This is a genomic window from Brenneria salicis ATCC 15712 = DSM 30166 (genome assembly GCF_003315515.1).
Classification (GTDB): Bacteria; Pseudomonadota; Gammaproteobacteria; order Enterobacterales; family Enterobacteriaceae; genus Brenneria; species Brenneria salicis.
Window position 1 is genome coordinate 1 of sequence record NZ_QNRY01000032.1, and the last position, 46,836, is coordinate 46,836.

The window sequence follows — 46,836 nt, forward strand, 5'->3', positions numbered from 1 at the left end:
TTTTATGGATGGTTTTCTGCATCCGACGTCGTTCGGTACGGGGTATTGGTGCTATGATCGGCATCGCTCAGTCCGGTTGGTGATTTGTGATTTTTAGCGATTGATCAGATCGCTCAACTCGGACTGAGTTCCCTCAAAGTGATCTACTATTTGGAACAGCTATTTAGTGAGCAAGACGTGAGTAAAAATTATAATTATCCGGCGAGTGAAAATATCAGCTAATTACGCTGAGGCTATATAGCCTGGCTATTCGCAAAAAATAAAAATGGCAATTTACTTTCCACTGATCTTCATTCTGATAACCCTACCTACGTTATCCGTTAGTCGGAATGAATGAGCGAACCGCGATCGAAGCAGGAGTTCATCATGAATACAGCAAGCTCAGCGGCTGGCGCTATACAAAAGAGAACCAACGCCCGCTACTGGATTGTCGTGATGTTGTTTATCGTCACGTCATTTAACTATGGCGATCGTGCCACACTTTCCATTGCCGGTTCGGCGATGTCCCAGGAAATCGGACTGGACGCCGTGGGCATGGGATTCATTTTCTCCGCCTTCTCATGGGCATATGTTATTGGGCAGATCCCTGGCGGCTGGCTGCTTGACCGCTTCGGTTCCAAACGTGTTTACTTCTGGAGTATTTTTACCTGGTCGTTATTCACCCTCTTGCAAGGGTTCGTCGATCTGTTCCCCACCACCGCATCCATCGTTATTGCGTTGTTCTTCCTGCGCTTTATGGTCGGGTTGTGTGAGTCTCCTTCGTTCCCCGGCAACAGTCGTATTGTCGCCGCCTGGTTCCCCGCGCAGGAACGTGGTACGGCGGTCTCCATTTTTAACTCCGCACAGTATTTCGCCACAGTTATTTTTGCGCCGATTATGGGCTGGCTGACGCATGCGGTCGGCTGGGCGCATGTGTTCTGGTTTATGGGCGGGCTGGGGATCATCATCAGTATTCTGTGGTTGAAAGTGATCCACGATCCGAAAGATCACCCAAGCGTCAATCAGGCGGAGCTTGATTATATTGAAGCGGGCGGCGCGCTGATCAATATGGATGCCAAAGGGGTGAAGAAAGAAACGGTTAAAGGCGAAAAATGGTATCAAGTCAAGCAATTGCTGCAATCCCGCATGATGATTGGCGTTTACATCGGGCAATATTGCATTAATGCGCTGACGTATTTCTTTATCACCTGGTTTCCGCTTTATCTGGTTCAGGCGCGCGGTATGTCGATCCTCAAGGCCGGGTTTGTGGCGTCGGTACCCGCTATCTGCGGTTTCGTGGGCGGCGTGCTGGGCGGCGTGATTTCCGATTACCTGATGCGCCGCACCAATTCACTGACTTTTGCCCGTAAAACCCCCATCGTGCTGGGGATGTTCCTCTCGATGTCGATGGTGATTTGTAACTATGTTGAAACCGAATGGGTGGTTATCGCGGTCATGTCGGCCGCTTTCTTCGGCAAAGGCATCGGCGCCCTGGGTTGGGCGGTGATGGCGGATACCGCACCTAAAGAAATCAGTGGGTTAAGCGGCGGCTTGTTTAATACCTGCGGCAACGCTTCCGGTATCGTGACGCCAATCGCCATTGGTTACATCATCGGTATGACGGGATCGTTCAACGGCGGTCTGGTGTATGTCGGTATTCATGCTCTGGTCGCCATCATCAGCTACCTGTTTATTGTGGGTGAAATCAAGCGCATTGAACTAAAACCCTTCCGTCAATAACACGGGTATTTGCCTGATATTTTAAACGCCGCGCTATTTTCCCATAGCGCGGCACAGTGTTTATTTTAGCCCTGACGACCGGTTTTTTCGGGATAGGATATTTCGTGAAATACATCCCATCGAGTTGTGCCGATGACATATTTAATCTGATTTTTCCGGTTGAATACTGAGCTATTGCCCAATGAGTTGTGAAATAAGAAAACTTATAATTTTAATCGAGGCCGACAGAGCAAAGTAATGATGGTGTTGTTTTATTAATGATTTGATCAATGAGCCTTTTTAATAACGCCACTCTCTGGTTTTTCTTTATCAGCCGATCCTCACTTATTCAACATCAGGATGAGCGTTATTCACCGGTTTAATTCCAGGAGAGTGTAATGGGCAGCAATAACGTTTCGGATACCCCCATCATCACCGATATGAAAGTTATTCCCGTCGCCGGTTATGACAGCATGTTATTAAATATCGGCGGCGCGCATGGCGCTTATTTTACCCGTAATATCGTCATCCTGACCGATAACGCCGGCCATACCGGGGTCGGCGAAGCGCCCGGCGGCGAAGTGATTTACCACACGCTGGCAGAAGCGATTCCACGCGTGAAAGGTCAGCAAATTGCCTGTATGAACCGTCTGGTGCATGACGTGCATAAGGGCAACCAGTCCTCGGATTTCGATTCCTTTGGTAAAGGCGCCTGGACGTTCGAATTACGGGTGAATGCCGTGGCCGCGCTGGAGGCTGCCTTGCTCGACCTGCTGGGGCAGTTTATGGGCGTGCCGGTGGCTGAACTGCTGGGGCCGGGTAAACAGCGTGATGAGGTGACGGTGCTGGGCTACCTGTTCTATATCGGCGACCGCACAAAAACCGATTTGCCTTATCTGAGCGGTGAACTGGGCAAGCATGAGTGGTATCGCCTGCGTCATCAGCCAGCGATGAATAGCGAGGCGGTGGTCCGCCTGGCCGAAGCGACGGCCGATCGCTATGGGTTTAAAGATTTCAAACTGAAAGGCGGCGTGTTGCCGGGCGAGCAGGAAATCGACACCGTCAAGGCGCTTAAACAACGTTTCCCGGATGCGCGTATCACGGTCGATCCGAACGGCGCCTGGCTACTCGATGAAGCCATTCGTCTGTGTAAAGACATGCAAGGCGTTCTGACTTACGCCGAAGATCCCTGTGGCGCTGAACAGGGCTTTTCCGGTCGGGAAGTGATGGCGGAATTCCGCCGCGCCACCGGTCTGCCGGTCGCCACCAATATGATCGCCACCAACTGGCGTGAAATGAACCATGCCGTCATGTTGCAGGCCGTGGATATCCCGCTGGCCGATCCGCATTTCTGGACGATGCACGGCGCCGTGCGCGTAGCGCAGATGTGCGATGAATGGGGCCTCACCTGGGGATGTCACTCCAATAACCACTTTGATGTTTCGCTGGCCATGTTTACGCATGTGGGGGCCGCCGCGCCAGGCAATCCCACGGCGATCGACACCCACTGGATTTGGCAGGAAGGCCAGCATCTGACCAAAGAACCGCTGCAAATCGTCAATGGCACAATCCGGGTGCCGGATCGTCCGGGGCTCGGTATTGAGTTGGATATGGATCAGGTGATGAAGGCGCATGAACGCCATAAAAAATTGCCAAGCGGCGCGCGTAACGACGCGGCGGCGATGCAATACCTGATCCCCGGTTGGACGTTTGATCGCAAACGTCCGGTATTTGGTCGCTAACCCTACGCGACCCCGCTAAATGATAAAAAGGATAAAAATATGACGTTGCAAAGTGCCACACCGGTGATTACCGGCATGCAGGTTATCCCCGTTGCCGGGTATGACAGCATGTTGCTGAACCTCAGCGGCGCGCACGCGCCTTACTTCACCCGTAATATCGTGATCATCAAGGATAACGCCGGAAATACGGGCGTGGGTGAAATTCCGGGCGGCGAGAAAATACGCCAGACGCTGGAAGAAGCCAGCGAACTGGTGGTGGGTAAGACGCTGGGGGAATATAAGAATGTGATGTCCAGGGTTCGCGCTCAGTTCGCCGACCGCGACGCGGCCGGGCGCGGCTTACAGACATTCGATCTGCGCACCACGAACCATGTCGTCACCGGTATTGAGGCGGCGATGCTCGATCTGCTGGGGCAGTTCCTTAATGTGAGCGTCGCGTCGCTGCTGGGCGATGGTCAACAACGCGATGCGGTGGAAATGCTGGGTTACCTGTTCTACGTCGGCGATCGCAACAAAACCGATCTCCCGTACCAGAGTCAGCCGGATGAAAAATGCGACTGGTATCGGCTGCGCCATGAAGAGGCCTTGACGCCGCAAAGCATTGTGCGTCTGGCGGAGGCGGCTTATGAAAAATACGGTTTCAATGATTTCAAACTGAAGGGCGGCGTACTGGCGGGCAGTGAAGAGGCCGAAGCGGTGACCGCACTGGCAAAACGTTTCCCACAGGCGCGCATCACGCTAGACCCGAATGGCGCCTGGTCGCTGGAAGAAGCGATCCGGCTTGGCAAACAGTTGCGCGGCGTATTGGCGTATGCGGAAGATCCCTGCGGCGCGGAGCAGGGGTTCTCCGGGCGTGAAGTGATGGCGGAATTCCGGCGCGCCACCGGCCTGCCGACCGCCACCAACATGATCGCCACCGACTGGCGGCAGATGGGGCACACCATTTCGCTGCAATCGGTCGATATTCCGTTGGCGGACCCGCATTTCTGGACGATGCAAGGTTCGGTCCGTGTGGCGCAGATGTGTCACGAATGGGGCCTGACCTGGGGCTCGCACTCCAATAACCACTTTGATGTCTCTCTGGCGATGTTCACCCATGTCGCGGCGGCGGCGCCGGGCAAAATCACGGCGATTGATACGCATTGGATATGGCAGGAAGGCAATCAGCGCCTGACCAAAACGCCGTTGCAGATCGTGGGCGGCATGGTGGAAGTACCGAAGAAACCCGGCCTGGGCATCGAGTTGGATATGGCGCAGGTGATGAAGGCGCATGAACTGTATAAAAACATGGGGCTGGGGGCGCGTAACGAAGCCATGGGCATGCAGTATCTGATCCCAGGTTGGACGTTTGATCACAAACGCCCGTGTCTGGTTCGTTAACCATTGGTTTTATTGGCTGTTTTATGTCGTCGCCTCAACCGGGGCGGCGCCGGAATGAATGAGGATAAAAAATGAAGACTCCGTTGTTACCTAACCGTTTTCGTCAGGATATACGGCAGGGAAAAACCTTGATCGGCTGCTGGTGCGCGTTGGGGAATCCGATAACCACCGAAGTGCTGGGGCTGGCGGGTTTTGACTGGCTGGTGCTGGATGGCGAACACGCGCCTAACGATGTCATGACGTTTATTCCGCAATTGATGGCGTTGCAAGGCAGCCGCAGCGCGCCGGTGGTTCGGCCGCCGTGTAACGAACCGGTCATCATCAAGCGTTTGCTGGATATCGGTTTCAATAACTTTTTGATCCCGTTTGTGGAATCCGAGGAGGAAGCCGTTCGCGCGGTGGCGTCAACCCGCTATCCGCCTGTCGGCATCCGCGGGGTATCGGTGGCGCATCGTAGCAATGGCTACGGCACCGAGCCTGATTACTTCGCGACCATTAACCAACACATTACCGTCATGGTGCAGATTGAAAGTCAGCAAGGCGTGGACAATCTGGATGCGATCGCCGCCGTGGACGGCGTTGACGGCATTTTTGTCGGGCCGGGCGATCTGTCCGCCGCGCTGGGGTATCTGGGGCAGCCGAACCATCCTGAAGTTCAGCGGGTTATCCGTCATATCTTTGAACGCGCCGCGGCGCACCACAAGCCTTGCGGTATTTTGGCCCCGGCGGAAGCCGATGCTCGCCGGTATCTGGAATGGGGCGCGACCTTCGTGGCGGTCGGCAGCGATCTGGGAGTGTTCCGTGGCGCGACACAGGCGTTGCGCGACAAATTTAAAGCGTAATTCCGCTGTGCGTTAAGCGCACACCGGCAGTAATCAATACATCAGACAATGAGGTTATAGCGATGAAAATTGGTTTTATTGGACTGGGTATCATGGGAAAACCGATGAGTAAAAATTTGCTGCAAGCAGGTTACTCATTAGTCGTGATGGACAGAAATCAGCAGGCTGTCGCTGAGGTTGTCGCCGCGGGCGCACTGGCCGCGCAAACACCGAGGCAGGTGGCGGAACAATGTGAAGTGATCATCACCATGTTGCCTAACTCTCCTCATGTCAAAGAGGTAGTGCTGGGGGAAAATGGCGTTATCGAAGGCGCGCGCGCCGGCAGCATTGTGGTGGACATGAGTTCGATCGCGCCGCTTGCCAGCCGGGAGATAGCCAGCGTGCTGGCGGAAAAAGAGATCGCGATGTTGGATGCGCCGGTCAGCGGCGGCGAACCCAAAGCGATTGATGGCACCTTGTCGGTCATGGTCGGCGGCGATAAAGCACAGTTCGACCGTTGTTTCGACATCCTGAAATCGATGGCCGGTTCCGTGGTGCACACCGGCGATATCGGCGCGGGCAACGTGACCAAACTGGTGAATCAGGTGATTGTGGCGTTGAACATCGCGGCGATGTCGGAGGCGCTGGTGCTGGCGACCAAAGCCGGCGTCAACCCGGAACTGGTTTATCTGGCGATCCGCGGTGGTCTGGCGGGCAGCACCGTGCTGGACGCCAAAGCGCCGATGGTGTTGGATCGCAACTTCAAGCCGGGTTTCCGTATCGATTTGCACATCAAGGATCTGGCTAATGCGCTGGATACGTCACACGGCGTGGGGGCGCAACTACCGCTGACTGCCACGGTGATGGAGATGATGCAGGCATTGAAGGCGGATGATTTGGGTAGCGCCGATCACAGTGCGTTGGCCTGCTACTATGAAAAATTGGCTAAAGTGGAAGTATCACGCTAAATCGTGACGAGCTCCCAGCCAGACAAGCGCGCCGTCGGCACTTGTCTGGCTGAGGATAATCATTCTGATAAGCGCCGATTCAGGAGCGCGCAGATTATTGATGCAATCGGAACGTTTATGAAATCGGATGGTTTTTGATATCGGATGGTTTATGAAAATAGTTATCGCACCGGATTCTTATAAAGAGAGCTTGTCCGCACACGAAGTGGCCACTCAGATCGAAAAGGGATTTCGTGACATCTTTCCCGATGCCAGCTACATCAAACTGCCGGTCGCCGATGGGGGCGAGGGGACGGTGGAGGCGATGGTCGCGGCCACACACGGCAAGATTGTACAGGTAAAGGTGACGGGGCCGCTAGGGGACAGGATCGACGCGTTTTTCGGCCTGTCGGGTGATGAGAAAACGGCGTTTATCGAGATGGCGGCGGCCAGCGGGTTGGAGCGCGTACCCGCGCAGCAGCGCAACCCATTGCTGACTACCAGCTACGGAACGGGAGAACTGATTCGTTGTGCATTGGAGCATGGCGTGAAACATTGCATCATCGGCATCATCGGCATCATCGGCATCATCGGCATCATCGGCATCATCGGCATCATCGGCATCATCGGCATCATCGGCATCATCGGCATTGGCGGCAGTGCCACCAATGACGGCGGTTCGGGAATGGCGCAGGCGCTGGGCGCCAGGCTGCTCGATGATAGCGGTAACCAGATTGGCTATGGCGGCGGCGCGCTTAATGAACTGGCGAGTATAGATATTCATGAACTGGACCCGCGTATTAACGATTGTCGCTTTGAAGTGGCCTGCGATGTCACCAATCCGCTGACCGGCAAACAGGGGGCCTCGGCGATATTTGGTCCGCAGAAAGGCGCGACGGCTGAGATAATCGAACAACTTGACGGCGCCCTTAAACATTATGCCGCGGTGATACGCCGTGATCTGGATATGGACGTTGAACAGGTGCCTGGCGCTGGCGCGGCCGGCGGCATGGGCGCGGCGTTGCAGGCCTTCTGCGGCGCCGAATTACGGCAGGGCATTGAGATCGTGACCGAGGCCCTGGGGCTGGATGAACTGGTCAGAGACGCTTCGCTGGTCATTACCGGCGAAGGCCGGATCGATAGCCAGACGATCCACGGCAAGGTGCCGATTGGTGTGGCACGGGTGGCTAAACGTTACGATAAACCAGTGATCGGCATTGCCGGCAGCCTGACGGCGGATGTGGGAGTCGTGCATGAGCACGGTCTGGATGCCGTTTTCAGCGTGCTGTACAACATCTGTTCGCTGGAGGAAGCATTGGATAATGCCGCGGACAATGTACGGATGACCGCGCGTAATATTGCCGCCGTCATCAAGTTGTCGAAAGGTTTAACATAGTCCATCAGGATAAAGTTCATCAGGATAAAGTGCGTCAGGATAAGCGGCAAGCGCTTTGCCTAAAGCGCTTGCTCACGTGCAGAGACATGCTGAAAATGTAAATTCGCCGCTTCAATGACGTTTTCTATTTCATCCAGCAGTTCCAGCCACTCCGGTTCCAACTCACTGGCGTCAACGCCTTGCCGTAATTGCTGTTCCAGATAGCAGCAAATGCTTTTCAGGCGCGGAACGCCGCTATAACTGCAACTGCCGTGTAGTTTATGAATTAAATCAACGATGTTGTCGTCAGGCTGATTATTTAACACGTCTTCAACTCTGCAACGCACTTCCGGCAGAAAATCCAGCAGCATCTGCAAAAGATCATGCGCCAACTGGGGTTTATTGGCGGCCTGACGCTGCGCCAGCGTCCAGTCCAGCGATAATTGGCTCTCATCATGTTCATCAAGCGGCGGCATCGTCTCTTCAAGATGCGAATACCGGATCAGTACATTTCTCAGCATCCGTTCGTCGATCGGCTTGGCCAGATAATCATCCATCCCCGCTTGCAGCAGATGTTCGCGGTCGTCATCCAGGGTGTGCGCGGTAACGGCGACGATCGGAGTTTCTATATGGTTGGGCAACTGGCGGATCAGTTCGCTGGTGCGGATACCGTCCATTTCCGGCATCTGAATATCCATGAGGATGATGTCGATTTTCTGGCGTTTAGCCTGCTCGATGGCGTCGGCGCCGTTTTCGCAGAGAATAATTTGTTCGACCTGCTCTTCCAACAAGGCGCCGATCAATTTCAGGTTGGCCGGATTGTCATCCACCGCCATCACGCTCAGCGGCAGCCGGAGAGTATGCGCCGTCTGGTCTTCAACCGGCAACGTATTTTCCGATAGCAGTGACGATTGGAACAGGGAACTGTCTTGCAGCAGCGGCAATAAACGCGTCGCCGAGATAGGTTTGCTCAGGCAGGCGTGAACGCCAAAGCGTTTGAGTTGCTCCGCGTCCATTTGCGCCAGGCTGGGCAGGGCCAGAATGACACAGGGCGCACGGCGGCAGACATCGCGCAACTTCGGCGTATAGTCCATCAGGTTGTTGCGGTAATGCACCGGAATGCCGAGCAACATAATATCGAATGCCTCTTCGGGAAGCTGTTCCAGCGTCGGGCTGTAGCTGACCGTCAACGGCGTCTGACCAAGAATGTTCAGCGTGGCCTGCGCCGCCGACGGGTTACCTTCCACATAAGCCAGATGTTTGCCGTGCAATAGGCGGTAAACCGGCTTGGCTGGCGTCGCATGCGGGTCCAGCGGCAAACTGATATGGAACCAGAAAGCCGATCCCTGATTCATCTGGCTCTGGAAACTGATATCGCCGCCCATCTCTTTTACCAGCCGTTGGGTAATCACCAGACCAAGCCCCGTACCGCCATGACGTCGGGAAATGCTGGTGTCGGCCTGACGGAAAGCCTGAAACAGCTGCGCCTGCTGTGTTTTGGCAATACCGATCCCGGTGTCGCGGATTTGAATTTCCAAATGGACTTCGTTGTGTTCCTGTCGGCGTTTCTCCACCCGGATATCAATGTTGCCCTGTTCGGTGAATTTAATGGCGTTGCCCAGCAGGTTGGTGATGATTTGCTGAATGCGCAATGGATCGCCGATAAACTGTTCCGGGATATCGTTCTGAATATCCAGCGTCAGTTCCAGACCTTTTTCGTGAGCGGTATGCGCCAACAGCACCACTACCTCATCGAGCGTGTCGTGCAGCGAAAACGGAATATGCTCCAGCGCCAGTTTGCCCGCTTCCAGTTTCGAGAAATCCAGCACATCGTTGATGATGTTCAGCAGGTTGTTGGCGGAGCGTTCAATGGTGCGCAGATAATCGGTTTGCGTGCTGTTCAGCGGCGTTTTCAATGTCTGGCGGGTAAAGCCGATCACCCCGTTCAGCGGTGTTCTGAGTTCATGCGACATGTTGGCCAGAAATTCGGATTTAATACGCGCCGCTTCCTGAGCGCGTTTTTTAGCGATATCCAGTTCCACATTCTGGATCTCCATCTGTTCCAGCGTCTCACGCAGATCAGATGTCGCCTGATCGATATTCTGCTGCATTTCCTCATGGTAGGCGGTCAATGACATCGCCATGGAGTTGATGCCGTTTTTCAGCATATCGAGTTCGCCCAGCATATGGCCTTCCACCCGGCTGTCCAGTTGTCCGCGCCGGATACGATCGACTGTTTCAACCATATTGCGGATCGGTGTGGTTACGTCCCGCATCAGGTGGTAGGCAAACAGCACCGCAATCGCCAGACAAAGCAGCAGCAGAAGAACGGCAACGAAAATCTCCTGATATTGCTGGAGCTTGAGCGCCGTTATGTCCAGTTCGATGACGATATAGCCGAGTGGCTTAATCATATCGTGGAGGGGCGGTGTGATATCCCCGGTAGTAATTTCACTATCGGCGATGATGGGCATGTGCAGGATCAGAAAATTGTCAGACGGATGTTGGTGCAGACCATGATAGAAGGGGACGTCATTTATCGACGACATCAATAAATTATTGTGACGAATGTTGGTGCTGGCCAGCAGTTGGTTTTTTTCATTAAACACGCTGATGGTTCGAATCGTGGCGGAATGACTCCGGTGGATGGTATTAATCAGCGGCTGGATGGTTTTCTGTTGTTTCTGCGTAATGGCATAGGCGCTGGTGATGGCCAGCGGTTCAATGATGGTGGTGCCGATCTCGGCCAGTTGAGCCTGGAGTTGGTTATAGCGCTGTATGACGAAAAAGGCACTTAGCAGCAGCCCGATGATTAATGTCGGTGCCAGAATCATGATTAACATACGCGCGCGCAGACTGTATTTGGTCATGAGGTTCCAATGTGGGAGAATTAAGCCCGGCTTACCCGTTATTTTGCAAATTGCAGATGTATCGCGCCTGCAACTTGCAATCAATCGGGTATATAAAGTGTAAAATTATGGTACTGAAAAAACGATTGTAAACTATGGCGCAATTCTACTCTCCAAACCGGCGCGTGACGACCCGGCAAATGCTTACCGTGACGGTGGACTCCCTCGACCCTTTTGGGCAAGGGGTGGCGCGGCATCAGGGCAAAACTATTTTTGTGACGGGTGTCTTGCCGGGAGAGCGGGCGGAAATCCAGCTAACCGAAGAAAAGCGCCAGTTCGCTCATGCTAAACTGATACGCCTTCTGTCGCCCAGCGCTGAACGCGTTCAACCGCGTTGTCCGCATTTCACTACCTGTGGCGGTTGTCAGCAACAACATGCCGATATCGCATTGCAACAGCGCAGTAAAGCGTCGGCGTTGCGGCGCATGATGTCCCATGACATGGATGAGGCTTCACTGCCGGTGACGACGATCGCCGGCCCCGCTTATGCCTACCGGCGGCGAACCCGGCTTGCGTTATACTATTTTCAAGGAAAACAGTATCAAGGCAAGCAGTCTCAGGGAAAACAGCAACGGCTGATTATGGGGTATCGGCAGTCTGGTTCTCACGAACTGGTGGACATCAACGTCTGTCCGATCTTACGCCAGGAACTGGAAAGCCTGTTGCTGCCGCTGCGTGACTGTCTGGGCCGCCTGCAAGCGGCTAAGCGATTGGGGCATGTCGAACTGGTTCTGGCGGATAACGGGCCGCTGGTGGTGTTGCGCCACCTTGATCCGTTGAGTCACGCCGACATGCAGGCGCTGCGTGATTTCGCGCAGCGACAGGCTGTGGCGGTTTATCTGGCGCCCGATGCGCAATCGCTGGTGTGTCTGGCCGGAGAACCCCCGGTGTATCAGATTGCCGGCATGGAACTGACCTTCAGCCCGCGGGATTTTATTCAGGTCAATGATGCGGTGAACCAGCAGATGGTCGCGCAAGCGCTGGCCTGGCTGGATGTACGGCCACAGGATAGAATATTGGACTTATTCTGCGGCATGGGCAATTTCACGCTCCCGCTGGCTCAGCGGGCGGCCTGCGTCGTAGGCGTGGAAGGCGTGATGGCGCTGGTGGAGAAGGGACGCGAGAACGCCTGCCGCAACGCGTTGGGCAATGTCACATTTTTTCACCAAAATCTTGACGATGATGTCACTCAGCAACCCTGGGCAGCCCAGGGTTTTGATAAAATATTACTTGATCCGGCACGCGCCGGCGCCGCAGGCGTCATGACGCAAATTGTCAGGCTTGCGCCGCAACGTGTGGTTTACGTTTCCTGTAACCCCACGACGCTGGCGCGTGACAGTAAAATATTGCTCGCCGCCGGTTATCGGCTGGCGAATGTCGCGATGCTGGATATGTTTCCACATACCGGACACCTTGAGTCGATGGCACTGTTTTTGCACGGTTCTGGCAGTCGGTAAAGTAGGGAGAAATTATGGTTGCGGTAAGAAGTGCGCATTTGAACACGGCTGGTGAATTCGTACCTGACGCCTGGATTGCTTCGCTGGGTATTGCCAGTCAACAGTCATGTGAACGTTTAGCCGAAACCTGGCGCTACTGTGAACAGCACACGCAAGATCATCCCGATGCTTTGCTGTTGCTATGGCGCGGTATCGAAATGGTGGAAATTCTTTCCACGCTGAGTATGGACAATGACAGCATGCGTGCTGCCATGTTGTTCCCCCTGGCCGATGCCAATGTGGTGGATGAAGCCACGCTACAGGAAAGATTTGGTAAAAATATCGTAGAACTGGTGCACGGTGTGCGCGATATGGATGCAATCCGCCAACTGAAGGCGACGCAGCATGATTCGGTTGCTTCTGAACAGGTGGATAACATTCGTCGGATGTTGCTGGCGATGGTGGAGGATTTCCGCTGTGTGGTCATTAAGCTGGCTGAACGAATCGCACACCTGCGTGAACTGAAGGATGCGCCCGAAGAAGAACGGGTGCTGGCGGCTAAAGAGTGCACCAATATCTATGCGCCGTTGGCCAACCGGCTGGGGATTGGTCAACTTAAGTGGGAACTGGAGGATTTCTGTTTCCGCTATCTGCATCCCGATGAGTACAAACGTATCGCCACGTTGCTGCACGAACGCCGTATCGATCGCGAGCAGTACATTGATGATTTCGTTAAAACGCTGCGCAATGCGATGAAAGAAGAAGGCGTACAGGCGGAAATCTATGGCCGTCCGAAGCACATCTACAGCATCTGGCGCAAGATGCAGAAAAAATCCCTGTCGTTCGACGAACTGTTCGATGTGCGCGCGGTGCGCATCGTGGTGGAACGCTTGCAGGATTGCTACGGTGCGTTGGGCATTGTGCATACCCATTACCGTCATCTGCCGGATGAGTTTGACGACTATGTCGCCAACCCGAAACCGAACGGTTATCAGTCCATTCATACCGTGGTGTTGGGGCCGGGCGGAAAAACGCTGGAGATCCAGATCCGTACCCGGCAAATGCATGAAGACGCCGAACTGGGGGTCGCCGCTCACTGGAAATACAAAGAAGGCACGGTGGTCGGCGGACGCTCCGGCTACGAAGGCCGTATCGCCTGGCTGCGCAAGCTGATTGCGTGGCAGGAAGAGATGGCGGATTCCGATGAAGTGCTGGATGAAGTCCGTAGTCAGGTGTTTGACGATCGTGTGTATGTGTTCACGCCAAAAGGCGATGTCGTGGATCTGCCCGCCGGATCAACGCCGCTGGATTTCGCCTACCATATTCACAGCGATATCGGCCATCGCTGCATCGGCGCGAAAATCGGCGGGCGCATCGTACCCTTTACCTATCAGTTGCAGATGGGCGATCAGATCGAAGTGATCACGCAGAAGCAGCCGAATCCAAGCCGCGACTGGTTGAATCCGAACCTGGGATATATCACCACCAGCCGTGGGCGCTCGAAAATTCATAACTGGTTCCGCAAGCAGGATCGCGATAAGAACATACTGGCTGGCCGGCAGATCCTGGACAGTGAGCTTGAGCATCTGGGAATTAGCCTTAAGGCGGCGGAAAAGCTGTTGTTGCCGCGTTATAACGTGAACTCGCTGGATGATCTGTTGGCGGGGATTGGCGGCGGCGACGTGCGCCTCAACCAACTGATTAACTTCCTGCAATCGCAGCTTAACCAGCCCAGCGCCGAAGAGCAGGATCGCGAAGCGTTGCGCCAACTGACGCAAAAATCCCAGCAGCCGACGACACGCAGTAAAGACAATGGCCGCGTGGTGGTTGAGGGCGTAGGCAATCTGATGCATCACATTGCCCGCTGCTGTCAGCCGATACCGGGTGACGAGATTGTCGGATTCATTACCCGCGGGCGGGGAATTTCCATTCACCGCGCTGACTGCGAACAACTGGATGATCTGCGCGGCAACGCGCCGGAGCGTATTGTGGATGCGGTGTGGGGCGAAAGCTACTCAAGCGGCTATTCGCTGGTGGTGAGGGTGATAGCCAATGATCGCAGCGGCCTGCTGCGTGATATCACCACCATTCTGGCGAATGAGAAAGTCAATGTGCTGGGCGTGGCAAGCCGCAGCGATACTAAACAGCAACTGGCGACCATCGACATGGATATCGAGATCTACAACTTGCAGGTGCTGGGCCGGGTATTAGCCAAACTCAACCAACTGCTGGACGTGATTGATGCCCGCCGCCAGCAAGGAGGATGAGTGGAGAAGACGATGACGGTATCTGCTATTGAACGCCTGCTTTCCATTATGAAAACCCTGCGAGATCCTGAGCAGGGTTGTCCGTGGGATCGCAAACAGACCTTTGACACCATCACACCTTACACGCTGGAAGAAACTTACGAAGTGCTGGATGCCATCAGCCGTAAAGATTTTGATGATCTGCGTGGTGAACTGGGCGATCTGCTTTTTCAGGTGGTGTTTTACGCGCAGATGGCGCAGGAACAAGGATTGTTCGATTTTTCCGATGTTTGCGATGCCATCAGCGACAAACTGGAACGTCGCCATCCGCATATTTTCGCCGATGCCGTTCTCGCTGACAGCGAGGCGGTGCTGGCGAATTGGGAGCAGACCAAAGCGCAAGAGCGTGCGGAAAAAGATCGTCATTCCCCGTTGGACGATATTCCCGATGCTTTACCCGCCTTGATGAAAGCACAAAAAATTCAGCAGCGTTGTGCGTCAGTGGGGTTCGATTGGAACAGTCTGGGGCCGGTGGTCGACAAAGTGTATGAAGAGATCGAAGAAGTCATGCATGAAGCGCGGCAAGCCGTTGTCGATGAAGAGAAACTGGGTGAAGAGATTGGCGATTTATTGTTCGCTACAGTCAATCTTTCTCGTCATCTGGGGCATAAGGCCGAGCGCGCATTGCAGGCGGCTAACCGCAAATTCATCCGGCGCTTTCGTCAGGTAGAACAGATAGTTAACGCATCCGGCAAAACACTGGAACAGGCGTCGCTGGAAGAAATGGAAGCCGCGTGGCAAAAAGTAAAAGTGCAGGAAAATACGCATTGATCGGGTTTTTTTCGTAAAAGTGATATTTTTTCATTCTTTCTTTGATAGTCGAATGATTTTTAATAAGTTATCCAACTTTAACTTGCGGGGTTGCCCCCCCGCAACCTGAGGGTTGGGATCGCCACGATGAGTAAAACGAACATTTGTGGCGTTCAACAGGTTCCGGTATACTACTTTCCCGTCTTGGTTCTTCCATCGTCCTTAAACCTAAACTCTCAGGTTCAGCATGACAACTAATTATATTTTTGTGACCGGCGGGGTCGTTTCCTCTCTGGGTAAAGGCATTGCCGCAGCCTCTCTAGCGGCTATTCTTGAAGCCCGTGGCCTCAACGTTACCATCATGAAACTGGACCCGTATATCAACGTGGATCCGGGCACGATGAGCCCGACGCAACACGGCGAAGTGTTTGTCACCGAAGACGGCGCCGAAACCGATCTTGACCTGGGTCACTACGAACGTTTCATTCGCACCAAGATGTCGCGCCGCAATAACTTCACCACTGGCCGGATCTACTCCGACGTGTTGCGCAAAGAGCGCCGCGGCGACTATCTGGGCGCCACCATCCAGGTTATTCCCCATATCACCAATGCCATCAAAGAACGCATTCTGGAAGGCGGCGAAGGTCATGACGTGGTGCTGGTCGAAATCGGCGGAACGGTAGGGGATATCGAATCGCTGCCGTTCCTTGAAGCGATTCGGCAAATGGCGGTGGAAGTCGGTCGCGAGCATACGTTGTTCATGCATTTGACGTTGGTGCCTTATCTGGCGGCGGCGGGAGAAGTGAAAACCAAACCGACTCAGCACTCGGTAAAAGAACTGCTTTCCATCGGTATTCAGCCGGATGTGCTGATTTGCCGTTCCGATCGCACCGTACCCGCTAATGAGCGTGCAAAGATTGCTTTATTCTGTAATGTGCCGGAAAAAGCAGTCATCTCCCTTAAAGACATTGATTCTATTTATAAAATCCCGTCGCTATTGAAATCTCAGGGCCTGGACGATTATATTTGTAAACGATTCAGCTTGAACTGTCCCGAAGCCGACTTGTCAGAATGGGAGCAAGTGGTTTACGAAGAAGCGAACCCGGGCGGCGAAGTGACCATCGGGATGGTAGGCAAATATGTCGCCCTGCCGGATGCTTACAAATCGGTAATCGAAGCGTTGAAGCACGGTGGTCTGAAAAATCGTCTGACGGTGAATATCAAGCTCATCGACTCGCAGGATGTGGAAACACGCGGCGTGGAAGTGCTGAAAGATTTGGACGCTATCCTGATCCCCGGCGGTTTCGGCTACCGCGGCGTCGAAGGCAAAATCATGACGGCGCGCTATGCCCGCGAAAATAATGTCCCTTATCTGGGCATTTGTCTGGGGATGCAGGTCGCATTAATGGAATTTGCCCGTAACGTTGCCGGCATGGATCAGGCAAACTCAACAGAGTTTATGCCAGACTGTAAATACCCGGTGGTGGCGTTGATCACGGAATGGCGCGATGAAAACGGCAACATTGAAGTACGTGATGAAGCGAGCGATCTGGGAGGAACCATGCGCGTCGGCGGACAGCAATGTCACCTGACTGAAGGCAGCCTGGTTCGTCAGCTTTACGGCGAGCAGACGATCATTGAACGTCACCGCCACCGTTATGAAGTCAACAACATGTTGTTGAAACCGATTGAAGCGGCGGGATTACGGGTTGCTGGTCTTTCCGCTGACCGACGACTGGTGGAAATCATCGAGTTGCCGGATCATCCCTGGTTCGTTGCCTGTCAGTTCCACCCGGAATTCACATCAACGCCGCGTGATGGACACCCCTTGTTTGACGGCTTTGTCAAAGCCGCTGGCGCGTATCAAAAGCGTCAGATGAAGTAAGGATTTTGTCAGCAACGCGCGATCTCAGGATGGCGCGTTGTTCGTCTGAGGTTTTAGTTTAACTTGTACTGAGGAAAATCTAATGTCCAAAATTGTTAAAGTCATTGGCCGTGAAATCATCGACTCACGCGGAAACCCGACTGTTGAAGCGGAAGTTCATCTGGAAGGTGGTTTTGTCGGTCTGGCTGCGGCGCCGTCAGGGGCTTCCACCGGTTCTCGCGAAGCGCTGGAACTGCGCGACGGCGACAAATCCCGTTTTCTGGGCAAAGGCGTGACCAAAGCGGTTGCCGCGGTTAACGGCCCGATTGCCGACGCGGTTCTGGGTAAAGACGCGAAAGATCAGGCGAACATCGATAAAATCATGATCGATCTGGATGGCACGGAAAATAAATCCAAATTCGGCGCCAACGCGATTCTGGCGGTTTCTCTGGCTAATGCCAAAGCAGCAGCGGCATCCAAAGGTCAACCGTTGTATGAACACATTGCTGAACTGAACGGCACCCCAGGCAAATACTCCATGCCTTTGCCGATGATGAACATCATCAACGGCGGCGAGCACGCCGATAACAACGTCGATATTCAGGAATTCATGATTCAGCCTGTTGGCGCGAAAACTGTTAAAGAAGCCATCCGTATGGGTTCTGAAGTTTTCCACAACCTGGCTAAAGTTCTGAAATCAAAAGGTATGAACACGGCTGTGGGTGATGAAGGCGGCTACGCGCCTAACCTGGGTTCCAACGCCGAAGCGCTGGCTGTTATCGCTGAAGCGGTGAAAGCGGCGGGTTACGAACTGGGCAAAGACATCACACTGGCGATGGACTGCGCGGCATCTGAATTCTACAAAGACGGCAAATATGTTCTGGCCGGCGAAGGCAACAAAGCGTTCACCTCTGAAGAATTCACTCATTTCCTGGAAGATCTGACCAAACAATATCCGATCGTTTCTATCGAAGACGGCCTGGACGAGTCTGACTGGGACGGTTTTGCTTACCAGACCAAAGTGCTGGGCGACAAAATCCAACTGGTTGGCGACGATCTGTTCGTCACCAACACCAAGATCCTGAAAGAAGGTATCGATAAAGGCATCGCCAACTCCATTCTGATCAAATTCAACCAGATTGGTTCTCTGACCGAAACGCTGGCTGCCATCAAGATGGCGAAAGATGCTGGCTACACGGCGGTTATCTCTCACCGTTCCGGCGAAACCGAAGATGCCACCATCGCGGATCTGGCGGTAGGTACGGCGGCAGGTCAGATCAAAACTGGTTCCATGAGCCGTTCTGACCGTGTTGCTAAATATAACCAACTGATCCGTATTGAAGAAGCGCTGGGCAACCGTGCGCCGTTCAACGGTCTGAAAGAAGTGAAAGGTCAATAATCGCGGCATGTTGCGTGAGTCAGAACTGACTTACGCATAGCACGACTGACCAACGAATCCAGAAGCGTTAGCTCGCTTCTGGATTTTTTTACGCTCCGCGCAATGTACGGTTAGTGGGCTAACCCATTCAGACTGTAATTGGCCGGAACCCAGCGATAGCCGTCATTGCCGGGTAAGGCTTTGATATGGCCGATGCCGGGGAAGGAAATGTGTACGCTGGCTACCCAGAATCCCTGGCTGGCCGCATCAGCAAGCAGTTTGGCGCGCGCACTGGCGGCGGCATCCATATCGGAGTCAAAGCCGATGGTGGTGGCGGGAAGCGGCATTTGCACCGCTTCGGCGTGGATGGTGTCGCCCCACATCAGCATCTTCTTACCGTCGCTTTCCGCCCGATACGCGGTGTGTCCCGGCGTATGGCCGAGAGCGGGCTGCGCGATAATGCCGGGATAAATGGTTTCTTCACCGGAAAAAGTCTTCAGCTTGTTGGCGGCGATAATTGGCCGGAAGATTTCCTGTGCGCGCTGAAAATAGGGTTTGCGTTCCTCCGGGGCCTGTTTCAGATTTTCTTCGCTGAGCCAGTAATCGGTTTCCCGCTTATTGACATAAACGGTGGCGTTTGGATAAGCCAGTTTGCCTTCGTTAAGCAGACCGCCAATGTGGTCGCCGTGCAGATGGGTCACCAATACCGTATCCACCTGTTCCGGTTTATAGCCCGCTGCTTGCAGATTACTCAGGATTTTCCCGACGGCAGGATTGGCTTGTTTACCGTTGCCGGTATCGACCAGGATCAGGTTTTTGCCGGTATTGATCAGATAGGTATTGATCGAAGTTTCCACCGGCGAGGTCAATGATTTTTCCGCCAGCAGTTCGGTTATTTTTTCCGGCTCGATACGGGCCAGCAATTTATCCATCGGCAGGGCGTTGGTGCCATCGGATAAGGCGGTGATTTCAAACTGGCCCAGCATCATCCGGTAATAGCCTGGTTGGGTTTTTACCTGCGCCACGCTTTGCGCCTGCGTGAATGCCGGAGAGCAGGCGAGCGCCAGTAATAATGTTAACGGCTGCAATAACTTCATATATTTCTTTCCTTGTTGATAAGGCAGGTGAAAAAGATCTGCAGATTGATTATTGACTGCGTTGCGCCATTACTCAAATGAAATACCTCAGGCACGCCCGGTTTGGCGAGTTGACCTGCGATCTGCGATAATGGTTTTTTGAGCAGGCGTGATAGTAGAAAAACAGGATAGTAGGCAAACATGCAGTACCCGATTAATGAGGTGTTCCAGACGTTGCAGGGCGAAGGCTATTTTACCGGCGTACCGGCGGTATTCGTACGGTTGCAGGGTTGTCCGGTAGGCTGTAGCTGGTGCGATACCAAACACACCTGGGACAAACTGGCCGATCGGGAAACCTCGCTGGACGAGATTATCGTCAAGACACAGGAAAGCGAGGCCTGGGGCGCCGCCAGCGCCGAGGATATTCTGGCGTTGATGACGCGTGCTGGCTATACCGCCCGTCATATCGTCATTACCGGGGGCGAACCCTGTATTCATGATCTGGCGCCGCTGACGTTATTGCTGGAAAAGCATGGTTTCAGTTGTCAGATCGAAACCAGCGGGACGCATGAAGTGCGTTGCTCCGCCAAAACCTGGGTAACGGTATCGCCCAAGGTGAATATGCGCGGCGGGATGAAGGTACTCGATCAGGCGTTGCAGCGGGCGGATGAAATCAAGCATCCGGTTGGTCGGGCGCGTGACATTGTGGCACTGGATGAATTGCTGGCGCGTCTGCATGACGACAAACCGCGGATTGTGGCATTACAGCCGATTAGCCAGAAAGACGAGGCGACCAGATTGTGTATTGAAACCTGCATCGCCCGCAACTGGCGGCTTTCCATGCAGACGCATAAATATCTGAACATTGCCTGAGAGCTGCGTGGGGCGCGGGCCTCACGCCGAATTCACTCATTCTCCGCGGTAAACGCAACCTGCGGTGCAGGTTTCCTTCACCGTCACCGCGCTTAATAGCGGCAACGCGGATTTCAGTTGTTGCCAGATCCAGTGCGCCAGCACTTCGCTGGTGGGGTTCTCCAGGCCGGTGATATCATTCAGATAATGATGATCCAGCTTTTCCCATGTCGGTTTAAACGCGGCTTTTAATTCAGCAAAATCCATTACCCAGCCGGTATGCGGATCGATCTCGCCGGTAATTTCCAGCCGAACCATAAAGGAATGTCCGTGCAGACGTCCGCACTTATGTCCGTCCGGCACATGAGGCAGGCGGTGAGCGGCTTCAAACTGAAAATCTTTAAATAGCGTGGTGACCATGGCGATGTTCTCAATTTCTTTTACAGAATGGCTTTAAAAATAGCTTGCAAACTAACGGCTTTAGCACCGCCGCATACTACCGGAAATCGCTTCACGAAGCACGTTTAGTCGCCGAGGTGTTGATATCAGGCATGTTGCTGATAGCTGAAATTTTTGGGAAAACGTATGCCTATAACACTTTAAGCAATAAGGATTATCAGAAAAACCATTTAGTCATTTTGGTTATTTAATATTTCTATCATTTCTTTAATTGTTAAGATGCGGATGGTTACCCTTATGTGCAATTCATCTTTTTATTTCACTTATTTGCATGAGTGGCGGTCAGAGACAAGGAAATAGCGATCATAATGAAAAATCCGGTTTCTCCTACTTCATTGCTCCCGTTGAGCGCGGAGCAATTAGCACGTTTGCAGGCGGCGACCGGTGATTTTTCGCCTGCCCAGCTTGCCTGGTTATCCGGCTATTTTTGGGGGCGGCTGCAAACGCCCGTCGAACAGTCAGCGGTTGCGAATGCGAGCGCATCAGCGGTTGCGAATGCGAGCGCATCAGCGGTTACCGCCGCGCCGCTGCCAGCGATCACGCTGATTTCCGCCTCCCAGACCGGCAATGCGCGTCGGGTGGCCGAACAACTGCGCGACGATTTGCTGGCGGCGAAGCTGACGGTCAATCTGGTGAATGCCGGCGACTATAAATTCAAACAAATCGGTCAGGAAAAACTGCTGCTGATGGTGACATCGACGCAGGGCGAAGGGGAGCCGCCGGAAGAGGCGGTGGCGTTGCACAAATTCCTGTTCTCCAAAAAAGCGCCGTCGTTGAAAGAGACGGCATTCGCCGTCTTTGGTCTGGGCGATACGTCATACGAGTTTTTCAGCAAAGCGGGTAAGGATTTTGATCACCGTCTTGCCGAACTGGGCGCCGATCGGTTGCTGGATCGCGTTGACGCGGACGTGGATTATCAGGCCGCCGCGCAACAGTGGCGACGCCAACTGGTGGATATCTTGCAAACGCGCCTGCCCGCACAGAGTGAGGCCGCGCTACAGGCCAGTAGCCGCGGCGTGCTGGATGAAATCACCAGCAGCCCTTATAGCAAAACGGCGCCATTGCATGCGGTGTTTTCCGTTAATCAGAAAATCACCGGGCGTAATTCAGAAAAGGATGTGCGTCATATCGAGATCGACCTGGGCGATTCCGGTTTGCGTTATCAGCCGGGCGATGCGCTGGGCGTGTGGTTTGAAAACGATCCGGCGCTGGTACGGGAAATTCTCGACCTGCTGTGGCTGAAAGGCGATGAGCCGGTGAGTATCGAGGGTAACTCCCTGCCGCTATCGCAGGCGCTGCAAAGCCATTTTGAACTGACGCAGAACACCGCGCCGATGGTTGAAAAGTATGCTTTGTTGTCGCGTGATGAAGCATTGCTGGCGCTGGTGAGCGATAAATCCGCGTTGCAGCAGTTTGCCCAACGCACCCCGTTGGCGGATATGGTGCGTCAGGTGCCGGTGGCGTTGACGCCTGAACAGTTGATTAGCCTGTTGCGTCCGCTGACGCCGCGTTTGTATTCCATCGCTTCCTCACAGGCGGAAGTGGAAAGCGAAGTGCATATCACGGTGGGCGTGGTGCGTTATGAGATTGATGGCCGCGCGCGGGTTGGCGGCGCGTCCGGCTATCTGGCTGATCGCCTTAACGAAGACGATGAAGTGCGGGTATTTATCGAGCATAACGACAATTTCCGCCTGCCCGCCGCCCCGGAAACGCCGGTGATCATGATTGGCCCCGGTACGGGGATTGCGCCGTTTCGGGCTTTCATGCAGCAGCGTGAAGCCGAGGGCGCCACAGGCAAAAACTGGCTGTTCTTTGGCAACCCCCACTTTACTGAAGATTTTCTGTATCAGGTTGAATGGCAGCGCTATGTGAAAGAAGGGCTGCTGACCCACATCGATCTGGCATGGTCACGCGATCAAGCCCACAAAGTATATGTGCAGGACAAACTGCGGGAAAAAGGCGCGGAAGTCTGGCGCTGGCTTCAGGAGGGCGCGCATTTGTATGTCTGTGGCGATGCCAACCGCATGGCGAAAGATGTCGAACAGGCATTACTGGATGTGGTGGTTGAGCACGGCGGCATGGATATCGAGCAAGCCGACGAATTTTTAAGTGATCTGCGCCTTGCGCGCCGTTATCAGCGAGATGTGTACTAATGAGCGAAAAGTCAGTCTTAGATGAACAACCGGCGGGTGACAAGTATCCCGGCCCGTTGGTGGTGGAAGGGAAACTCGCTGACGCAGAACGGCTGAAACAGGAAAGCAATTTTCTGCGCGGCACCATTGCCGACGATCTGACGGATGGTCTGACCGGCGGCTTCAATGGCGATAATTTTTTATTAATCCGCTTTCACGGCATGTATCAGCAGGATGACCGCGATATCCGCGCCGAGCGCGCCGAGCAGAAGCTGGAACCGCGCCATGCGATGATGCTACGTTGTCGCTTGCCGGGCGGCGTGATCACGCCGCAACAATGGCTGGGGATCGATAAATTCGCCGCTGAAAACACGCTGTACGGCAGTATTCGTCTCACCAACCGCCAGACGTTCCAGTTTCACGGCATTCTCAAGCCGAATGTCAAGCCGGCGCACCAGATGCTGAACCGTCTGGGGTTGGATTCGCTGGCGACCGCCAATGACGTTAACCGTAACGTATTGTGTACCTCGAACCCGGTGGAGTCGGAACTGCATCAGCAGGCGTATGAGTGGGCGAAAAAGATTTCCGAGCACCTGTTGCCGCGCACGCGTGCTTACGCCGAAATCTGGCTGGATCAGGAGAAGGTTGAAACCACGGATGAAGAACCGATTCTGGGGGCGACCTATCTGCCGCGTAAGTTTAAAACTACCGTGGTGATCCCGCCGCAGAACGATGTGGATCTGCACGCCAACGATCTGAATTTTGTGGCGATTGCCGATAATGGCCGTCTGGTGGGGTTCAACGTGCTGGTGGGCGGCGGGCTTTCCATCGCGCATGGCGACAAGGCGACTTATCCACGCACCGCCAGCGAATTGGGCTATATTCCGGTAGAACATACGCTGGCGATTGCCGAAGCGGTGGTGACCACACAACGTGACTGGGGTAACCGCACCAACCGTAAGAATGCCAAAACCAAATACACGCTGGAGCGGGTGGGCGTTGACACCTTTAAGCAGGAAGTGGAAACGCGTGCCGGGATAACCTTCGGCGCGGTACGGCCCTATGTCTTCACCGGACGCGGCGATCGTATCGGCTGGGTGAAAGGCATTGATAACAAATGGCATCTGACGTTGTTTATCGAGAATGGCCGGATTCTGGATTATCCAGGGCGTCCGCTGAAAACCGGTCTGGCGGAAATCGCTAAAATTCATAAAGGCGATTTCCGTCTGACGGCGAACCAGAACCTGATCGTCGCGGGCGTAACGGCGCGGAATAAGGCGAAAATCGAAGCGCTGGCGCGTGAAAACGGTCTGATGGATGATGACGTGAGCGAACAGCGTAAAAACTCGATGGCTTGCGTGTCGTTTCCAACCTGTCCGCTGGCGATGGCGGAAGCCGAGCGTTTTTTGCCGATGTTCGTCACGCACGTTGAAAATATCATGCAGCGGCATGGCGTGGGCGATGAGCATATCGTACTGCGCGTCACCGGCTGTCCGAATGGCTGCGGCCGGGCACTGCTGGCGGAAATCGGCCTGGTGGGGAAAGCGGTTGGACGCTATAACCTGCATTTGGGCGGTAATCGTGAAGGCACGCGTATTCCGCGCATGTACCGCGAGAATATCAATGAAACCGAGATCCTCGGTGAAATTGATCGGTTAATCGGCCTGTGGGCGAAAGATCGTCTTGAGAATGAAGGTTTTGGCGATTTCACCATCCGTACCCACATTATCAAGCCGGTGCGCGATCCTGCACGCGACTTCTATGACTGACAGGAGATCCTGATGTCGGAGCTTAATCTTGATGCGCTCAATGCATTGCCGAAGGCCGCGCAGTCCGACGCGTTGGCTGAAGTGAATAAGCAGCTTGAATCGTTGTCCGCGCAGGAAAGGGTGGCGTGGGCGCTGGAACACCTGCCGGGGGAGTATGTGCTGTCTTCCAGCTTTGGAATTCAGGCGGCGGTATCGCTGCATCTGGTGACGCGGCTTCGGCCTGATATCCCGGTTATCCTTACGGATACCGGTTATCTTTTTCCTGAAACCTACCAGTTTATTGATGCGCTGACGGATCAACTGAAGTTGAATCTGAAGGTGTATCGTGCCGCTCAGTCACCGGCGTGGCAGGAAGCGCGTTACGGAAAACTTTGGGAGCAGGGTGTTGAGGGGATTGAACGCTACAACCAAATCAACAAGGTTGAACCGATGAATCACGCGCTGAGCGAACTCAAGGCCCAGACCTGGTTCGCGGGATTGCGGCGCGAGCAATCCGGCAGCCGCGAGCATCTGCCGGTACTGGCCGTGCAGCGCGGGGTATTCAAACTCCTGCCGATTATCGATTGGGACAACCGTCAGGTTTATCTATACCTGAAGCAAAACGGCCTGAGCTATCATCCGCTATGGGAACAAGGCTATCTCTCGGTGGGCGACACGCACACCACCCGGAAGTGGGAGCCGGGAATGAGCGAGGAAGAAACGCGCTTTTTCGGCCTCAAACGCGAATGCGGGCTGCACGAGGGGTAACGCGTTAATCATAAACTTATTTTCCATTTTGTGAGCGCGTCCGATTATTAAACAGGCGACATCAGCCCGCTTTTTGGTGTTGTTATTCCATTACGGAACTTGTCATTCCAATTCGGCATTTCATAAGTGTGCTGGCCGCGCCGTATAGTCGCTTTATCCATTTTTTTGCTTAGTTAAGGCGATTGTGAACTATCTCCCTTTATTCGCTGACCTTCGAGGCCGCCCTGTGTTGGTGGTCGGCGGCGGTGATATCGCCTCACGTAAAATAGGACTGTTGCAACGTGCCGGCGCCGAGGTAAAAGTTGTCGCGCAGTCGCTGGCGGATGAGTTGGCAGCACAGCTTGAGTCGGGCAAGATTCAATGGCTGGACAGGCATTTTACGCCGACGTTGTTATCCGACGTGTTTCTGGTGATTGCCGCCACCGATGACGCCGCGTTGAACGCGGCGGTATTCGAGGCCGCCAATCAGCGCCATCTGCTGGTCAATGTGGTGGACGATCAGCCCAAATGTTCTTTTATTTTTCCTTCGATCATTGATCGTTCTCCGCTGGTGGTGGCTATTTCCTCCGGCGGTCAAGCGCCGGTGCTGGCGCGTCTGTTGCGGGAAAAACTGGAAGCGCTGCTGCCCGCCAGTCTGGGAACCGTGGCCTCGCTCGCGGGGAGTTGGCGCGAGCGCATCAAATCCCGACTCCATTCGGTGAGCGCGCGCCGTCGTTTCTGGGAGCGGCTGTTCACGGGTCGCTTTGCCTCGCTGGTCGGCGCCGGACAACTGGCGCAGGCTGAAGACGAACTGCAACAGCAATTGCATCATCAGCAACATAAGCAGCAACAGCCTGCGGCTGCCCGCGGTGAAGTGGTGCTGGTGGGCGCGGGGCCAGGCGATGCGGGCTTGCTGACGCTGCGGGGTTTGCAGGTTATCCAGCAGGCGGATGTCGTGCTATATGACCATCTGGTCAGCGGCGAGGTGCTGGAACTGGTGCGCCGTGATGCCGAACGTATTTGCGTGGGGAAACGGGCGAGCGCGCATTCGTTGCCGCAGGATGGGATTAACCAACTGCTGGTGACGCTGGCGCAGCAAGGCAAGCGGGTGGTGAGGTTGAAAGGCGGCGATCCGTTTACGTTTGGGCGCGGCGGCGAAGAACTGCAAGCGGTGGCGCAGGCGGGCATTGCCTTTCAGGTGGTGCCCGGCGTGACGGCGGCGGCGGGGGCGACGGCGTATGCCGGTATCCCGTTGACGCATCGGGATTATGCGCAAAGCGTGATGTTTATCACCGGACATTGCCGGCCTGATGGCGATGCGCTGGATTGGTCAACGCTGGCGCGTGGACGGCAGACGCTGGCGATTTACATGGGAGCGGTGAAGGCGGCGGAAATCAGTCAACAACTGATTGCCCACGGTCGTTCGGCGCAAACGCCCGTCGCGGTGATAGGCCGCGGCACCCGACACGATCAGCAGGTGCTCACCGGCACGCTGCGACAGTTGGAGCAATTAGCCCGGCAGACGCCGACACCGGCCCTGCTGGTGATAGGCGAAGTTGTGAGTTTGCATCATCAGATCGCCTGGTTTGGACAGCAGACGCTGACGGCGCGGCAAGACAGCCGTCCGGCGTTAGTGAATTTGGCTTAAGGAATGGTTATGGACGAGAAACGACTCACTCATTTACAGCAACTCGAAGCTGAGAGCATTCACATCATTCGCGAGGTGGCGGCGGAGTTCAGCAACCCGGTGATGATGTATTCCATCGGCAAAGACTCCTCGGTCATGCTGCATCTGGCGCGGAAAGCGTTTTATCCGGGATCGCTGCCCTTCCCGTTGCTGCATGTGGATACCGGCTGGAAATTCCGTGAAATGTACGCGTTCCGCGACCGGACAGCCAAAGCCTATGGTTGCGAGTTGTTGGTGCATCGTAATCCCCAGGGCGAGGTGCTCGGCATTAATCCGTTCATCCACGGCAGCGCCAAGCATACCGATATCATGAAAACCGAGGGATTGAAGCAGGCGCTGGATAAATATGGTTTCGATGCCGCATTCGGCGGCGCCCGGCGTGATGAAGAGAAATCCCGCGCCAAAGAACGGATTTATTCCTTCCGCGATCGTTTTCATCGCTGGGACCCGAAAAGCCAGCGCCCCGAACTGTGGCATAACTACAACGGCCAGATCAACAAGGGCGAAAGCATTCGCGTTTTCCCGTTGTCCAACTGGACTGAACTGGATATCTGGCAATACATCTATCTGGAAAATATCGACATTGTGCCGCTCTATCTGGCGGCGATGCGCCCGGTGCTGGAGCGTGACGGCATGCTGCTGATGGTGGATGACGATCGTATCGATCTGCAACCGGGTGAAGTGATTGAACAACGGATGGTGCGTTTCCGTACCCTGGGGTGCTGGCCATTGACCGGCGCGGTGGAATCCAACGCGCAAACGCTGCCGGAAATCATTGAAGAGATGCTGATTTCCACCACCAGTGAGCGTCAGGGACGGCTGATCGACCGCGATCAGGCCGGTTCGATGGAATTGAAAAAGCGTCAAGGGTATTTCTGAGGAGCCGTTGCATGAACTCGTTTGTGGTAAAAGATACAGAGATAACAGAGAGCGCAATCGCGAAACAGATCGCCGAGCAGGGCGGTGTTGAAGCCTATCTGCACGCGCAACAAGATAAAACCCTGCTGCGTTTTCTGACCTGCGGCAGCGTCGACGATGGTAAAAGCACCCTGATTGGCCGTTTATTGCACGATACCCGTCAGATTTATGAAGATCAGTTAACCACGTTGCACAGCGACAGCAAGCGTCTGGGAACGCAGGGCGAGAAGCTGGATCTGGCGTTGCTGGTGGATGGTCTTCAGGCTGAGCGTGAGCAGGGCATCACTATCGATGTGGCGTACCGTTACTTCTCCACGGAAAAGCGCAAATTCATTATTGCCGATACGCCGGGGCATGAGCAGTACACTCGCAATATGGCGACCGGGGCATCGACCTGTGAACTGGCGATCCTGCTGATCGATGCGCGTAAAGGCGTGCTGGATCAGACCCGCCGTCACAGTTTTATCGCCACCTTGCTGGGCATTCGTCATCTGGTGGTGGCGGTGAATAAAATGGATCTGGTGGATTACCAGCACACGGTGTTCGAACAGTTTAAACAGGATTATCTGGAGTTCGCCCAGCAACTCCCGGCTGATCTGAATATTACCTTTGTGCCGATTTCCGCGCTGGATGGCGACAATGTGGCGACCCCGGCCAGCACCATGAGTTGGTATAGTGGGCCAACATTGCTGGATGTGCTGGAAACCGTGAATGTGGCGCAGCGTAGTCTGACGCTGCCGATGCGCTTCCCGGTTCAGTACGTGAACCGTCCTAATCTGGATTTCCGGGGTTATGCGGGAACGCTGGCATCAGGTGTCGTGAGTGTCGGTCAGCGGGTTAAAGCGCTGCCTTCCGGCATCGAATCGACCGTCAGCCGGATCGTGACCTTTGATGGCGATCGGCAACAAGCGCAGGCGGGCGAAGCCGTTACTCTGGTGCTGGCGGACGAAATTGATATCAGCCGCGGCGATCTGCTGGTGGACGGCGGCGAAACGCTGAACGCGGTGCGTAATGCGCTGGTGGACGTGGTGTGGATGGCGGAAAAACCGCTGGTGCCGGGACAAAGCTACGACATCAAGATTAGCGGTAAAAAAACGCGCGCCAGAGTAGAGAATATTCAGTATCAGGTGGAGATCAACTCGCTGACGCAGCGCGTCGCGGAAAATCTGCCGCTGAATGGGATCGGGCTGGTTGAACTGGCGTTTGATGAGCCGATGGTGCTGGACAATTATCAGCAAAACCATGTTACCGGCGGCATGATCTTTATCGATCGCCTGACTAACGTCACGGTGGGCGCGGGGTTGGTAAGAGAGCCGATTGAACAGGTTTATCAGGAGCCCGGCGCCTATAGCGCATTTGAACTGGAGCTTAATGCGTTGGTTCGTCGTCATTTCCCACATTGGGGCGCCCGTGATTTGCTGGGGGGGAAATAACGTGTCCTCTGGTCATCCATCCTCTGCCGACGAGAATGTCGTCTGGCATTCGCATGTCGTATCACGTCAGGCGCGCGAACGATTGCACGGACATCGGGGCGTCGTGCTCTGGTTTACCGGGCTTTCCGGTTCCGGTAAATCCACGCTGGCGGGCGCGCTGGAGCAGGCGTTGCATCAGCAGGGGGTGAGCACCTACCTGCTGGATGGCGATAACGTCCGGCATGGATTATGTGGTGATTTGGGATTCAGCGATGATGATCGGCGGGAGAATATCCGCCGTGTCGGTGAAGTCGCCAGACTGATGGTGGACGCCGGGTTGGTGATGCTTACCGCGTTCATCTCTCCCCATCGCGCCGAGCGTCAAATGGTGCGGGAGCTGCTGGATGAAGGGCAGTTTATCGAAGTGTTTGTCGATACGCCTTTGGCGATTTGCGAAGCCCGTGACCCTAAAGGTTTGTACAAGAAAGCGCGCGCAGGCGAACTGCGTAATTTCACCGGGATCGATGCGGTTTATGAAGCGCCGCAATCGCCTGATATTCATCTGAATGGCGAACAATTAGTAACAAATTTGACGGCGCAATTATTCGATCTGTTGCGTGGTCGGGCTATTATCAAACTCTGATGTCTCCGCCAATTGCACGCTTTGCCGCGTGATGCGGGAGAATAATGGGAAAGATAATGCCAAATGCCAGTCAGTTGACCATCAGTAAGACCAAGCCGCTTCGTGATGACGAAGAGTATGTCCCGCATCCTTTTATGGGGGCGGTGGCGGGCTTCTCTTTCTACTGGCTGGTCTTTATGCTCCCTTTTCTGGTGTACGGTTCCAATGCCACGTTTTTCTTTATGCTTTATACCTGGCCTTTTTTTCTGGCTCTGATGCCGTTGTCTATCCTGATGGGCGTAGGGTTCAGTTATGCGCTGGGCGGCAGTGTCTTCTCTACGCTGTTTGCCACAGGATTGTCAGTGGTGTGCCTGTTCTGGCTGCTTTTCTCCTTTCTCACCGGTTGGTGAGTGTTCAGCAACTCCTCCTTTTTACCGGTAAAACTAAAACTATTCATGTTGCCAACGTCTATTAGAAACATATCATTTGTAATGATGAATCATTTTGATCATTTATCCCTCCCTAAATCAAATCTAATCTAAGATTTCTGTAACAGCTTCAGCAAATAGGTTTCTTAAGAAAATCGCTGTGATTGGCACAGGGAATATCGGTGCGGCTTACGCTCGCGCATTGGCGCATGCCTGAACCCGTATCTGGACGCGCCCGCGGGCTCGTTCGTCTTCTGGCAGGAAAATACCGACATGTTGACACGTTTGATGCTTGAACTGGGTCTTGTTCTGGCCACGTCCACCGCGCTTGCCGAACCCGCGCTTCAGGTACTCGGCAAGGATTACACTTTCCCCAACCGCCTCGAAGGATTGCCGGGCAAGCTTTCCGATTTTCCAGGGCTTGAAATCAACCGCTTCACCACCAGCGACGGCGTGGAACTGGCTTATTGGGAAGCCGGTCAGGGCAAGCCGCTGATATTTATTCCAGGCTGGTCGGCTAACGGCGCCGAATATGTCAACTTACTGTATTTACTGAGCCGCAACTATCACGTCTACGTGATCGATCCGCGTAACCAGGGGCTATCACAACGTGTTGAACACGGCGGTCGCATCGCACGTTTCGCTATGGATTTGAAAGAGTTTGGCGATCACCTCGGTCTGAAAAAAGCTGACTACGCCGGTTGGTCGATGGGGGCTGCGGTGTTATGGAGCTACATCGATCTGTTCGGCACCGACAGCATCAATAAAGCCGTTATCGTCGATGAACCGATCTCGATCTACTCGCATGATGACTGGAGCGAGCAGGAGCGTCTCGACGCTGGCGGCACCACCACCTCGCCTGAACGTATGGTCGCCGGTTTTACGCAGGGAGCGCCCCTCAACAAGCTGATCACCGATCTGCTGCCGGTACAACGCTCCACGCTCAAGGATTCGCCTTACTACGTGAACTCTTCCTCTTTTGCCAGCACTTTCGTCAAGAACGATCCGCAAGCGTTGGGCCGGGTGCTGTTCGATCACATCACCAACGACTGGCGTGACGTTATCAGGCATAAGATCGACATTCCGGTGGCGATTTTCTCCGGTGAGGAAAGCAACAACCTGTCGAGCCAGCGCTGGATGCAGAAAACCATCCCAGGATCGAAACTTTTCGTCTACTCAAAGGCGGAGCAGGGTGATCACTTCCTGATGTTCAAGAATCCCTTCAAATTTGTCGCCGATCTCCGCGCATTTCTGGACGGGGCGTCTAAGGAGGCGAAAATGCATGATGACAGCGCTGCTCAGAACAGCGCCGCCAGCCAGACTCGTTCTGCGTCATCCGCATCGCTACGTGCGGATGTCATCGACGCCTATCGTCTCTCCGGGGTGACGCTCCGCCCGTCGACTTACCAAGGCAGCGCGGCATTCGAACTACGCATGCCGTCCTCGGCTTATCAGGATCCGGCCCGTGAGCCACTCAGCGACCGGGACTTCATGGCGTGGTTGCCGGTCGATTTTCAGGACGGCACGATTGAGGTGGATGTCGCCAGCGACCTGGCCCCAGACGCGCCCGACTATGCCAGAGGTTTTATTGGGCTGACCTTCCGTATTGACGAGAAAGGTCGATTTGAAAGTATTTACCTGCGCCCAACAAACAGCACTGTCGATGACCCGGTACGGCGCCAGCGTAGCGTCCAGTATGTCGCCTACCCTGATTTCCGCTTCCGTCGCCTGCGTGAAGAGGTGCCTGGCAAGTACGAAACCTACGCCGACATCGCGCTTGGCCGATGGATCCATATGAAGTTGGTCGTAAAGGGAAGCGAAGCCCGTTTGTATCTGGATAAGAAAGCGGAGCCGGTACTGGTGGTGAATGATCTGAAATTTGGCGCGGCACAGAAGGGAGGCGTCGGCGTCTGGCTGGAGTCCGGCACTATCGGTCACTTCCGCAACCTGAAGGTGACGCCAACGGAGATAAAATAATATGTGAAGGCGTTCACGGAGATAAATCCATGAGCGCAGTGGATCGTTCAACGTCCTTTAATTCAGAACCGTCGTCAAAATCCGATATCCATTAACTGGCGTTATACGCCGCAGATTTTCCCGTTAAGACAATTTTCTCGTCAAGACAAAGGAGCTAGCCCATGAAACATAGACTATCCACCAGCCTTGCCGTCGCAATCGCCGCCTTGTCCTGTCAGGCCTATGCCCTGGAGCGTCCTGCAAAGACCTACGTTGACGTCACCACAACACATGTTCCTGTCGGCCCTGATATGCACGCCGTCGATGCGACCATGATCGACGTCGATAAGGACGGGGATCTGGATGTGGTCGTTGCGGTCGAGCGCGGCCCCAACGCGCTTTATGTGAATGACGGCAAGGGAAGTCTTACGTGGAAGCCTGGTGTATTCGACAGCACTCCCCGTGATAATGAGCATGTGAGAGCGGCGGACTTCAACGGCGACGGCCATAGGGATCTCATCTTCGTCGCTGAGGACGATGAAGTGCATGCGTTGTATTTCGGCGATGGCAAAGGCGGGTTCGCGAACGTGAGCGACCGCCTGCCGCGCGGTAGTCAAGGTAATGCCGTCGCGGTGGGCGATGTTAACGGCGACGGGTTGCCGGACATTGTGGTCGGCAACACGCCTGAAGGCAAGTCTGAGCCAGCCCACAACTTCCTGTGGCTAAACGATGCCAAGCGTCCGGGTCACTTCGTTGATGTGACGGAAACGCACTTGCCTGCGACGGAAGATCACTCTCAGGGCATCGCGTTGGCCGACATGAACGGCGACGGCCATTTGGATATGGTGATCGCCAACCAGTCGCCACCGAACCGTCTGCTGTTCAATGACGGCGCCGGGCGGTTCACTGATGCGACCGAGCGGCTGGAACTTAAGGTGCCGCTGGAAACCAGGGAAGTCCATGTGTTCGATGCGAACCGCGATGGGCGACCGGATATCCTGTTCTTCAACCTCACCAGCAACAATCAGGGCTGGGAAAAAGATCCCCAGACACGTTTGCTTATCAACGACGGCAAGGGCCGTTTCCGGGATGAGACCGAGCGGCTGCCGTCGCATCGCTTCTCAAGCTGGGGCGGCGCCATCGTGGATTTCGATCAGGATGGCGCGCCCGACATTCTGGTGAGCGCTATTCAGGTGCCGGGATTCGTTCCTCTGCAAGTTCGCGGATGGCGCAATGACGGGCAGGGTAATTTCAAGGATGTAACCCTTTCCATTGTACCCGGCGAGACGGTGGGACGCAGTTGGAGCATGGCGCAAGGCGATCTTGACGGCGATGGGAAACCTGACATTTTTATCGGCGGCTGGCGCTCTCAGGCGCGTTTGCTACTGACGAACACCGCGATTCTGCAACCATCCCGTCCGGCGCCCACGCCGATGGTGCTGTCAAAGGATTGACCTCTCTCTAATGACGCAGCGCCCGGTAAAATGCGGGCGCTTACTTTTATGGTGAGGACACTATCTGGGGGATCCCAATGGCGAGGGATTAACCCATTGGTCGGCCTATAATGTGCAATCCCCGTCGATGATGGTGCCGGATGCCGCGCCGAAAATGCAGCCGCTGCTCTCCCCTGAGAAGTACCGGTTCTATCAGGAATTCGTTGCCAGCGGGGGACGGTTGACGCTTTTTTGAGGGTCAATACGGTCTGTTTTCCCGCCCGCTGAGCGTGAATCTTGCCATCTGCGGGCTGACAGTGTGGAGTCGGAGCAAAAGTTATGGGATGATGAGGCGGTTTTTCAGGGGGCGGGATGGGAAAGCTTACGCTGTTATTATTGATATTGCTCGGCTGGTTTCAGTATTCGCTATGGCTGGGCAAAAATGGTATTCATGACTATGTGCGGGTAAAGGATGATGTTGTGGGCCAGCAGGGCAACAATGCCAAACTGAAAGCCCGTAATGAACAACTGTTTGCAGAAATTGACGATCTGAACGGCGGACAGGAAGCGATTGAAGAGCGTGCGCGCAATGAACTGAGCATGATTAAGCCCGGGGAGAGCTTCTATCGTCTGGTGCCGGAGTCCAACCATCGCTCTGCAACAACCTCTTCCTCCTTACCTGACAACGCATCACGCTGACACATGCTAAAACAAAGTGTTTCCCAGCCAGAAATTATCGCTGTCCTGCCTGCTGCCGGTAATGGCAGCCGGATGCACAGCGATCGCCCCAAGCAGTACCTGACTATCGGCGATAAAACCATTCTTGAACATGCCGTGAGCGCGCTGTTATCCCACCCCCGAATTCATCGCGCCATCATCGCCATTAGCCCCGACGATCTCTCGTTTCATTCATTGCCTATTGCCCATGATCCGCGCGTCAGCGTGGTGATGGGCGGAAAACAGCGTGCCGATTCCGTATTGGCGGGGCTACAGGATGTCGCGGATACAGCGTGGGTATTGGTACACGACGCTGCGCGGCCTTGTTTGCATCAGGACGATCTGGAACGGTTGCTGAGTTTGGTCGGACGCAGTGACGTCGGCGGAATTCTTGCCGCGCCGGTTCGTGATACCATGAAGCGCGGTTCAGGACAGGTTATTGAGCATACGGTTGATCGCGACGAACTCTGGCATGCATTGACGCCGCAACTGTTTCCGTCCGTGTTGCTGAAAAGCTGTTTGCGTCGAGCCTTAACTGACGGCGTGGTCGTTACCGATGAGGCCTCGGCGCTGGAATATTGTGGCTATCGCCCACAGATTATCAGCGGTCGGGCTGATAATATAAAAGTCACCCGCCCGGAAGATTTGGCATTGGCTGAGTTTTATTTAACGAATCTGCATCACAATCATCCGATTGGATAAACATTAATTGGATAAACAAAATAAGGAGAGCACGCATGCGTATCGGTCACGGTTTTGATGTTCATAAATTCGGTGGAGAAGGTCCGCTGGTGATCGGTGGGGTGCGTATTCCTTATTCTCAGGGATTACTGGCGCATTCTGATGGCGATGTGGTGTTGCATGCGGTGACGGATGCCTTGCTGGGCGCGGCGGCGTTGGGCGACATCGGTAAATTGTTCCCGGATACTGACCCGGCGTTTAAAGGCGCCGACAGCCGAGGATTATTGCGGGAAGCGTGGCGGCGAATTAATGAGAAGGGCTACCGTCTGGGAAACCTCGATGTCACGATTATTGCTCAGGCACCGAAAATGGCGCCGCATATCCCGCAAATGCGCGTTAATCTGGCCGAAGATCTACAATGCCATATTGGTGACGTGAACGTTAAGGCAACCACCACCGAACAGTTGGGATTTACTGGTCGAGGCGAGGGGATTGCCTGTGAAGCCGTGGCGCTGCTGGTCAAAAATGAAGCGGGTGAAATTGTCGCATGGTGAGTTTCCTCTGATGGTAACGATGGATAATAGCAATGCGCTAATCTGGCTGCATGGCAAGCCGCAGGCATCAGGAATACTGAAATCCAGCGCGGAAGATTTCAGGGTTATTGAAGATCTGGGATTTCAGCCTGATGGGGATGGCGAGCATATTCTGGTTCGTATTCGAAAGTGTGGTTGCAATACGCAGTTTGTGGCTGACGCGCTGGCGAAATTTTGCCGTTTGCCGCAACGGGCAGTGAGTTACGCCGGTTTGAAAGATCGCCATGCGGTTACCGAACAATGGTTTTGCCTGCACATTCCCGGTAAAACATCACCTGATTTGAGCGCATTCGAATTGCAAGGGTGCGAGGTGCTTGAATTTGCACGTCATCGTCGTAAATTGCGTATTGGCACGCTGCAAGGCAATGATTTTTCGCTGGTGTTGCGCCAGATAAGCGATCGCGAGGCGGTGGAATGCCGGTTACAGCAGATCACCGAACAGGGCGTGCCGAACTATTTTGGCAGCCAGCGATTCGGCAAAGGCGGGAATAATCTCGAACAGGCGCGGCTATGGGCGAATAATGACATTCGGGTTAAAGAGCGCAGCAAACGCGGCTTTTATCTTTCCGCCAGCCGTAGCGCGTTGTTTAATCAGATCGCCAGCGCCAGGCTTGGCCAACAGCAGGCGAGAACCGTGTTGTCTGGCGATGCATTACAATTAACTGGCTGCGGAAGCTGGTTTGTCGCCAGACAGGATGAACGGGCGGATTTACAGACGAGAGTTGATGCGGGCGAACTTCAGATCACCGCGCCATTGCCCGGCGACGGCGCGCTTGGTACGCAGGAGGATGCGCTGGTTTTTGAGCAGCAGAGTCTGAGCGGGCAGGAAACGTTGTTGTCGTTATTGCAGCGTGAACGGGTTGAACCCGCTCGGCGCGCGATCCTGTTGTATCCGCAGCGTATGGGCTGGAACTGGCTGGATGACAGTGCGGTTGAACTGACATTCTGGCTGCCGGCCGGCAGTTTCGCGACCAGCGTGGTGCGTGAAATTATCAACCCGCATCAGGATACGGATAGCGTTACCTGATGCATTGCGGTTTATTTTTCTTGATCGGGTATTTTTAACGATGATGATGGTAGCTGCAATTTTTACCCCATCCGGGGGAAAATGCGCATTGACGACGGGGTTAACCCAATCTGAGGTTAGCGGAGAATGGTAAACAAACGCATGCAAACGTTGCTGACGCAACTGCGTCAGTTGGGAATACAGGATGAGCGCCTGCTGAAGGCTATTGAAGCCGTACCCAGAGAACGCTTTGTTGACGAGGCGTTTGAGCATAAAGCTTATGAAAATACCGCCTTGCCGATAGGCTCCGGTCAAACCATCTCTCAGCCTTATATGGTGGCGCGAATGACGGAGTTGCTGTGTCTGACGCCAGCCTCCCGCGTATTGGAAATTGGTACGGGCTCCGGCTATCAAACGGCGATCCTGGCGCATCTGGTCAAACATGTTTGTTCTGTCGAGCGTATCAAGGGATTGCAGTGGCAGGCCAAGCGTCGGCTTAAACAACTTGATTTACACAATGTTTCCACCCGTCACGGCGACGGTTGGCAGGGCTGGGCTTCTCGCGGACCTTTTGATGCCATCATCGTGACCGCCGCCCCGCCTGAGATCCCGAAAGCGTTGCTGGCCCAGTTGGATGAAGGCGGGGTAATGGTGTTGCCGGTCGGCGATCAATCGCAAACATTGCAGGTGGTGCAACGTCAGGCGGGGGAATTTATTATCCAGGCGGTTGAAGCAGTTCGGTTTGTTCCGCTAGTCAAAGGCGAATTAGCCTGATACCGTTGCGGTGGTTTGGTATTGTTGTTAAGCGTTTAACATTTCAGTACAACAATGTTTTTTAAAACTTGTTGATATTGCTGGTATTTTAATAGTTATAGGGGAGTGGACGCATGGGAAGCCGAATGATGAATTTGCGTCAGATTGCTGCTTGTACGGTGATTATCTTAGGCGTGGCCGGGTGTTCCAACAATGACAGCAGATCCGCACCTATAAGTAGCGTTGACGGAAATGCGGGCAGCAGAGGCGGCATGTCGTCTACGCCTTCATCACGAACCGTATCGGGTGACCCAACGGTTGCCACGCGTGATGGCCGAATTGTTTATAACCGTAGCTATGACAATATCCCAAAAGGCAGTTATAGCGGCAATAGCTATACGGTTAAGCGGGGCGATACCCTGTTCTATATCGCCTGGATCACCGGTAACGATTATCGGGACCTGGCGCAGCGTAACAATATTCCAGAGCCCTACAGCCTGAATGTCGGCCAGACACTGAGTCTTGGCAATGGTGCTGTGGGAACGACAGGTAGCGGTTCGACCGGTAGTGGTGGTATGCTGGCAGCGACGGATGCAACAACGGGGGGTGTCCCGGTGCCGCCGTCAAGTACACAAATACAAACTACGCCGGTTGATTCTCAGTCAACTAACGCGTATTCTGGTAATTCGGATAAACAGAATGTAGGTAAAATGTTACCTACGGCAGGAGCAACAGCCACCGCTCCTGTTACCGCACCAGCGGCTGTTGCCAGCAGCAATACAAGTAGTACCGCTGCTGTTGCCAGCAGCAATACAAGTAGTACCGCTGCTGTTGGCAGTTGGCGTTGGCCCACCTCAGGGAAAGTCATAGATAGTTTCTCCGCATCCGAAGGGGGAAATAAAGGGATTGATATCGCCGGCTCACGTGGGCAACCGATCATGGCTACCGCCAATGGGCGTGTGGTTTATGCAGGCAGCGCTTTGCGAGGTTACGGTAATCTGATAATCATCAAGCATAATGATGACTACCTGAGCGCCTACGCCCATAACGACACAATGCTGGTCCGGGAACAACAAGAGGTCACGGCGGGGCAGCAAATAGCTACTATGGGTAGCACCGGAACCAGTTCAGTACGTTTGCATTTTGAAATTCGTTACAAGGGGAAATCCGTAAACCCGCTGCGTTTCCTTCCGCAGCGATAAATCGGGCAGAATATTTCGGTATTCTGCCATGGGATCACGGGTAGGAGCCACTTATGAGCCAAAGCACGCTGAAAGTTAACGAGTTACAGGAAGATGCTGATTTCGAAGAGAATGGACTTGGCGTTTTTGACGACAAGGCGCTGGCAGAGGAAGAAACCACTGATAATGATGCGGCTGACGACGAGTTATTATCACAAGGAGTCCCACAGCGAGTTTTAGACGCAACGCAACTCTATTTGGGAGAGATTGGTTATTCCCCACTTTTAACCGCAGAAGAAGAAGTCTATTTTGCCCGGCGCGCGTTACGCGGTGATGTTCCATCGCGCCGCCGGATGATCGAGAGCAACCTGCGACTGGTGGTAAAAATCGCCCGCCGCTATAACAATCGTGGTCTGGCATTGCTGGACCTGATTGAAGAAGGGAATCTTGGTCTGATTCGAGCAGTCGAAAAATTCGATCCTGAAAGAGGATTTCGTTTTTCTACTTACGCCACATGGTGGATTCGACAAACGATTGAACGGGCAATCATGAACCAAACTCGCACCATTCGTTTGCCGATCCATATCGTTAAAGAACTGAATGTTTACCTGCGTACCGCACGCGAACTTTCTCATAAACTGGATCATGAGCCGAGCGCGGAAGAAATTGCCGAGCAGCTTGATAAGCCAGTTGATGATGTTAATCGCATGCTGCGTCTGAATGAGCGTATTACGTCCGTTGATACACCGCTGGGCGGCGATTCGGAAAAAGCGCTGTTGGACATTCTGGCCGATGAAAAAGACAACGGGCCTGAAGATACCACTCAAGATAATGATATGAAACAGAATATCGTGAAGTGGTTGTTTGAACTTAACGCCAAACAGCGTGAAGTTCTGGCTCGTCGTTTTGGTTTGTTAGGTTATGAAGCTGCGACGTTGGAGGATGTTGGCCGGGAAATCGGTTTAACTCGTGAACGCGTTCGACAGATTCAGGTTGAAGGCTTGCGTCGTCTGCGTGAAATTTTGCAGGTGCAAGGCCTTAACATTGAAGAATTATTCCGTGAGTAATATCGGTTCGACACGGTATTTGTCAGAGTAAACACGGTGGGGCAACCCACCGTTTTTTTTGCGTGTATCCTTCCCCTGGAGAGAGAAAGGACACTGGAGTAAAGATTAGCGAACAATGTTTGCCAGCAGAAAATCGATGATTTCGCTGGTTTTAATCATCTGCTTTTCACCGTCGCGGCGGTTTTTATACTCAATCTCTTCGTTATCCAGATTACGATCGCCAATGACGATAGTGTGCGGTACGCCAATCAGTTCCATATCGGCGAACATCACGCCCGGACGTTCTCTTCGGTCGTCCAGCAGAACGTCAATACCGTTGGCGCGCAATTGCTGATAGATATCTTCAGCCACCTCTTTCACACGAAAAGATTTGTGCATGTTCATTGGCAGAATCGCCACATGGAACGGCGCGATGGCATCTGGCCAAATAATGCCGCGATCATCATGATTTTGCTCAATCGCGGCTGCGACCACGCGGGTGACCCCGATACCATAGCAACCCATGGTCAGGATCTGATTGCGTCCATCTTCTCCCTGAACGGTCGCTTTCAGCGCTTCTGAGTACTTGCTGCCCAATTGAAAAATATGACCGACTTCAATACCACGTTTGATTTGCAGCACGCCTTTGCCATCAGGACTGATATCGCCTTCCACCACTTTGCGAATATCCGCAACCATCGGCAGGGCCACATCACGTTCCCAGTTGATGCCAAAATAGTGCTTACCATCGGTATTGGCACCGGCGCCGAAATCGCTCATCGCCGCCACAGAGCGGTCAATAACCGCAGGAATCGGTAAATTCACCGGTCCCAGCGAGCCCGGCCCGGCGCCGACGATAGCGCGAATTTCTTCTTCCGTTGCGAAAGTCAGCGGGCTGGCGACCAGTGCGATTTTCTCGGCCTTAACTTCATTCAGTTCATGATCGCCGCGCACCAGCAACGCAACCAATTTATGGCCGCTCTCTTCCGCCGCTTTCACCAACAGGGTTTTGACCGTTTTTTCAATCGGCAGTTTAAATTGCTCAACCAGTTCAGCGATGGTTTTGGCGTTTGGCGTATCCACCAGGCGCATCTCTTCCGTTGCTTCCGCCCGACCTAACTGCGGCGCGACGGCCTCTGCAAGTTCAATGTTGGCGGCATAATCCGAACCGGTGGAAAATACCACATCGTCCTCGCCGCTGGCGGCCAGCACCTGGAATTCATGGGAGGCGTTGCCGCCGATGGAACCGGTATCGGCTTGAACGGCTCTGAAATCGAGATTTATTCGGCTGAAGATTTTGCTATACGCGGCATACATCGCATCGTAGGTCGCCTGTAGCGATTCCTGGGAGGTGTGGAAAGAGTAGGCGTCTTTCATCAAGAACTCACGGGAACGCATAACACCAAAGCGCGGACGAACTTCATCGCGGAATTTGGTTTGAATCTGGAAAAAATTCAGCGGCAACTGTTTATATGAACTGATTTCATTACGAATCAAATCGGTAATGACTTCTTCATGCGTCGGGCCAAGAACAAAAGGGCGTTCGCCGCGATCGACAAAACGCAGCAATTCAGGGCCATATTGCTCCCAGCGACCGCTTTCTACCCACAGATCGGCCGGCTGCACAACCGGCATGGAAACCTCAATCGCGCCAGCGTTATTCATTTCTTCACGCACGATGGTTTCAACTTTTCTCAAAACCCGTAAACCGGTAGGCAACCAGGTATAAAGGCCGGAGGCCAGTTTGCGGATCATTCCGGCCCGGAGCATCAACTGATGGCTGATAACTTCCGCATCGGCAGGCGTCTCCTTGAGTGTGGAGAGCATATATTGACTAGTACGCATGGTGATTGAGTTCCGTCAGAACAAGAAATAGCAACGTGCTGCCTAATGCAGCCGAAGGCTTAAAAAGTGGCTTAGTTTAACAGCGTGAACCGTTCGTCAAAAGAGAGGGGGAAGAAATTTATGTGGAATCGCCACCGCCTGTTTAAGTGCTTCTTTAACGCAAGTCGAGGGATAACACCTCGGTTTGCTGCCCGGATACCCGCCAGCGCACATTAAACTCCAGCAGTAAAACAGCATATTCCCGCCCGACATCCTCGCCTTTTCGATAAGCTGGGCGCGGATCCTGAGCCAGTACCTGACTGATAAAGCGTTTTAAATGCGGATATTTATGCTGATTGTCGGCGATCTGTTGTTCTGCCAGCAAAGAGAAGATAACCGGCACATTGGCTTGTGGCGCGAATTGCGCGAAACCAGCCAATGCATTGGGATAGCTTTCCGCAAAAGGAAGATAGGGTTTGATATCAACGATTGGCGTCCCATCGACCAGATCAAGACTGCCTAATTCCAACGTGACGCGATCGCCTTGCGTATGAATGGCTTTCAGTTCCACCAACGACATGCCGATGGGGTTGGGACGGAAAGGGGAGCGTGTCGCGAATACGCCAACGCGGGCATTGCCACCCAGTCTTGGTGGCCGAACCGTCGGACGCCAGCCACCCTCCATGGTTTGATGAAAAATGAATAACAGCCATATATGACTAAAGTCTGCGAGTCCGCGCAGACATTCCGCCTGATTATAAGGCGGCAATAACTGGAGTTCTCCTCCACCATCTTCAATCAGGCCCGGCTGCCGCGGTATAGCGAACTTTTCTTTATAAGGCGAGCGAATGACACCGATCTGATTGAAAACAAAACGATTCATTGATTTGAAACTTTTAGTGCCGTACCCTGACAAACCGTCTGACGATAGCAACCGGCAACACTACTGATGATCTGACATTCATGTAGTAGAACCGCATTGGCATTCATCCCTGTTGCACGGTTCTGCATTCTCCTGCGTGCATTGGCTATATTGGGTGGCGCATCCTGAGCGCTGACCTGACATGAGGAACCGGATACTTCTCCCATATCACGGAATGGTTTGCCAACCAGTTCTTCAGCGCTTTTATATAAAACGGCAGGCGTGGGACGTGGCGCTGGTTTTGGCTTGGGCGCCGGCTCTGCTTTCGATTCGTTGGCAGGTTGAGGAACAGGTTCCGTCGGCTTCTGCAACAGAGAGCAGCCTGTTAACGATATCGTTAACAGAATAAGAGGGGCTACGCGCATAAAATTACCTCTACTTTTTGTTAAAGAGCGGATATTGACAAGCTATCGCCCAAATAACAAGACGGGCCAGGACCCGTCTTGAGGATATATTTAAATAAAGCGGGTAACGCGTGTTTTACCAGCCTTTAACGGCGCCGCCATTAAAGATTTTATTCGCGGCTTCATTAACTTCATCTGACTGATAAGCCTGAACGAATTTTTTCACGTTTTCCGCATCTTTATTATCTTCACGGGAAACCAGCAGATTGACATACGGAGAGTCTTTTTCTTCCACAAAGATACCGTCTTTTGCCGGCGTCAGGTTAATCTGGCTGGCGTATGTGGTGTTGATGATAGCCAGCGCGATTTGCGCATCGTCCAGCGAACGTGGCAATTGGGGAGCTTCCAGTTCAACCAGTTTCAGGTTTTTCGGGTTTTCGGTGACATCCAGAACAGTCGGCTGCAGGCCAACATTATCTTTCAGTTTAATCAAATCGACTTTTTGCAGCAGCAGCAATGAACGGCCCAGATTGGTTGGATCGTTAGGCAACGCAACTTGGGCGCCATTTTGTAACTCATCCAGAGAGGTAATTTTTTTGGAATAGCCGGCAATCGGGTAAACGAAGCTATTACCAACGGCAACCAATTTATAGCCGCGATCTTTGATTTGCTGATCCAAATAAGGTTTATGCTGGAAAGCATTCAGATCGATATCGCCTTTGCTCAGCGCTTCGTTAGGCAGGACATAATCGTTAAAGATCACTAATTCTACATCCAGACCATATTTGTCTTTTGCCACTTTTTGGGCGACTTCAGCAACCTGCTGTTCAGCGCCTACAATGACGCCAACTTTAATATGATTCGGATCCTTTTCTTCCTGACCACATCCCGTTAACGCCAGAGCACTGATGAATGCGCCGATGGTCGCGATAGATTTAAATTTTATAGCCATATCCTTCCCTCTCATTAAAAATCTTTATAACATCTCATCTGCCCGGAATAGGCAAATGCGAATTTAACGATTACTTATGCGTGACAGCCTTTACTGCCCGATCCCCGCAAAATTGAATCAGATAAACCAGAACAACCAACAATATTAATACCGTATTCATGACCGTGGCGTTATAACCAATATAACCATACTGATAACCAATTTGACCTAAGCCCCCGGCGCCGACAGCACCACCCATAGCAGAATAGCCTACCAATGTAATAAGGGTGATGGTTGCGGCGTTAATCAGGCCGGGTAAGGCTTCTGGTAATAAAACCTTTCTGATGATTTGCATCGGCGTCGCGCCCATGGCGCGTGCTGCTTCAATCAGACCGGTCGGGATTTCCAGCAACGCGTTTTCCACCATGCGGGCAATAAACGGCGCAGCGCCGACGGTCAGCGGGACAATCGCGGCTTGCAGGCCGATAGACGTTCCGACGATAATTCGGGTAAACGGGATCATCCATACCAGTAAAATAATAAAGGGAATAGAGCGGAAGATGTTCACCAACGCTGAAACCACACGGTAGAGCTTGGGATTGGCGATAATCTGTCCTGGACGAGTGGTATACAACAAGACCCCCACCGGCAAGCCAATGACGAAGCCAAAAAAACTGGAAACGAACGTCATTGCGACGGTTTCCCAAACTCCCCGAGCCATTAACCATAACATTGTTTCAGACATAACCCAGAACCTCGATATTGACGTGACTTTCTTGCAGGAAAGCGATAGCCGTTCGCGTATCGGCTTCTTCACCATGCATTTCCGCCAGCATGATGCCGAATTTGACGCCGCCGGCATAATCCATCTGAGCGCTGATAATATTGTTATTGATGTTAAAACGTCGGGAGATTTCGGAAAGTAACGGCGCATCAACAGACTGGCCGGTAAATTCCATACGCAATAAGGGTGTGGTACAGGCGCCGCGTTCCGGTGACAGACGAGAAAGATAATTGTCAGGAATATCGAGATGTAAGGTGGATTGAATGAATTTTTGCGCCAGTGGTGTTTTCGGGTGAGAGAAGACTTCGCTGACCGTATCTTGTTCAATAAGCTGCCCGCCGCTGATCACCGCGACCTGATCGCAAATACGTTTTACGACATCCATTTCATGGGTGATCAAAAGGATCGTCAGCCCCAGACGACGATTGATATCTTTAAGCAGTTCCAGTATCGAGCGGGTCGTGGCGGGATCCAGCGCGCTGGTCGCTTCGTCACATAGCAACACCTTGGGATTGCTGGCCAGTGCGCGAGCAATGGCGACGCGCTGTTTTTGCCCGCCGGAAAGATTTGCCGGATAAGCATCATGTTTATCCATCAGCCCTACCAGTTCCAGTAATTCATTTACTCGCTGAGTAATCTTCGTTTTTGGGGTGTTATCCAATTCAAGAGGTAGAGCGATATTGCCGAATACCGTGCGTGAAGCAAGCAAATTGAAATGTTGGAAAATCATACCAATCTGACGGCGCGCGCGCGTTAACTGACTATCTGAAAGCAATGTCAGATTCTGTCCGTCAACCAGCACTTTACCTTGTGTAGGACGTTCCAGCAGATTCACGCAACGAATAAGCGTGCTTTTACCCGCGCCGGATGCGCCAATAACGCCATAGATCTGTCCCGCCGGGACATGAAGGTTTACATCAGCAAGGGCGGTAATTGAGCGGCCATTTTGCTGAAAAACCTTGGTAATATTAGAAAGTTCAATCATATGTTTTTATCGTGAGTACCTATTGGCTGGATAAACCAGATTCCGTAGAGCCGGAATAGTAAGCGGATGTTAGGGCGTCTAGACGTCTAAGTCAATTGAGATTAACGTTACCTGACATTCTCTCTGTCGGTAAAAACATGCGATACTAACGGGCTATTCACGCCATCGGAGCTAAGTAAGTGGCACAAAGTGTTCCAGCAATTTTTCTTGATCGTGATGGTACGATCAATATCGACCACGGCTATGTGCATGAGATCGATCAGTTTCAATTCATTGACGGCGTGATCGAAGCCATGCAAGAACTGAAGAAAATGGGATTTGCGCTGGTGGTCGTCACCAATCAATCCGGTATTGCCCGTGGCAAGTTTACTGAAGATCAGTTTATGCAATTGACTGAATGGATGGATTGGTCTTTGGCCGATCGTGGCGTCGATCTGGATGGCATCTATTTTTGTCCGCATCATTCTGAAGCAGGTGAAGGGGAGTATAGTCAGACATGTGATTGTCGTAAACCTGAACCGGGCATGCTGCTCTCCGCGCAACGGCATCTCAATATTGATATGGTTGCTTCCTATATGATCGGCGATAAAACAGAAGATATACAGGCGGGGATCGCTGCTGGTATTGGAACCAACGTCCTGGTTCGCACTGGAAAACCAATTACCGAACAAGGGGAAAGCTTGGCGGATGGGATTATTGATAGCCTTGCCGACCTGCCTCAATGGATAAAAAAGCGTAGTTAATAGACTAAGTGAATGAAAGTTGCGCAAACAGAAAAAAATTGAATATATTTGCTTGCGCTTCCTTATTTGCTCCCTATAATGCGCCTCCATCGACACGGCGCTGTGAACTAAATCACAACGAAGCGGCGAGAAAAGAAGAGATGCTGAAATAAGCATTGACTCTGAAAGAGGAAAGCGTAATATACGCCACCTCGCGTTAGTGGCTAAGGCCAGTACGCACTGCTCTTTAACAATTGAATCAGACAATCTG

Annotated in this window: 40 protein-coding genes; 31 read left to right on the plus strand and 9 right to left on the minus strand. The window is 53.4% G+C overall.

Going from position 1 to position 46,836, the window contains the following annotated elements:
* Positions 1–366 precede the first annotated feature (366 nt).
* From DES54_RS13120 to DES54_RS13145, 6 genes are all read left to right on the plus strand, one after another.
* The gene (locus DES54_RS13120) at positions 367–1,719 is read left to right on the plus strand and encodes an MFS transporter (protein WP_113868090.1); all 1,353 of its coding nucleotides are present in this window, start codon (positions 367–369) and stop codon (positions 1,717–1,719) included.
* A gap of 377 nt (positions 1,720–2,096) precedes the next feature.
* Positions 2,097–3,440 carry an enolase C-terminal domain-like protein gene (locus tag DES54_RS13125; RefSeq protein ID WP_113868092.1) on the plus strand — a complete coding sequence of 448 codons (1,344 nt, stop codon included), beginning with the start codon at positions 2,097–2,099 and terminating at the stop codon, positions 3,438–3,440.
* A gap of 39 nt (positions 3,441–3,479) precedes the next feature.
* Complete coding sequence (gene gudD, locus DES54_RS13130; protein WP_113868094.1) at positions 3,480–4,820, plus strand: glucarate dehydratase; 1,341 nt, start codon at positions 3,480–3,482, stop codon at positions 4,818–4,820.
* 71 nt (positions 4,821–4,891) lie between these two features.
* Complete coding sequence (gene garL / locus DES54_RS13135) at positions 4,892–5,662, plus strand: 2-dehydro-3-deoxyglucarate aldolase (RefSeq protein WP_113868096.1); 771 nt, start codon at positions 4,892–4,894, stop codon at positions 5,660–5,662.
* Positions 5,663–5,718: 56 nt separating this feature from the next.
* Positions 5,719–6,609 (plus strand): 2-hydroxy-3-oxopropionate reductase, encoded by an 891-nt coding sequence (gene garR, locus DES54_RS13140; protein ID WP_113868098.1) that lies wholly within the window; start codon positions 5,719–5,721, stop codon positions 6,607–6,609.
* Positions 6,610–6,760: 151 nt separating this feature from the next.
* Positions 6,761–7,984, plus strand: a complete 1,224-nt coding sequence (locus DES54_RS13145; RefSeq protein WP_113868159.1) for a glycerate kinase — start codon at positions 6,761–6,763, stop codon at positions 7,982–7,984.
* Between the two features lie 59 nt (positions 7,985–8,043).
* Here the strand turns inward: DES54_RS13145 and barA are convergent, their stop codons facing one another.
* Positions 8,044–10,833: a two-component sensor histidine kinase BarA gene (gene barA / locus DES54_RS13150; RefSeq protein WP_113868100.1), complete on the minus strand. Its 2,790-nt coding sequence runs from the start codon at positions 10,831–10,833 to the stop codon at positions 8,044–8,046.
* A 134-nt stretch (positions 10,834–10,967) separates the two neighbouring features.
* On the opposite strand from barA, the gene rlmD reads away from it, so the two are divergent.
* The 5 genes from rlmD (at position 10,968) to eno (ending at position 18,627) form a co-directional block, all read left to right on the plus strand.
* Complete coding sequence (gene rlmD / locus DES54_RS13155) at positions 10,968–12,329, plus strand: 23S rRNA (uracil(1939)-C(5))-methyltransferase RlmD (protein WP_113868102.1); 1,362 nt, start codon at positions 10,968–10,970, stop codon at positions 12,327–12,329.
* Between the two features lie 14 nt (positions 12,330–12,343).
* Entirely contained in the window at positions 12,344–14,575 is a 2,232-nt protein-coding gene (gene relA, locus DES54_RS13160) for a GTP diphosphokinase (protein ID WP_113868104.1), read from the plus strand.
* A 12-nt stretch (positions 14,576–14,587) separates the two neighbouring features.
* Positions 14,588–15,385 (plus strand): nucleoside triphosphate pyrophosphohydrolase, encoded by a 798-nt coding sequence (gene mazG / locus DES54_RS13165; protein ID WP_113868161.1) that lies wholly within the window; start codon positions 14,588–14,590, stop codon positions 15,383–15,385.
* A 226-nt stretch (positions 15,386–15,611) separates the two neighbouring features.
* Complete coding sequence (gene pyrG / locus DES54_RS13170; RefSeq protein ID WP_113868106.1) at positions 15,612–17,249, plus strand: glutamine hydrolyzing CTP synthase; 1,638 nt, start codon at positions 15,612–15,614, stop codon at positions 17,247–17,249.
* An 82-nt stretch (positions 17,250–17,331) separates the two neighbouring features.
* Positions 17,332–18,627 carry a phosphopyruvate hydratase gene (eno, locus tag DES54_RS13175; protein WP_113868108.1) on the plus strand — a complete coding sequence of 432 codons (1,296 nt, stop codon included), beginning with the start codon at positions 17,332–17,334 and terminating at the stop codon, positions 18,625–18,627.
* Between the two features lie 110 nt (positions 18,628–18,737).
* Here the strand turns inward: eno and DES54_RS13180 are convergent, their stop codons facing one another.
* Positions 18,738–19,703: an MBL fold metallo-hydrolase gene (locus DES54_RS13180; protein ID WP_113868110.1), complete on the minus strand. Its 966-nt coding sequence runs from the start codon at positions 19,701–19,703 to the stop codon at positions 18,738–18,740.
* 180 nt (positions 19,704–19,883) lie between these two features.
* Here DES54_RS13180 and queE point away from each other — a divergent pair, with 180 nt between their 5' ends.
* Positions 19,884–20,555, plus strand: coding sequence for a 7-carboxy-7-deazaguanine synthase QueE (queE, locus tag DES54_RS13190; protein ID WP_113868114.1), 672 nt, complete (start codon positions 19,884–19,886; stop codon positions 20,553–20,555).
* Positions 20,556–20,591: 36 nt separating this feature from the next.
* On the opposite strand, the gene queD is transcribed toward queE, so the two are convergent.
* Positions 20,592–20,954: a 6-carboxytetrahydropterin synthase QueD gene (gene queD, locus DES54_RS13195; RefSeq protein WP_113868116.1), complete on the minus strand. Its 363-nt coding sequence runs from the start codon at positions 20,952–20,954 to the stop codon at positions 20,592–20,594.
* A gap of 347 nt (positions 20,955–21,301) precedes the next feature.
* Between queD and cysJ the strand changes: the two genes are divergently transcribed.
* The 18 genes from cysJ to rpoS all read left to right on the plus strand — a co-directional run bounded on the left by cysJ (position 21,302) and on the right by rpoS (position 40,074).
* Positions 21,302–23,146, plus strand: a complete 1,845-nt coding sequence (cysJ, locus tag DES54_RS13200) for an NADPH-dependent assimilatory sulfite reductase flavoprotein subunit (protein ID WP_113868118.1) — start codon at positions 21,302–21,304, stop codon at positions 23,144–23,146.
* On the plus strand, positions 23,146–24,894 hold the full coding sequence (gene cysI / locus DES54_RS13205) for an assimilatory sulfite reductase (NADPH) hemoprotein subunit (RefSeq protein ID WP_113868120.1): 1,749 nt from the start codon (positions 23,146–23,148) through the stop codon (positions 24,892–24,894). The genes cysJ and cysI overlap by 1 nt, the downstream gene beginning before the upstream one ends.
* 12 nt (positions 24,895–24,906) lie before the next feature.
* The gene (locus tag DES54_RS13210; protein ID WP_113868121.1) at positions 24,907–25,641 is read left to right on the plus strand and encodes a phosphoadenylyl-sulfate reductase; all 735 of its coding nucleotides are present in this window, start codon (positions 24,907–24,909) and stop codon (positions 25,639–25,641) included.
* Between the two features lie 184 nt (positions 25,642–25,825).
* Complete coding sequence (gene cysG, locus DES54_RS13215; RefSeq protein ID WP_113868123.1) at positions 25,826–27,268, plus strand: siroheme synthase CysG; 1,443 nt, start codon at positions 25,826–25,828, stop codon at positions 27,266–27,268.
* Positions 27,269–27,277: 9 nt separating this feature from the next.
* Positions 27,278–28,186 (plus strand): sulfate adenylyltransferase subunit CysD, encoded by a 909-nt coding sequence (gene cysD, locus DES54_RS13220; RefSeq protein WP_113868125.1) that lies wholly within the window; start codon positions 27,278–27,280, stop codon positions 28,184–28,186.
* Positions 28,187–28,197: 11 nt separating this feature from the next.
* On the plus strand, positions 28,198–29,658 hold the full coding sequence (gene cysN, locus DES54_RS13225; protein WP_113868127.1) for a sulfate adenylyltransferase subunit CysN: 1,461 nt from the start codon (positions 28,198–28,200) through the stop codon (positions 29,656–29,658).
* The gene (cysC, locus tag DES54_RS13230) at positions 29,597–30,280 is read left to right on the plus strand and encodes an adenylyl-sulfate kinase (RefSeq protein ID WP_113868129.1); all 684 of its coding nucleotides are present in this window, start codon (positions 29,597–29,599) and stop codon (positions 30,278–30,280) included. Before cysN ends, cysC begins: the two co-directional genes overlap by 62 nt.
* Positions 30,281–30,336: 56 nt before the next feature.
* Positions 30,337–30,669, plus strand: coding sequence for a DUF3561 family protein (locus DES54_RS13235; protein ID WP_240635013.1), 333 nt, complete (start codon positions 30,337–30,339; stop codon positions 30,667–30,669).
* Between the two features lie 291 nt (positions 30,670–30,960).
* The gene (locus tag DES54_RS13240) at positions 30,961–32,664 is read left to right on the plus strand and encodes an alpha/beta fold hydrolase (protein WP_240635012.1); all 1,704 of its coding nucleotides are present in this window, start codon (positions 30,961–30,963) and stop codon (positions 32,662–32,664) included.
* 161 nt (positions 32,665–32,825) lie between these two features.
* Entirely contained in the window at positions 32,826–34,097 is a 1,272-nt protein-coding gene (locus tag DES54_RS13245; protein ID WP_113868133.1) for an FG-GAP repeat domain-containing protein, read from the plus strand.
* A gap of 112 nt (positions 34,098–34,209) precedes the next feature.
* Positions 34,210–34,332 carry a hypothetical protein gene (locus DES54_RS19110; RefSeq protein ID WP_276309749.1) on the plus strand — a complete coding sequence of 41 codons (123 nt, stop codon included), beginning with the start codon at positions 34,210–34,212 and terminating at the stop codon, positions 34,330–34,332.
* A gap of 116 nt (positions 34,333–34,448) precedes the next feature.
* A complete protein-coding gene (gene ftsB, locus DES54_RS13250) occupies positions 34,449–34,775 on the plus strand; it encodes a cell division protein FtsB (RefSeq protein WP_113868135.1) in 327 nt (108 codons plus the stop codon).
* Positions 34,776–34,778: 3 nt separating this feature from the next.
* The gene (ispD, locus tag DES54_RS13255; RefSeq protein WP_113868137.1) at positions 34,779–35,495 is read left to right on the plus strand and encodes a 2-C-methyl-D-erythritol 4-phosphate cytidylyltransferase; all 717 of its coding nucleotides are present in this window, start codon (positions 34,779–34,781) and stop codon (positions 35,493–35,495) included.
* 35 nt (positions 35,496–35,530) lie between these two features.
* Positions 35,531–36,028: a 2-C-methyl-D-erythritol 2,4-cyclodiphosphate synthase gene (gene ispF, locus DES54_RS13260; protein WP_113868139.1), complete on the plus strand. Its 498-nt coding sequence runs from the start codon at positions 35,531–35,533 to the stop codon at positions 36,026–36,028.
* Positions 36,029–36,047: 19 nt separating this feature from the next.
* Positions 36,048–37,094, plus strand: coding sequence for a tRNA pseudouridine(13) synthase TruD (gene truD / locus DES54_RS13265; RefSeq protein ID WP_113868165.1), 1,047 nt, complete (start codon positions 36,048–36,050; stop codon positions 37,092–37,094).
* A 126-nt stretch (positions 37,095–37,220) separates the two neighbouring features.
* A complete protein-coding gene (locus tag DES54_RS13270) occupies positions 37,221–37,847 on the plus strand; it encodes a protein-L-isoaspartate(D-aspartate) O-methyltransferase (RefSeq protein ID WP_113868140.1) in 627 nt (208 codons plus the stop codon).
* 125 nt (positions 37,848–37,972) lie between these two features.
* Positions 37,973–39,028, plus strand: coding sequence for a murein hydrolase activator NlpD (nlpD, locus tag DES54_RS13275; protein ID WP_169050421.1), 1,056 nt, complete (start codon positions 37,973–37,975; stop codon positions 39,026–39,028).
* 53 nt (positions 39,029–39,081) lie between these two features.
* The gene (rpoS, locus tag DES54_RS13280) at positions 39,082–40,074 is read left to right on the plus strand and encodes an RNA polymerase sigma factor RpoS (protein ID WP_113868144.1); all 993 of its coding nucleotides are present in this window, start codon (positions 39,082–39,084) and stop codon (positions 40,072–40,074) included.
* 105 nt (positions 40,075–40,179) lie between these two features.
* On the opposite strand, the gene proS is transcribed toward rpoS, so the two are convergent.
* The 6 genes from proS to metN all read right to left on the minus strand — a co-directional run bounded on the left by proS (position 40,180) and on the right by metN (position 45,843).
* A complete protein-coding gene (gene proS, locus DES54_RS13285; protein ID WP_113868146.1) occupies positions 40,180–41,898 on the minus strand; it encodes a proline--tRNA ligase in 1,719 nt (572 codons plus the stop codon).
* Between the two features lie 154 nt (positions 41,899–42,052).
* Entirely contained in the window at positions 42,053–42,760 is a 708-nt protein-coding gene (gene tsaA / locus DES54_RS13290) for a tRNA (N6-threonylcarbamoyladenosine(37)-N6)-methyltransferase TrmO (protein WP_113868148.1), read from the minus strand.
* Entirely contained in the window at positions 42,757–43,164 is a 408-nt protein-coding gene (rcsF, locus tag DES54_RS13295) for an envelope stress sensor lipoprotein RcsF (protein ID WP_113868150.1), read from the minus strand. The genes tsaA and rcsF overlap by 4 nt, the downstream gene beginning before the upstream one ends.
* 115 nt (positions 43,165–43,279) lie before the next feature.
* Positions 43,280–44,095, minus strand: coding sequence for a MetQ/NlpA family lipoprotein (locus DES54_RS13300; RefSeq protein WP_113868152.1), 816 nt, complete (start codon positions 44,093–44,095; stop codon positions 43,280–43,282).
* Between the two features lie 70 nt (positions 44,096–44,165).
* Entirely contained in the window at positions 44,166–44,819 is a 654-nt protein-coding gene (locus DES54_RS13305) for a methionine ABC transporter permease MetI (RefSeq protein ID WP_113868154.1), read from the minus strand.
* Positions 44,812–45,843, minus strand: a complete 1,032-nt coding sequence (gene metN / locus DES54_RS13310) for a methionine ABC transporter ATP-binding protein MetN (RefSeq protein ID WP_113868156.1) — start codon at positions 45,841–45,843, stop codon at positions 44,812–44,814. The genes DES54_RS13305 and metN overlap by 8 nt, the downstream gene beginning before the upstream one ends.
* Positions 45,844–46,022: 179 nt before the next feature.
* Between metN and gmhB the strand changes: the two genes are divergently transcribed.
* On the plus strand, positions 46,023–46,586 hold the full coding sequence (gmhB, locus tag DES54_RS13315; RefSeq protein WP_113868157.1) for a D-glycero-beta-D-manno-heptose 1,7-bisphosphate 7-phosphatase: 564 nt from the start codon (positions 46,023–46,025) through the stop codon (positions 46,584–46,586).
* The last annotated feature ends 250 nt before the right edge of the window (positions 46,587–46,836 follow it).

What these genes read in the sequence shown, in the direction of transcription:
- DES54_RS13235 (WP_240635013.1), top strand. Translation starts at nt 30,337, where the DNA reads ATGCCAAATGCCAGTCAGTTGACCATCAGTAAGACCAAGCCGCTTCGT.
- DES54_RS13300 (WP_113868152.1), bottom strand. Translation starts at nt 44,095, where the DNA reads ATGGCTATAAAATTTAAATCTATCGCGACCATCGGCGCATTCATCAGT.
- DES54_RS13305 (WP_113868154.1), bottom strand. Translation starts at nt 44,819, where the DNA reads ATGTCTGAAACAATGTTATGGTTAATGGCTCGGGGAGTTTGGGAAACC.
- cysI (WP_113868120.1), top strand. Translation starts at nt 23,146, where the DNA reads ATGAGCGAAAAGTCAGTCTTAGATGAACAACCGGCGGGTGACAAGTAT.
- proS (WP_113868146.1), bottom strand. Translation starts at nt 41,898, where the DNA reads ATGCGTACTAGTCAATATATGCTCTCCACACTCAAGGAGACGCCTGCC.
- tsaA (WP_113868148.1), bottom strand. Translation starts at nt 42,760, where the DNA reads ATGAATCGTTTTGTTTTCAATCAGATCGGTGTCATTCGCTCGCCTTAT.
- cysC (WP_113868129.1), top strand. Translation starts at nt 29,597, where the DNA reads ATGCGTTGGTTCGTCGTCATTTCCCACATTGGGGCGCCCGTGATTTGC.
- ispD (WP_113868137.1), top strand. Translation starts at nt 34,779, where the DNA reads ATGCTAAAACAAAGTGTTTCCCAGCCAGAAATTATCGCTGTCCTGCCT.
- queE (WP_113868114.1), top strand. Translation starts at nt 19,884, where the DNA reads ATGCAGTACCCGATTAATGAGGTGTTCCAGACGTTGCAGGGCGAAGGC.
- garL (WP_113868096.1), top strand. Translation starts at nt 4,892, where the DNA reads ATGAAGACTCCGTTGTTACCTAACCGTTTTCGTCAGGATATACGGCAG.
- pyrG (WP_113868106.1), top strand. Translation starts at nt 15,612, where the DNA reads ATGACAACTAATTATATTTTTGTGACCGGCGGGGTCGTTTCCTCTCTG.
- barA (WP_113868100.1), bottom strand. Translation starts at nt 10,833, where the DNA reads ATGACCAAATACAGTCTGCGCGCGCGTATGTTAATCATGATTCTGGCA.
- rcsF (WP_113868150.1), bottom strand. Translation starts at nt 43,164, where the DNA reads ATGCGCGTAGCCCCTCTTATTCTGTTAACGATATCGTTAACAGGCTGC.
- DES54_RS13145 (WP_113868159.1), top strand. Translation starts at nt 6,761, where the DNA reads ATGAAAATAGTTATCGCACCGGATTCTTATAAAGAGAGCTTGTCCGCA.
- DES54_RS13245 (WP_113868133.1), top strand. Translation starts at nt 32,826, where the DNA reads ATGAAACATAGACTATCCACCAGCCTTGCCGTCGCAATCGCCGCCTTG.
- queD (WP_113868116.1), bottom strand. Translation starts at nt 20,954, where the DNA reads ATGGTCACCACGCTATTTAAAGATTTTCAGTTTGAAGCCGCTCACCGC.
- eno (WP_113868108.1), top strand. Translation starts at nt 17,332, where the DNA reads ATGTCCAAAATTGTTAAAGTCATTGGCCGTGAAATCATCGACTCACGC.
- rpoS (WP_113868144.1), top strand. Translation starts at nt 39,082, where the DNA reads ATGAGCCAAAGCACGCTGAAAGTTAACGAGTTACAGGAAGATGCTGAT.
- cysN (WP_113868127.1), top strand. Translation starts at nt 28,198, where the DNA reads ATGAACTCGTTTGTGGTAAAAGATACAGAGATAACAGAGAGCGCAATC.
- truD (WP_113868165.1), top strand. Translation starts at nt 36,048, where the DNA reads ATGGATAATAGCAATGCGCTAATCTGGCTGCATGGCAAGCCGCAGGCA.
- metN (WP_113868156.1), bottom strand. Translation starts at nt 45,843, where the DNA reads ATGATTGAACTTTCTAATATTACCAAGGTTTTTCAGCAAAATGGCCGC.
- DES54_RS13270 (WP_113868140.1), top strand. Translation starts at nt 37,221, where the DNA reads ATGGTAAACAAACGCATGCAAACGTTGCTGACGCAACTGCGTCAGTTG.
- relA (WP_113868104.1), top strand. Translation starts at nt 12,344, where the DNA reads ATGGTTGCGGTAAGAAGTGCGCATTTGAACACGGCTGGTGAATTCGTA.
- gudD (WP_113868094.1), top strand. Translation starts at nt 3,480, where the DNA reads ATGACGTTGCAAAGTGCCACACCGGTGATTACCGGCATGCAGGTTATC.
- nlpD (WP_169050421.1), top strand. Translation starts at nt 37,973, where the DNA reads ATGATGAATTTGCGTCAGATTGCTGCTTGTACGGTGATTATCTTAGGC.
- DES54_RS13125 (WP_113868092.1), top strand. Translation starts at nt 2,097, where the DNA reads ATGGGCAGCAATAACGTTTCGGATACCCCCATCATCACCGATATGAAA.
- ispF (WP_113868139.1), top strand. Translation starts at nt 35,531, where the DNA reads ATGCGTATCGGTCACGGTTTTGATGTTCATAAATTCGGTGGAGAAGGT.
- mazG (WP_113868161.1), top strand. Translation starts at nt 14,588, where the DNA reads ATGACGGTATCTGCTATTGAACGCCTGCTTTCCATTATGAAAACCCTG.
- DES54_RS13210 (WP_113868121.1), top strand. Translation starts at nt 24,907, where the DNA reads ATGTCGGAGCTTAATCTTGATGCGCTCAATGCATTGCCGAAGGCCGCG.
- DES54_RS13120 (WP_113868090.1), top strand. Translation starts at nt 367, where the DNA reads ATGAATACAGCAAGCTCAGCGGCTGGCGCTATACAAAAGAGAACCAAC.
- DES54_RS13240 (WP_240635012.1), top strand. Translation starts at nt 30,961, where the DNA reads ATGTTGACACGTTTGATGCTTGAACTGGGTCTTGTTCTGGCCACGTCC.
- rlmD (WP_113868102.1), top strand. Translation starts at nt 10,968, where the DNA reads ATGGCGCAATTCTACTCTCCAAACCGGCGCGTGACGACCCGGCAAATG.
- cysD (WP_113868125.1), top strand. Translation starts at nt 27,278, where the DNA reads ATGGACGAGAAACGACTCACTCATTTACAGCAACTCGAAGCTGAGAGC.
- cysJ (WP_113868118.1), top strand. Translation starts at nt 21,302, where the DNA reads ATGAAAAATCCGGTTTCTCCTACTTCATTGCTCCCGTTGAGCGCGGAG.
- DES54_RS13180 (WP_113868110.1), bottom strand. Translation starts at nt 19,703, where the DNA reads ATGAAGTTATTGCAGCCGTTAACATTATTACTGGCGCTCGCCTGCTCT.
- ftsB (WP_113868135.1), top strand. Translation starts at nt 34,449, where the DNA reads ATGGGAAAGCTTACGCTGTTATTATTGATATTGCTCGGCTGGTTTCAG.